We start from the raw sequence: 57,456 nt of genomic DNA, 5'->3' as shown, positions 1-57,456 counted from the left end.
TCCAGTTGATTGATGATTTGCTGGACTACAGCGCGGATGGCGAAACGCTCGGTAAAAACGTCGGCGATGACCTGAACGAAGGCAAGCCAACGCTGCCGCTGCTCCACGCGATGCGCAATGGTACACCAGAGCAGGCGAAAATGATCCGGGAGGCTATCGAGCAGGGAAATGGACGCCATCTTCTGGAACCGGTACTGGAAACAATGGCAATCTGCGGCTCCCTGGAATGGACGCGTCAGCGCGCTGAAGAAGAAGCGGACAAAGCCATCGCCGCTATTCAGGTCATTCCCGACAGCCCATGGCGTGATGCGCTAATCGGCCTCGCGCACATCGCCGTCCAGCGCGACCGTTAATCCCTCATCATCTCCCTGCCCCTACGCAGGGAGACTCCAGTACGCTCCAGTAAATTACATTTACGCGTAAGCCCATCGGGTTACAGGCCGTATGTATAAAGCCGTGCCTTATTCTGAATATTGCTTCTCGTAACATGAACTTTTTAGAACAGATGTTCGAAGTGAGTATAGTAATGCTGTCTTTTCACACGAAACGACGTGGACGATAACGAACACAAGGACAGCATTATGGATACAAAATTCATCGACTGGCATTCTGCTGACATTATTGCGGCACTGCGTAAAAAAGGAACTTCGCTGGCTGCCGAATCACGTCGTCATGGGCTGAGCTCGTCGACGCTGGCAAACGCCCTGACCCGCCCATGGCCGAAGGGGGAACTGATTATCGCGACGGCGCTGGATACGCATCCGTGGGTGATATGGCCGTCACGCTACCACGATCCCATCACCCATGAATTTATCGACAGAACGCGCATGATGCGCCAGAGCAAAACGAAGAAAGCGCATCAGGACTGATGCACCAGAATTGACAAGAACAGCAATCCCCCGGCCTGTTCTGGCAGGGGGGTGCCGGAATGATTACTCGCCCTTCACACGCTCGATATTTGCACCCAGCGCGCGCAGCTTATCCTCAATACGCTCGTAACCACGATCGATGTGGTAGATACGATCGACAACGGTAGTCCCTTCCGCAATACAACCTGCCAGTACGAGGCTCGCAGATGCGCGCAGATCGGTCGCCATCACCTGCGCACCGGACAGTTTTTCAACGCCGTGGCAAATTACCGTGTTGCTTTCAATCTCAGCATGCGCACCCATACGGATCAGTTCCGGTACGTGCATGAAACGGTTTTCGAAGATGGTTTCCGTGATGAAGCCCGTGCCTTCGGCCACCAGGTTCAACAGCGTGAACTGTGCCTGCATATCCGTCGGGAATGCCGGATGTGGCGCAGTACGCACGTTAACGGCTTTAGGACGCTGCCCGTGCATATCCAGGCTGATCCAGTCTTCACCGATTTCAATGTCCGCACCCGCATCGCGCAGCTTCGCCAGCACCGCATCCAGGGTATCCGGCTGGGCGTTACGGCAGACAATCTTACCGCCAGAAATGGCCGCGGCCACCAGGAAAGTGCCGGTTTCGATACGGTCTGGCAGTACGCGATACACACCGCCACCCAGACGTTCAACGCCTTCGATGGTGATACGGTCTGTGCCCTGCCCGCTGATCTTCGCTCCCAGCGCGACCAGGAAGTTCGCGGTATCCACGATCTCCGGCTCACGGGCGGCGTTTTCGATGATGGTAGTGCCTTCTGCCAGCGTAGCAGCCGACATGATGGTGACCGTTGCGCCCACGCTCACTTTGTCCATGACAATGTGCGCGCCTTTCAGACGACCATTGACGGATGCTTTAACGTAACCCTCTTCCAGCTTGATCTCCGCGCCGAGTTTTTCCAGGCCGAAGATATGCAGGTCAACGGGACGCGCGCCGATAGCGCATCCGCCCGGCAGTGAAACCTGTCCCTGACCGAAGCGCGCCACCAGCGGACCAAGCGCCCAGATGGACGCACGCATGGTTTTCACCAGCTCATACGGCGCTGAGAAGTTGTTCACGTTGCTGGCATCGATCCAGACGGAACCGTTACGCTCCACTTTGGTGCCCAACTGGCCGAGCAACTTCATGGTCGTGTCGATATCTTTCAGCTTCGGTACGTTCTGGATCTCTACCGGCTCTTCTGCGAGCAGCGCAGCGAAAAGAATGGGCAGCGCGGCGTTTTTAGCGCCAGAAATTGTGACTTCGCCCTGGAGACGCGTAGGTCCCTGTACACGAAATTTATCCATCGTTTGCTCTCTTATAAATTCAACCGTGCTGCGGGCGTTTCGCCCTCAGTTCAAAAACCGTTTAGTTTGCGATCGCGTGCCCACTCCTGTGGGGTGAACGCTTTAATCGACAGGGCGTGGATGCGGTTATCCGCAATGTATTCCATCAGCGGCGCGTACACAGCCTGCTGTTTCTTCACGCGACTCATTCCGTCGAACATCTCACCCACAGCAATAACCTGGAAGTGACTGCCATCGCCAGAGACGTGGGCTTCCTGAAGGGAGAGTGCATTCATCAGCACAGTCTGGATTTCATTATTTTCCATGGGGTCTACATCATCTGATAGTGAAAACAAGCTCAACATCTTAGAGCAAAGTGGCGCGGTCTTAAACAAGCAAAAAGCCCCGACGCGTAAACTGTCGGGGCTTTCAGAAGTAACGTACTGAAAAAATTAGCGAGGTAATACGTCTTCGGGCAAATTGTAAAGCTGTGCAAGGGTAATCACGTTATCGCTTACCCCCGTCAGGGTGACGCTACTCCCCTGCTTTTTGCCCGTGGCCACCAGGTGCGCCAGCAGGGCGATACCGGCGGTATCTACCCGCGTGACGCCATGGAGATCAATCAGCGTCACGCCCTGCATCGCGTTATGGCGAGCGTCCCACAGCGGGTTAAGCAGATCCTGATCCAGCTCTCCCGTCAGCGTCAACGTCTCGCCGTCACGCGCCCAGCTAAGCTGCTGTGACATTACTTCTTCTCGTCCAGGGTAATTTTCTGACGAGAGATGGACTGAAGCTGAGCCGTCAGGCCATCAATGCCTTTAGTGCGCAGCAGATCGCTCCACTCGTTCTGTTTAGTGGTGATCATGCTGACGCCTTCAGCGATCATGTCGTACGCCTGCCAGTTTCCGGTCTGACTGTTTTTACGCCACTGGAAGTCCAGACGAACCGGTGGACGACCGTTTGGATCGATAATCGTCACGCGAATAGGAATGATAGTGGCATCGCCCAGCGGTTGTTCAGGGGCAATCTGATAGGTCTGCCCGTGATACATCGCCAGCGCCTGGCCGTAAGCCTGTTTCAGGTATTCACGGAACGCCGCAAAGTAAGCCTCGCGCTGCGCCGGGGTCGCGTCTTTGTAGTAACGGCCCAGCACCAGTGCGCCCGCGTACTTGATCTGCACATACGGCAGCAGCTCCTGATCCACCACATCACGCAGATAATCAGGGTTAGAACGGATTTTTGGCTGTTCGTTTTTAAGACGGTCGAAGGTTTTCTTCGCGGCCTCATTCATCAGTTTGTACGGGTTACTCTGATCCGCAGCGTGCGCCGCGGTAAGAGGGGCAATGACCAGCATGGCAACCATTAACAGTCGTTTAAACATGAATAACTTCTCCTGAAATTAATTCGTCGCGCCTGGCGTCGGTTCGACGTTGGTGTGGTCTTCACTCTGCGCAGGGGCATCGTCAGACTTTTTATCATCCCCTTTACTGTTGTAAAGGAACTGACCAATCATATCTTCCAGCACCATCGCTGACTTGGTATCCTGGATTACGCTACCGTCTTTAAGGATAGTCGTTCCCAGCTCAGGATCTTCAAAACCAACGTTAAGGGCCAGATATTGCTCCCCCAGCAGGCCAGAGGTGCGGATAGAAAGCGAGCTGGTGTCCGGAATGTGGTTATAGCGCTCTTCGATATCCATCGCGACGCGCGGCAGATAGGTTTTCTCATCAAGCGTAATGTCGGCGACACGTCCGATAACGACGCCACCAATACGCACCGGTGAGCGCGCTTTCAGGCCGCCGATGTTATCGAAAGTCGCGTAGATACGGTACGTCGGCTCGGCGCGAACAGAGGTGATGTCCGCCGCTCGCAGGCAGATGAACAGCGCGGCCAGCAGCGCCAGAAGCAGAAACACGCCAACCCAAATTTCATTTTTTCTCGTTTGCATGAACTCAATTCCCAAACATCAGTGCGGTGAGCACAAAATCCAGACCTAAAACGGCCAGCGACGAATGTACGACAGTACGCGTCGTTGCACGGCTAATGCCCGCCGACGTCGGAATGGCATCGTAACCATTAAACAACGCAATCCAGGTAACCGTCACAGCGAAAACCACGCTCTTGATCAGACAGTTCACCAGATCCATCCGCAGATCGATGGCGTCCTGCATGGCAGACCAGAAGAATCCGGCATCAATGCCTTTCCAGTTAACGCCAACCAGCGCGCCTCCCCAGATACCTACCGCCACAAAGAGGATAGTCAGTAACGGCAAGGAGATAACCCCGGCCCAGAAGCGCGGCGAGATCACCCGGCGCAGCGGATCGACTGCCATCATCTCCATACTGGAGAGCTGCTCGGTGGCGCGCATCAGGCCAATTTCCGCAGTCAACGCTGACCCGGCACGCCCGGCGAACAGCAGCGCGGCAACCACCGGCCCGAGTTCACGCAGCAGCGAGAGCGCCACCAGCATTCCAAGGCTGGTTTCCGCGCTGTAGGTTGTCAGTACCAGATACCCCTGCAACCCCAGCACCATGCCAATAAACAGACCCGACACGATGATGATAAGCATCGACAGCACGCCGACGTTATAAAGCTGCCGCACCAGTAACGGCGCATGCTTGCGGAACTCCGGTTTGCCGACCAGCGCGTTGAACAACATTAATCCGGCACGCCCGAACGTACTGATGGTTTTTAGGCCACGGTGTCCAAGACCCGCCAACGCATTTAACAGCATGAGTGGCTTAACTCCCTATTCCCAGTAAATCGTCATGATAGTCGCCCGCCGGATAGCGGAAAGGCACCGGCCCATCTGCGATACCGTCCAGGAACTGCCGCACGCGCGGATCGCCATTCTCCTGCAACGCCTGCGCGCTGCCGTGGGCGACGATCTTTTTGTCAGCCACAATATAGGCGTAATCAGCGATACTCAGCACTTCCGGCACGTCGTGGGAAACCACCACGCAGGTGACGCCAAGGGCGCTGTTCAGCTCCGAAATTAACTTCACCAGCACGCCCATGGTGATGGGGTCCTGCCCGACGAACGGTTCATCGAACATGATTAAATCGGGTTCCAGGGCAATAGCACGCGCCAGCGCGGCGCGGCGCGCCATCCCACCCGAGAGTTCGGACGGCATGAGTTTCGCAGCCCCCCGCAGCCCCACGGCTTCAAGCTTCATCATCACCGTGCTGTGCAACAGCGCAGGAGGAAGATGGGTGTGCTCACGCAGCGGATAGGCCACGTTGTCAAAAACGTTCATATCGGTGAATAGCGCCCCCGACTGAAAGAGCATGCTCATCCGTTTGCGAACCGTGTAGAGGCGCGAGCGAGACATCGCCGGGACGTTTTCGCCGTCGAAGAGAATTTCGCCGCTGTCAGGGGGGATTTGCCCGCCGATAAGACGCAGCAACGTGGTTTTACCGATCCCTGACGGCCCCATGATGGCGGTGATTTTACCGCGCGGCACGGTCAGCGAAATATCATCAAATATTAACCGGTTGCCACGAGAAAAACTGACGCCCCGGACATCGACTATATTCGCCATCGTTTGGCTCATTTATGGTTCCTTACTTACCTTGCTTCACGGCTGGCATGAAGCGTAAATCAGCCCTAAACCCCGCATTTTTACAGAATATTCACTATTGGGGTTAGCGAAAGCTGGCATTTGTTTTACTTTTCCGGCGCATAAAGTCAAAATTAGGAATTCGTCACGTCTCAGACTTCATCTGGCGCTAAAATTCGTGCGCAGTGGACCAGCGAGTATACCTGAAGAAAGGACTTTTGATGCTTTTAGCAACAGCACTGTTAATAATTGGTTTACTGTTGGTGGTCTACAGTGCTGACCGTTTGGTCTTTGCCGCATCCATTCTCTGTCGACTCATTGGCATGCCGCCCATCATTATCGGCATGACGGTGGTCAGTGTAGGCACATCGCTTCCTGAAATCATCGTTTCTGTTTCAGCCTCGTTGCATGGCCAGGTTGACCTCGCTATCGGCACCGCGATTGGCTCTAACATCGTCAATATCTTGCTGATTTTAGGCTTAGCCGCATTACTGCATCCATTTCGCGTACATTCCGATGTTTTGCGTCGTGAATTGCCGCTAATGTTAGTCGTCAGTCTGCTGGCGGGCTATGTGCTTTATGACGGGGTGCTGAGCGTCGGTGACGGTATATTCCTGCTCGCCCTGGCCGTGATCTGGTTGCTTTACAGCGTGAAGATCGCACGCCTGGCGGAAAAACAGGGTAACGATAGCCTCACGCGTGAGCACCTCGCCGAGCTGCCCCGGGAAGGGACCTTACCCGTCGCCCTGCTGTGGCTGGGCGTCGCGCTGATTATCATGCCAATGGCCACGCGGATGGTGGTCGATAACGCGACGGTGCTGGCGAACGCGTTTGCGATGAGCGAACTGACAATCGGTCTGACGGTCATCGCTATCGGCACCAGCCTGCCAGAGCTGGCTACCGCCATCGCCGGGGCGCGTAAAGGGGAAGATGATATCGCCATCGGCAATATCATTGGCTCGAATATTTTCAATATCGCGATCGTGACGGGGCTGCCGGCATTAATCTCACCGGGGCCGTTTAACCCTATGGTTTTCACGCGCGATTACGGTGTGATGCTGCTGGTCAGCGTGATTTTCGCCCTGCTCTGCTGGCGGCGAAAAGAGCAGATCGGCAAAGGCGCGGGCGCGCTGCTGACGGGTGGATTTATCGTATGGCTGGCGATGCTGTACTGGCTCTCGCCACTTCTCTCTGGGTAAACGGAAACGCATTATGTCGCAAATAGAATTGCAGCCGGGTTTTGACTTTCAGAAAGCAGGCAAAGACGTTCTGGAGATTGAACGTGAAGGTCTGGCGCAGTTAGATCAGTACATTAATCAGGATTTTAGTCTGGCCTGTGAGAAGATGTTCTACTGCGCCGGTAAAGTCGTGGTGATGGGGATGGGCAAATCCGGCCATATCGGGCGCAAAATGGCGGCGACCTTTGCCAGTACCGGCACGTCGTCATTCTTCGTTCATCCCGGTGAAGCCGCGCACGGTGACCTCGGCATGGTTACGCCGCAGGACGTGGTTATTGCGCTGTCCAACTCCGGGGAATCGAATGAAATCCTGGCGTTGATCCCGGTGCTGAAGCGTCTGCACGTACCGCTGATTTGCATGACCAGCCGCCCGGAAAGCAGCATGGCGCGCGCGGCGGATATTCACCTGTGCGTGAAGGTGCCTAAAGAAGCCTGCCCGCTGGGGCTGGCGCCGACCTCCAGCACAACCGCCGCGCTGGTGATGGGCGATGCCCTTGCCGTTGCGCTGCTGGAAGCCCGCGGTTTTACGCCAGAAGATTTCGCCCTGTCTCACCCCGGCGGCGCGCTCGGGCGCAAACTGCTGCTGCGGGTTAACGATATTATGCACACCGGGGATGAGATCCCGCACGTCAGCAAAGAGGCCTCTTTGCGCGACGCGTTACTGGAGATCACCCGTAAAAACCTGGGTATGACGGTTATCTGCGACGATCTGATGAAGATTCAGGGCATTTTCACCGACGGCGACCTGCGCCGGGTATTCGATATGGGTGTGGATGTCCGAACGCTGGGCATCGCTGATGTAATGACACCAGGAGGGATCCGCGTCCGTCCCGGCACGCTGGCGGTAGATGTGCTGAACCTGATGCAGTCCCGTCATATTACCTCAGTGATGGTTGCCGATGGCGACCAACTGCTGGGTGTGGTACATATGCATGATCTGCTGCGCGCTGGCGTAGTGTAATGAAGGATAAGACAATGAGTAATGCGGGTGCATCCCTTGCAACCTGTTATGGCCCGGTGAGCGCCCACATGATGTCAAAGGCGGAAAATATCCGCCTGCTGATCCTCGATGTGGATGGTGTGCTCTCCGACGGTCTGATTTATATGGGCAATAACGGCGAAGAGCTGAAAGCCTTTAACGTTCGCGACGGTTACGGTATCCGCTGTGCGCTCACGTCCGGTATTGAAGTTGCAATCATCACCGGGCGGAAAGCTAAACTGGTAGAAGATCGGTGTGAAACGCTGGGCATTACGCATCTCTATCAGGGACAGTCTGATAAGATGGTAGCCTTCCGGGATTTGCTGGGAAAACTGGCCATTGCGCCAGAGAATGTGGCATACGTCGGAGATGATTTGATCGACTGGCCAGTCATGGCGGAGGTGGGTCTGAGCATCGCCGTGGCTGACGCGCACCCGCTGCTGATCCCGCGTGCTGATTACGTTACCCATATTCACGGTGGCCGTGGCGCCGTCCGTGAAGTCTGCGATCTGCTTCTGCTGGCGCAGGGCAAGCTTGATGAGGCGAAAGGGCAATCGATATGAGTAAAACCAGACGTTGGGTTATCATTCTGCTTGCGCTTGTCGCCCTGATACTGATTGGCGTAAATCTCGCTGACCGCGATGATACGCAAGCGGAAGTGGTTAACACGAGCGACCCGACCTATAAAAGCGATCACAGCGACACCGTGGTCTATAGCCCGGAAGGTGCGCTGAACTATCGCCTCGTTGCTCAGCATGTAGAATATTTTTCAGATGACGGCACCTCGTGGTTTACCCAGCCGGTCCTGACCACCTTTGATACGGACAAAGTGCCGACGTGGTCAATCAAGTCTGACCGGGCAAAACTGACAAATGACCGTATGCTTTACCTTTATGGTCACGTTGAAGTCAACGCCCTGACCGCTGACGCGCAACTGCGAAAAATTACGACGGATAACGCCCAGATCAACCTGGTCACCCAGGATGTCACGTCGCAGGATTTAGTCACCCTGTATGGCACAACATTTAATTCCAGCGGTTTAAGAATGCGCGGGAACTTACGCAGCAAAAACGCCGAGCTGATTGAAAAGGTTAGAACCTCCTATGAAATTCAAAACAAACAAACTCAGCCTTAAAGTTGTTATCGCCAGCGCGCTGCTGGCGGCCAGTCTTCCCGCGCTTGCTGTGACTGGCGACACCGAACAGCCGATTCATATTGAATCCGATACCCAGTCTCTGGATATGCAGGGTAACGTCGTCACCTTTACCGGCAACGTCGTTGTGACCCAGGGCACTATCAAAATCAACGCCGACAAAGTGGTCGTTACCCGTCCGGGCGGCGAGCAGGGGAAAGAGATTATCGATGGTTATGGCAACCCGGCCACCTTCTACCAGATGCAGGACAACGGCAAGCCGGTGAAAGGCCATGCCTCGCATATGCACTATGAACTGGCGAAGGATCTGGTCATCCTGACCGGTAATGCTTACCTGGAACAGCTGGACAGCAATATCAAAGGCGACAAGATCACTTATCTGGTGAAAGAGCAGAAAATGCAGGCCTCCAGCGAAAAAGGCAAACGCGTCACGACCGTGCTTGTGCCTTCGCAGTTGCAGGACAAGAACAACGGTCAGGCTCCGGCAAAGAAAAAGAGTAACTAATTCGTTATGGCAACTTTAACTGCAAAAAACCTCGCGAAAGCGTATAAGGGCCGCCGCGTCGTCGAAGATGTCAGTCTGACCGTCAACTCCGGCGAAATCGTGGGTTTGCTTGGCCCTAACGGGGCGGGTAAAACCACGACCTTCTACATGGTGGTGGGCATCGTCCCACGTGACGCCGGCAACATCATTATCGATGATGAAGATATCAGCCTGCTGCCGCTGCATGCCCGCGCGCGTCGTGGCATCGGCTATCTGCCGCAGGAAGCGTCTATCTTCCGCCGCTTAAGCGTGTTCGACAACCTGATGGCCGTGCTCCAGATCCGTGACGATCTGACCAGCGAGCAGCGCACTGACCGTGCGAACGAGCTGATGGAAGAGTTTCATATTGAACACCTTCGCGACAGCCTCGGTCAGGCGCTGTCCGGTGGTGAACGCCGCCGCGTTGAGATTGCGCGCGCGCTGGCAGCAAACCCGAAATTTATCCTGCTGGATGAACCGTTTGCGGGCGTTGACCCCATCTCCGTTATCGATATCAAACGTATCATTGAACACCTGCGCGACAGCGGGCTTGGCGTACTGATCACGGACCACAACGTTCGTGAAACGCTGGCGGTGTGTGAGCGCGCCTACATAGTGAGCCAGGGCCATCTGATTGCCCACGGTACGCCGCAGCAAATCCTCGAGGATGAGCATGTTAAGCGCGTGTACCTTGGGGAAGACTTCAGACTCTGATAGGGTAGAGGTTAAGTCACGCCGAACCGGAGAAAAACGCTCTGAACATGAAGCAAGGTTTGCAATTACGGCTCAGCCAGCAACTGGCCATGACGCCGCAGCTCCAGCAGGCAATCCGTCTGTTGCAGCTGTCCACGTTAGAACTCCAGCAGGAGCTCCAGCAGGCGCTGGACAGCAATCCGCTGCTGGAGCAGACCGATCTTCATGACGAGGTAGACGCCCAGCAGACGCAGGACACAGAAACGCTCGACTCCGTAGATGCACTCGAACAGAAAGAGATGCCGGACGAACTGCCGCTGGATGCCAGCTGGGATGAAATCTACACCGCGGGTACCCCTTCCGGGACGCGTGCAGACTACCAGGACGATGAACTCCCGGTCTACCAGGGCGAAACTACCCAATCGCTTCAGGACTACCTGATGTGGCAGGTGGAGCTGACGCCTTTCTCCGATACCGATCGCGCCATTGCCACCTCGATTGTCGATGCCGTTGACGACACGGGCTATTTGACCGTGACGCTGGACGAGATTCTTGAAAGCATCGGCGATGACGAGATTGAACTGGAAGAGATCGAAGCCGTCCTGAAACGCGTTCAGCGTTTCGACCCGATTGGCGTCGCCGCGAAAGATCTGCGTGACTGCCTTCTGATCCAGCTTTCGCAGTTTGCTAAAGAGACACCGTGGATTGACGAAGCCCGGCTCATCATCAGCGATCATCTGGATCTGCTGGCGAACCACGACTTCCGCACCCTGATGCGCGTCACGCGCCTGAAAGAAGAGGTGCTGAAGGAAGCGGTGAATCTGATCCAGTCGCTCGATCCGCGTCCGGGGCAGTCGATTCAGACCAGCGAACCGGAATATGTCATTCCCGATGTGCTGGTGAGAAAACACAATGGCCGCTGGGTCGTTGAACTGAACGCCGACAGCATTCCTCGCCTGCAAATCAACCAGCAATACGCCTCCATGTGCACCAGCGCCCGTAACGACGCTGATAATCAATACATTCGCAGCAACCTTCAGGAAGCACGCTGGTTGATTAAGAGTCTGGAGAGCCGTAATGACACGCTGCTGCGCGTCAGCCGCTGTATTGTCGAACAGCAGCAGGCATTCTTTGAGCAGGGCGAAGAGTTTATGAAACCGATGGTGCTGGCGGACATAGCCCAGGCCGTCGAGATGCATGAATCAACCATTTCCCGCGTGACCACGCAGAAGTATCTGCACAGCCCACGCGGTATTTTTGAGCTTAAGTATTTCTTCTCCAGCCACGTGAACACCGAAGGCGGCGGCGAAGCCTCGTCGACGGCCATTCGCGCACTGGTGAAGAAGTTGATCGCCGCGGAGAACCCCGCGAAGCCACTCAGTGACAGTAAGTTAACCACCATGCTGTCCGATCAGGGTATTATGGTGGCACGTCGTACTGTCGCGAAGTATCGAGAGTCTTTATCCATTCCGCCGTCTAACCAGCGTAAACAACTGGTTTGACACAACCGATAAGGAAGACACTATGCAGCTCAATATCACCGGACATAACGTCGAGATTACTGAGGCTTTACGCGATTTTGTAAACACTAAGTTTGCGAAACTCGAGCAGTATTTCGAGAGGATCAACCAGGTCTATGTTGTGTTGAAAGTGGAGAAAGTGACGCATATCTCGGATGCGACCCTGCACGTCAACGGAGGGGAACTCCATGCCAGTGCGGAAGGGCAAGACATGTACGCGGCTATCGACGGCTTGATTGATAAGCTTGCGAGACAGCTCAATAAACATAAAGATAAACTGAAACAACACTAATTGTCCGGGCAGTTAACGGGTGCAGGACGGCCTGTTGTGAAACACAACAGGCCATTTGTACAGTTAGCGCTTAGGTGAAATTATGATAAACAACGATTCCGCTCTTCAACTGAGCAATGTCCTTAACCAGGATTGTACCCGCAGTGGCGTTCACTGCCAGAGCAAAAAACGTGCGCTGGAAATCATCAGTGAGCTGGCCGCAAAACAGCTGGGTCTGCCGCCGCAGATCGTGTTTGAAGCCATTCTGACTCGTGAAAAAATGGGCAGTACCGGCATCGGCAATGGCATTGCGATCCCGCATGGCAAGCTGGAAGAAGATACGCTGCGTGCCGTGGGGGTGTTTGTGCAACTGGAAACGCCTATCGCTTTTGACGCCATTGATAACCAGCCTGTGGATCTGCTCTTCGCGCTGCTGGTTCCTGCCGATCAGACCAAGACCCACCTGCACACGCTGTCGCTGGTTGCCAAACGTCTGGCGGATAAAACCATTTGTCGTCGACTGCGCTCAGCCCAAAGTGATGAAGAGCTTTATCAAATTATCACTGAAGCAGAAGGCAATCAGGATGAGGCATAATCGGGAAAGGGCCTTCAGAACGGCTGCCCTGAGGAGAAACGGAACATGGTGCTGATGATCGTCAGCGGTCGTTCGGGGTCCGGGAAGTCCGTGGCCCTGCGCGCGCTGGAAGACATGGGATTTTACTGTGTAGATAACCTGCCGGTAGTGTTGTTACCCGATCTGGCGCGGACGCTGGCGGACAGGCAAATCTCTGCCGCCGTCAGTATTGACGTGCGTAACATGCCGGAATCGCCGGAAATCTTCGAGCAGGCAATGAACAGCCTGCCGGAATGCTTCTCGCCTCAGCTCTTGTTCCTGGACGCTGACCGCAACACGCTGATCCGCCGTTACAGCGATACACGTCGTTTGCATCCGCTCTCCAGTAAAAATCTTTCGCTGGAAAGCGCCATCGATAAAGAGAGCGATCTGCTTGAGCCGCTGCGCTCGCGGGCCGACCTGATTGTCGACACCTCTGAAATGTCCGTCCACGAGCTGGCGGAAATGCTGCGTACGCGCTTACTCGGCAAGCGCGAGCGTGAACTGACGATGGTGTTTGAATCCTTCGGCTTTAAGCACGGCATACCTATCGATGCGGATTACGTTTTTGATGTGCGTTTCCTGCCGAACCCGCACTGGGATCCGAAACTGCGTCCGATGACCGGTCTGGATAAGCCGGTGGCGGCGTTCCTCGACCGACACACAGAAGTACACAATTTTATCTACCAGACGCGAAGCTACCTTGAGCTATGGTTACCTATGCTGGAAACAAACAATCGCAGCTACCTGACGGTGGCGATTGGCTGTACCGGCGGTAAACATCGTTCGGTCTACATTGCCGAACAGCTGGCCGATTACTTCCGCTCACGCGGAAAGAACGTTCAGTCCCGTCATCGCACGCTGGAAAAACGCAAAACATGACCGTAAAACAGACCGTCGAAATCACCAATAAGCTGGGTATGCATGCGCGCCCGGCGATGAAGCTGTTTGAGCTGATGCAGGGTTTTGATGCTGAGGTGCTGCTGCGCAACGACGAGGGAACCGAGGCAGAAGCCAATAGCGTGATCGCCCTGCTGATGCTGGATTCTGCCAAAGGCCGCCAGATTGAAGTTGAAGCCACCGGCCCGCAGGAAGAAGAAGCGCTGGCGGCAGTGATTGCCCTGTTTAACGCCGGGTTTGACGAAGACTAACGTTCGCCATGTCGGCGGGTAGCGCTGCGCTTACCCGCCCTACATAAGATTATTTCGCTCCATAAACCCTTCCCCACCCAACTGACGCATCTGGCGCATAATCCACGCCTGGCGGCTTCGCACGTAGCCTGACGGGGTGCTGGCCTTAAAACGCAGCGGGTTCGGCAGCACGGCGGCAAGGAGTGCCGCTTCGGACATAGTCAACCTGCTGGCGGGCTTGCCAAAATAGCGCTGCGATGCCGCTTCGACGCCAAACACGCCGTCACCAAACTCCGCGATATTCAGGTAGACGGTCAAAATGCGTTTTTTGCTCCACACCGTCTCGACGCCCAGCGTCAGCCCGGCCTCCAGCCCTTTTCTCACCCAGCTGCGACCGTCCCATAAGAACAGGTTTTTTACCGTCTGCTGAGAAAGCGTCGACGCGCCGCGGACGCGGTTTTCATGACGTTCATTATGATCCAGCGCCTTCTCGATAGCCGCCACGTCAAAACCCCAGTGCTCCGGGAATTTCTGATCTTCTGCCGCAATGACCGCCAGCCCCATCCACGGGGAGATTTCATCCATGCCGACCCAGTCTGAGTGGGCAACATAGCCAAAATCACCCGAGAGCCAGGCGCTAATCTGCCGCTCTGCCATCACGGCGGAGAACGGGACGGGCAGGATGCTGAACAGCGCAATGCCTCCGCCCCAAAAAACGGCCAGGACCAGCACAATACGCAGCAGGATCCGTTTTAACCACCCGCCAGGGGATAATTTACGACTCATTCGGTAAGAACCAGCACTCTGTCCACCAGCTTTTCAATGCCTGCGGCAGCCTCAGCGATATTCTGCGCCAGCATATACGCCGGCGTGGTGATGATTTTGTTGTCCTCATCCACCACAATGTCGTCGACCGGGCATGGCACGTGCTCGCCGCCCATATCCTCGATAATTTCAGCGGTATCAATGTCGGTTCCGATCGTGAGCCGCAGCGGGAAATCAAAAATTTTCGGCAGCATGGCTGGCGCAATGCAGATAAAGCCCTGCGGCTTACCTGCTGCATGCATCGCCAGCGATAGCGCTTTCAAATCGGGATCGACATGGCACGCCGCGCCTTCTGTTGCAAACGTGCTCAGGTTTTTTGCCGCGCCAAAGCCGCCCGGCACGATGAGCGCATCAAGTTCAGCGGCATCGGCCTGTGCCAGCGGATGAATATCTCCACGCACAATACGTGCTGCTTCAATCAGCACGTTACGGCTTTCCGCCATTGGCTCGCCGGTAAGATGATTCATTACGTCTGCTTGAGTTTTATCCGGCGCGAAGCAGATAACGTCTGCCCCCTGCCGCGATAATGCCAGCAGCGTTAATACGGTTTCGTGTATCTCTGAACCATCGTAAACGCCACATCCGCTCAGCACGACACCCACTTTCTTCATTCTGACGATCCTTCTAAGCAACTCGCTGAAGCACATTAAAAATTCTGATTAAAACGCTATGCTTCACACATTTCACTGATTCATGTAACAAACTGTTTAAGATTTGCTATCTTATCTGCGTGCGGCCTCAATTTTCAGGCGGCGTCCATGCGAAAACAACCCACAAAAATCAGGCGCAGCCACGATTTCCCTGGTGTTGGCGCAGTATTCGCGCACCCCGGTATAGCCGGGGTCATTTTTTTCTGGCATCTACCCAGGCTTTCAGCACTGCCACATCGTTTTGCCACTCCTGTTTCATCTCTTCGACCCAATCACCTACATTATCTTCCCAGGCAGGTAAATCAGGCGACTGAATCTGTTGGCCCAGTTGCTGGAGATGACGTAACCCGACCGATCCTGCCGCGCCTTTGATTTTATGTCCCTCTTCGACGATGCCCTTCTGGTCACGCGCCGTCAGGTTGGATTCGAGCACGTTCAGATAGCCCGGCATCATTTTTTCGAACACGGCCAGGCCATCGGTGATCAGTTTTGGTCCTACCAGATCGATATACTGCTCCAGCATGGCGGTATCCAGTATCGTTTGGGCTTTGGCGCTATCAACAGACGTCATGGTGCTCTCCTCTTCATCACAGGTATCCCAGAACTTCTTGATCATCGCCGTCAGGGCAGGTACCGCCAGCGGCTTGCTGAGCACATCGTCCATTCCGGCCTCGAGGTACTCTTTTTTATCTTTCAGCACGTTTGCGGTCAACGCCACCAGCGGCGGCAGCTCGTCAGGAGCATATTTGCGCGTCAGCTCGCGGGAGATATCCAGTCCGGTCATGTCCGGTAGCTGAATATCGAGCAGCACCAGGTCGTACTCGCCCGGCGTGAACATCTCCAGCGCGGCTTTGCCGGTCATCGCCACATCCACGCTGTTACCGAGTTTTTCCAGTACCGACCGGGCGACAATGACGTTCAGCTCAATATCTTCCACCAGCAGGACGTGCAGGGCTGGCAGCGGCATATCGTCGTTCTCAAACGTATCTTCCACCTCTTCCGCTACGGCAGGCGCATGGACGGTAAGCGTAAAGGTGGAGCCTTTACCCGGCTGGCTGGCAACGGTGATATCCCCGCCCATACTTTTCGCCAGACGTTTCGACACCGCCAGGCCAATGCCCGTACCGGTCGCCGGTTTACCGCCGTGGCTGTCTTTAACCTGATAATACATGGCGAAGATCTTATCCTGCTCTTCCTGAGGAATGCCGATACCCGAGTCCTCAACTTCAAAGTGCAGCATGTCGCCTTCGTCATAGCGAATGCGCACCGCAACCTGCCCCTTCTGGGTAAACTTCACGGCATTGCTGATGAGGTTCCACAGGATCTGCCGCAGCCGCGTGCCGTCCGTCACCACTTTATGCGGCAGCGGCAGCGTCGGCTCCATCACAAAGCTCAACCCTTTTTGCTGGGCCTGCAAACCTGACAGGTTCTCCAGGTCTGCGAGGAAGCCTGTAAAATCAACCGGCTGGTTGTCGAGCTGAACTTTACGGCGCTCCATCTTATCCATGTCGATAATATCATTGAAGATATTGCCCAGCGTGACCGCCGAGACGTGGATCGTTTTGAGGTATTTTTCCTGCTCGCTGGTCAGCTCGGTATCCAGCAGAATGCGGCTCAGCCCCACAATGCCATTCAGCGGGGTGCGCAGTTCATGGCTGATGGTGGAGATGAAGGTTGTTTTATCCCGGCTGGCGCGCTCCAGCGCATCCTGATAGCGCTTACGCTCGGTGATATCACGGCCAAAGCCCATCAGACCATGACGTTTACCCACCCGGTCGTAATAAGGTACTTTGCGGATCTCAAAGCAGGCTTTGCGCCCGTCGGGGTAGTCCAGCCACTGCTCATAGGTCAGCGAAACGTTATGGCGGAAGACCTTTTCATCCGTCTCCATCACTTTTGCTGCCGCCTCTTCGGAATAGACATCCTGAGGTTTCAGGTGGATCAGCTGTTTTTCGCTTTTCCCGGTCAACAGTTCCATGGCCCGGTTACAGCCGGAGAACTCTTTATCTTCATTACGGTAGAACACCAGATCCGGCGACGCATCGAGGAACGAGCGCAGGAAAGAGGATTGCTGTTCAAGCTGGATCTGCGTGACTTCGCGCTCTTTCATCTCAATTTTCAGCTGCTCAAGCGTGGTCTGACGCTCGGCTTCCGCCTTCTCACGGTCTGAAATTTCCTGATTCAGCTGGGCAATGTTGTCCTTGAGCTGAACGTTGAGTTTAAGATCGCGCTCGCGCATCTCTTCCAGCTTATCCACCAGTTTCGATAAACGCTGTCGGGACTCTTCCAGCTGCTCAACCACCACGGAGAGGAAATAGACCGCCCATGGGGTGATCAGCAGGCCAAAGAAAATAGAGCGGATCACGTCGATGCTCTCGACCTGACCATGCAGAACCATGGTCACGGCCATTTGCACGACAATGGCCAGAACGACCAGCGCCAGCGCCAGCAGCATGGAAAAACGCACCAGCCCGAGCTTCATCATCAGGTCGACGTAGTACTGGGCCAGCATTCGAATTTGCTTCATAGAGGATCCCTTCACGACTTTATCGCTCAATAATACTCAAATTCACGGCGAGGCGTTGAAGGTTGTGAGAAAAAGTGCGGGGTGAAACAGGAGATTAGCCTCGCCCCCGGGCTAGCGGGAGCGAGGAAGACGTTTTATCAGGAGCGTTTTAGCAGCATCCAGAGGCTGATCAGGAAGAAACTGGCGCTCGGCAACAGCGCGCCGATAATTGGCGGAATGCCATACACCAGTGTCAGCGGACCGAAAATCTGATCGAGGACGTAGAACACGAAACCAAAGCTGATACCAGTTACCACGCGGACCCCCATCGGCACGCTACGTAGCGGTCCAAAGATGAACGACAGCGCCATTAGCATCATCACCGCCACGGACAGTGGCTGGAAGATTTTGCTCCACATGTTGAGCTGGTAACGCCCCGCATCCTGTCCGCTCGTTTTCAGATACTTCACGTAGTTATGCAGACCGCTGATGGAGAGCGCATCGGGATCGAGCGCTACCACGCCAAGCTTGTCCGGCGTCAGGTTGGTTTTCCAGGTACCGCTTACGGTCTGCGAACCGGTGATCTGTTTCGGGTTCGTCAGGTCAGATTCATCAACCTGGGATAACCGCCACAGCTTGTTGTTCGCATCAAATTTAGCGGAGGCGGCATAACGCACCGACTGCAAACGACGATCGTTGTTGAAGGCGTAGATGCTCACGCCGCCCAGTTCATCGTCCCCTTTCACGCGTTCGATATAGACGAAGTTCTGACCATCTTTCGCCCATAACCCCTGCTGCGTGGAGAGCAGCGAACCACCGTACATAGCCTGAGCACGGTAGTTACGCGCCATCTGTTCGCCCTGCGGCGCGACCCATTCGCCAATCGCCATGGTCAACAGCACCAGCGGGATCGCGGTTTTCATTACCGACAGCGCAACCTGCATACGGGTAAAGCCAGATGCCTGCATCACCACCAGCTCGCTACGCTGAGCCAGCATCCCCAGGCCCAGCAACGCCCCCAGCAGGGCCGCCATCGGGAAGAAGATCTGCACATCTTTTGGTACGCTGAGCAGGGTGTACATCCCGGCACCCAACGCGTCGTAACTCCCCTGCCCGGCTTTTTTCAGCTGGTCGACAAATTTGATAATGCCCGAGAGCGACACCAGCATGAACAGGGTCATCATGATGGTGGTGAAAATCGTTTTACCGATATAGCGGTCAAGTACGCCAAACGCCTGCATTAGATGGCTCCTTTACGCGTAAACCGGGCACGAAGACGACGCACAGGCACCGTGTCCCACAAGTTGAGTCCGACTGCCAGCAGCAGATACAAACCATTCACGACCCAGGTCCAGATCATCGGGTCAATTTTTCCTTTCCCGCCGTTAGACTTGATTGAGGTTTGCAGCAGGAAGAACACCAGATACAGCAGCATCGCTGGCAGCATCGACAGCACGCGGCCCTGGCGCGGGTTCACCACGCTCAGCGGAACCACCATCAGCGCCATCATAAATACGGTGAATACCAGCGTGATACGCCAGTGCAGTTCAGCACGCGCACGATCGGTATCGGTATTCATTAAGGTGCGCATATCCATCTGCTCAGTATCCGTTGGATCGAGCGCGACGGCCTGATGACCAATGATGGCCTGGTAGTTCTGGAAATCGGTAATACGGAAGTCGCGCAGCATAGCCGTGCCTTCGAAACGCGTTCCTTTGTTCAGCGTGACAACCTGAGAGCCGTCTTTACGCTGAGACAGCTGACCGGAGTCCGCCACCACCACAGAAGGCCGAGCGTTACCTTTCGGGCGCAGTTGAGCAAGAAACACGTCATTGAAGCGGTTGCCATCAACGCTTTCGATAAACAGCACGGAGTTACCGTCGGTCGCCTGCTGGAACTGCCCCTGCGCCAGCGCCGCCAGCCCCGGGTTAGCTTTTGCTTCCGCCAGCACCTCATCCTGATGACGAGAGGAGGTCGGCCCCGCCCACATGACGTTAACCGCGGCAACAATGCCCGTAAACAGCGCCAGCACCATGGCTGCTTTTACCAGTACGGCTTTACTGAGGCCGCAGGCATGCATCACGGTGATTTCACTTTCGGTATAGAGCTTACCCAGGGTCATCAGCAGACCAAGGAACAGGCTTAACGGCAGGATAAGCTGCGCCATTTCCGGCACGCCAAGCCCGAGCAGGGAAAGCACCAGATTCGTTGGGATTTCGCCATCAACCGCCGCGCCGAGGATCCTGACCAGCTTCTGACAGAAAAAGATCAGAAGGAGGATAAAGAGGATCGCCAGTTGGCTCTTCAGCGTCTCCCGAACCAGATATCTTATGATTATCACTTTAAATACGCCCGTTAAAACTCGTCTTATGCAGGAATTTAGCTTGTTTCATGGCTTAAACGTCATTTATTCTCTTGAGTCGTCGAAATCATCGCTAAGATTAAAAAACCCGGCGGATTCGCGCTTCATGACATTTATTGACGTGTCGAAACCGTAGTAACGTAAGATTAACACGAAGTCACCACAACGGCGGACATGAGTTACGAAAGGTTTCAATTCTATCCGTAGCCGCCGCCGTTGTCTTTAAGATTCAGGAGCGTAGTGCATGGAGTTCAGTGTAAAAAGCGGTAGCCCGGAGAAACAGCGGAGTGCCTGCATCGTTGTGGGCGTCTTTGAACCACGCCGACTCTCCCCGATCGCCGAGCAACTCGATAAAATCAGCGACGGCTATATCAGCGCCCTGCTGCGCCGTGGCGAACTGGAAGGCAAACCAGGGCAGACCTTGTTGCTGCACCATGTTCCGAACGTCCTGTCCGAGCGTATTCTGCTGATTGGCTGTGGTAAAGAACGTGAGCTTGATGAGCGCCAGTACAAGCAGGTTATTCAGAAAACCATTAATACACTGAATGATACTGGTTCGATGGAAGCCGTCTGCTTCCTGACGGAGCTGCACGTTAAGGGCCGCAACACGTACTGGAAGGTGCGCCAGGCCGTCGAAACCGCAAAAGAGAGCCTCTACAGCTTTGATCAGCTGAAGACCACCAAAAGCGAGCCGCGTCGCCCGCTGCGTAAAATGGTCTTTAACGTGCCAACCCGTCGCGAGCTGACCAGCGGCGAGCGCGCCATTCAGCACGGTCTGGCCATTGCCGCCGGTATCAAAGCGGCAAAAGATCTTGGCAATATGCCGCCAAACATCTGTAACGCCGCGTACCTGGCGTCTCAGGCGCGCCAGCTGGCTGACGCCTACAGCAAGAACGTTATCACCCGCGTTATCGGCGAACAGCAGATGAAAGAGCTGGGGATGCACTCTTATCTGGCGGTCGGTAACGGCTCCCAGAACGAATCCCTGATGTCAGTCATTGAGTACAAGGGCAATCCGTCTGAAGATGCGCGTCCGATCGTGCTCGTCGGTAAAGGGCTGACCTTCGACTCAGGCGGTATCTCCATCAAGCCTTCAGAAGGCATGGATGAGATGAAGTACGACATGTGCGGCGCGGCGGCGGTTTACGGCGTTATGCGCATGGTCGCGGAACTTCAGTTGCCCATCAACGTGATCGGCGTGCTGGCGGGCTGCGAAAACATGCCTGGCGGCCGCGCTTATCGTCCTGGTGATGTGCTGACCACCATGTCCGGCCAGACCGTTGAGGTGCTGAACACCGACGCCGAAGGTCGTCTGGTACTGTGCGACGTGCTGACCTACGTTGAGCGTTTCGAACCTGAAGCGGTGATTGACGTGGCTACACTGACCGGCGCCTGCGTGATTGCGCTGGGGCATCACATCACCGGCCTGATGTCGAACCACAACCCGCTGGCGCATGAACTGATCGGCGCGTCCGAACAGGCCGGCGACCGCGCGTGGCGTCTGCCGCTGGGGGACGAGTTCCAGGAACAACTGGAGTCTAACTTCGCAGACATGGCAAACATCGGCGGTCGTCCTGGCGGGGCGATTACCGCGGGCTGCTTCCTGGCGCGCTTTACCCGTAAGTACAACTGGGCGCACCTGGACATCGCGGGGACCGCATGGCGCTCCGGAAAAGCCAAAGGCGCGACCGGACGTCCGGTGGCGCTGCTGTCGCAGTTCCTGCTCAATCGTGCGGGTTTTAACGGCGACGAGTAATGATAAACGCCGGGTGGCGCTACGCTTACCCGGCTTTGCATTTAAATCCACGACAAGAAACCCCATATATGAAGAATGCAACGTTCTACCTTCTGGACAATGACACCCATCAGGATGGCCTCAGCGCCGTTGAACAACTGGTGTGTGAAATTGCCGCAGAACGTTGGCGCGCAGGTAAACGCGTCCTGATTGCCTGTGAAGATGAGCAGCAAGCAATTCGCCTGGATGAAGCGCTATGGGCGCGCCCGCCGGAGAGTTTTGTTCCGCATAACCTGTCGGGCGAAGGTCCACGCGGCGGGGCACCGGTGGAGATTGCCTGGCCGCAAAAACGCAACAGTAGCGCGCGCGATATTCTCATTAGCCTGCGGACAGACTTTGCAGATTTTGCCACCGCTTTCACAGAAGTGGTAGACTTTGTCCCTTACGAAGAATCTTTGAAACAACTGGCGCGCGAACGCTACAAAGCGTACCGCCTGGCCGGTTTTAACCTGAATACGGCAACCTGGAAATAATGGAAAAGACATATAACCCACGCGATATCGAACAGCCGCTTTACGAGCACTGGGAACAGCAGGGCTATTTCAAGCCTAACGGCGACGAAAGCAAAGAGTCCTTCTGCATCATGATCCCGCCGCCGAACGTCACCGGCAGTTTGCATATGGGGCATGCTTTCCAGCAGACCATCATGGACACCATGATCCGCTACCAGCGCATGCAGGGTAAAAACACCCTGTGGCAGGCGGGGACTGACCACGCGGGTATCGCGACCCAGATGGTGGTTGAGCGTAAAATTGCCGCTGAAGAGGGTAAAACCCGCCACGACTACGGTCGCGACGCGTTCATCGACAAAATCTGGCAGTGGAAGGCAGAATCCGGCGGCACCATTACCCGTCAGATGCGCCGCCTCGGCAACTCCGTGGACTGGGAGCGCGAGCGCTTCACCATGGACGAAGGCCTGTCCAACGCCGTGAAAGAAGTCTTCGTCCGTCTGTACAAAGAAGACCTGATTTACCGCGGCAAACGCCTGGTCAACTGGGACCCGAAACTGCGTACCGCCATCTCTGACCTGGAAGTGGAAAACCGCGAGTCTAAAGGCTCCATGTGGCACATCCGCTATCCGCTGGCAGACGGTGCGAAAACCGCCGACGGTAAAGATTACCTGGTGGTGGCGACCACCCGTCCGGAAACCCTGCTGGGCGATACCGGCGTGGCCGTTAACCCGGAAGATCCGCGTTATAAAGATTTGATCGGCAAATTCGTGGTGCTGCCGCTGGTGAACCGCCGTATTCCGATTGTGGGCGACGAACACGCCGACATGGAAAAAGGCACCGGCTGCGTGAAAATCACCCCGGCGCATGACTTCAACGACTATGAAGTCGGTCGTCGTCATCAACTTCCGATGATCAACATTCTGACCTTCGACGGCGATATCCGCGAAAGCGCAGAAGTGTATGACACCAAAGGCAACGAGTCCGACGTTTATTCCAGCGACATCCCGGCTGAGTTCCAGAAGCTGGAGCGCTTTGCCGCGCGTAAAGCCATCGTAGCCGCCGTTGACGCGCTCGGCCTGCTGGAAGAGATTAAGCCTCACGATCTGACCGTGCCGTACGGCGACCGTGGCGGCGTAGTTATCGAGCCAATGCTGACCGACCAGTGGTACGTGCGTGCCGACGTGCTGGCGAAACCGGCTGTGGAAGCGGTTGAGAACGGCAGCATTCAGTTCGTGCCGAAGCAGTACGAAAACATGTACTTCTCCTGGATGCGCGATATTCAGGACTGGTGTATTTCCCGTCAGCTGTGGTGGGGTCACCGTATCCCGGCGTGGTACGACAACGAAGGCAATGTCTACGTTGGCCGCACCGAAGAGGAAGTGCGCCAGGAAAACAACCTGGGCGCTGACGTTGCCCTGCGCCAGGATGAAGACGTGCTGGATACCTGGTTCTCCTCCGCGCTGTGGACCTTCTCTACCCTCGGCTGGCCGGAAAACACCGACGCGCTGCGTCAGTTCCACCCAACCAGCGTGATGGTCTCCGGCTTCGACATCATCTTCTTCTGGATCGCCCGCATGATCATGATGACCATGCACTTCATCAAAGACGAAGACGGCAAGCCGCAGGTTCCGTTCCATACCGTTTACATGACCGGCCTGATCCGCGACGACGAAGGCCAGAAGATGTCCAAATCCAAGGGTAACGTTATCGACCCGCTGGATATGGTGGACGGTATCTCTCTGGAAGAGCTGCTGGAAAAACGTACCGGCAATATGATGCAGCCGCAGCTGGCGGAGAAAATCCGCAAGCGTACCGAGAAGCAGTTCCCGAACGGGATCGAATCTCACGGTACCGACGCCCTGCGCTTCACCCTGGCGGCGCTGGCCTCCACCGGCCGTGACATCAACTGGGATATGAAGCGTCTGGAAGGTTACCGTAACTTCTGTAACAAGCTGTGGAACGCCAGCCGCTTCGTGCTGATGAACACCGAAGATCAGGATTGCGGCTTCAATGGCGGCGAGATGACCCTCTCCCTGGCAGACCGCTGGATCCTGGCGGAATTTAACCAGACGGTGAAAGCGTTCCGCGACGCGCTGGACAGCTACCGCTTCGACATCGCGGCAGGCATCCTGTACGAATTCACCTGGAACCAGTTCTGCGACTGGTACCTGGAGCTGGCGAAGCCGGTCATGAACGGTGGTTCTGAAGCGGAACTGCGCGGCACGCGTAATACGTTGATTACCGTTCTGGAAGGTCTGCTGCGCCTTGCGCACCCGATCATTCCATTCATCACCGAAACCATCTGGCAGCGCGTGAAGGTGATTGCCGGTATTAATGCCGATACCATCATGCTCCAGCCGTTCCCGGCATTCGACGCCGCGAAAGTGGATGAAGCCGCGTCTGCGGATACCGAGTGGCTGAAACAGGCGATCGTTGCGGTACGTAACATCCGCGCGGAAATGAACATCTCTCCGGGTAAACCACTGGAGCTGCTGCTGCGCGGTTGCAGCGAAGCTGCCGTTCGTCGCGTCACCGAGAACAACACATTCCTGAAAACCATGGCGCGTCTGGAAAGCATCACCGTGCTGCCTGCCGATGACAAAGGTCCGGTTTCCGTGACCAAAATCATCGACGGCGCGGAGCTGCTGATCCCGATGGCGGGCCTGATCGACAAAGACGCGGAGCTGGCGCGTCTGGCGAAAGAAGTGGCGAAAGTCGACGTGGAAATTGGCAAAATCGAAAGCAAACTGGCGAACGAGGGCTTTGTGGCCCGCGCGCCGGAAGCGGTCATCGCCAAAGAGCGTGAGCGTCTGGTTGCCTTCGCCGATGCGAAGACCAAACTGATCGAGCAGCAGGCGGTTATCGCAGCCCTGTAATGCTTTTACCCCTTACGCTTCAGGGCGTAAGGGGTATCCTTCCTGAAAACTCCTCGCTTGCACTCCCCTTTCTGCGGTGCTATTAACAGCAGTTGTGTGTCAATTTTTGTCATGAGTAATGCTATGAGCGTGATTACCCCCGTCGCGACGACAATGCGTCGGATCACTGAGCAGGACAACCCGGCTATCGCCGCCGTTATCCGCACGGTTTCTGCCGAATATGGCCTGACCGCCGACAAAGGCTACACCGTGGCCGACCCCAATCTGGACGAACTTTTTCAGCTGTACAGCCAGCCGGGTCATGCCTACTGGGTCATTGAACAGGACGGCCAGGTCGTGGGCGGCGGCGGCATTGCCCCACTGCTTTGCAGCGAGCCGGATATCTGTGAACTTCAGAAAATGTATTTCCTGCCAACGATACGCGGACAAGGCCTGGCGAAAAAGCTGGCGCTGGTCGCCCTGGAACATGCACGCTCACAGGGCTTTAAACGTTGCTACCTCGAAACCACCGCTTTCCTTAAAGAGGCCATTGGCCTGTATGAGCATCTGGGCTTTGAGCATATCGATGCGCCACTGGGCTGCACGGGCCACGTGGACTGCGAAGTCAGGATGCTGAAAAGTCTGTAAGTTTCGTTCCTGCCGTCTTCTGTTAAGCGTCTGTAAACTGAATGCTCTACACTCACAGTTCACACCAAAACAGGGGAAACGCGATGTCGAAGATAAAAAGCTACGCCGCACCGCAGGCGGGTGCAGAACTTGAGCTGTACGAGTACGATGCGGGCGAACTAAAAGCGGAAGACGTCGAAGTACAGGTTGATTACTGCGGGATCTGCCACTCGGATCTCTCGATGATCGACAATGAATGGGGCTTTTCCAGCTATCCGCTGGTTGCCGGGCACGAAGTCATTGGCCGCGTCGTGGCGCTCGGCAGCGCCGCGCAGGACAAAGGGCTGAAAGTGGGCCAGCGCGTGGGTATCGGCTGGACGGCACGCAGCTGCGGTCACTGCGATGCCTGTATCAGCGGCAACCAGATCAACTGCCTTGAGGGCGCAACGCCGACCATCCTTAACAAGGGCGGTTTCGCCGATAAGCTGCGCGCCGACTGGCAATGGGTTATCCCGCTGCCGGACAGCATTGATATCGAATCCGCCGGTCCGCTGCTGTGTGGCGGCATCACCGTATTTAAACCGCTGCTGATGCATCACATCACTGCCACCAGCCGCGTGGGCGTGATCGGTATTGGCGGTCTGGGGCATATTGCCATCAAACTGCTGCATGCGATGGGCTGTGAAGTGACGGCGTTCAGCTCTAACCCGGCGAAAGAGCAGGAAGTGCTGGCGATGGGTGCGGATAAAGTGGTGAACAGCCGCGATCCTCAGGCACTCACCGCCCTGGCAGGCCAGTTTGACCTGATCATCAACACGGTAAACGTCGATCTCGACTGGCAGCCGTACTTTGAAGCCCTGGCCTACGGCGGTAACTTCCACACCGTGGGTGCGGTGATGAAGCCGCTGCCGGTTCCGGCGTTTACCCTGATCGGCGGGGATCGCAGCGTGTCAGGCTCCGCGACCGGTACACCGTACGAGCTGCGCAAGCTGATGAAGTTTGCCGGACGCACAAAAGTGGCACCCACCACCGAGCTGTATCCGATGTCAAAAATCAACGAAGCAATCCAGCACGTGCGCGACGGCAAAGCCCGCTACCGCGTGGTGTTGAAAGCGGATTTTTGATGTGACATTGCCGGGGAATGTGCGGCCTGATGCCCTCACCCCAACCCTCTCCCTCAAGGGAGAGGGGGCCGTCTGTGCAGGCATTATTTTGTGGGGATCCCTCAGCTCACAGGGAGAGGGCGCAAACACTAAAAACGGTAACGGTTGTTACCGTTTTGCATCTACCATGGTCTTAAAAACTTCCGCCACCGCGACTGCCCCCGGATCCATCACCCCGTCCAGATTCTCTTTATTCACATACGACGAGCGTCCCGCGCCGGCTTTCGCCATTTTTGCCGTTGCTTCGGCGCCCTGCTGCGCGGCCTGCGCTGCCGCCTGAATATTGCCTTTCTGTAACGCCTCCAGCGCCGGTTGCAGCGCATCGATCAGCGTACGATCGCCGAGATCCGCGCCGCCATACTGCTTCATCTGCGCAAGTCCGCTCAGCAAGGCTTCAGGTAGCGGCTGTCCATCGTGAAGCTTTTGTCCTGCCGCCGTGAAGAAGATCGACATCAACACCCCACTCGATCCGCCCATCACCGTTGCCAGCCGCTCGCCTACCAGCAGGAGTAATGTCGGCACGTCGTTAAGGGGCAGGTTGTTCTCCTCAAGTCGCTGCGCAATATCCCGCGCCCCTTGCGCAAAAGTGGAGCCCGTGTCGCCATCGCCTACTTTGGCATCCAGCGCGTTAAGGCGGTTTTCCAGCTGAATCAATGTTTTCGTTACCGAGGCGACGGCCTCGCTCACCTCCGTATTGTCCGACGGGGCATATTCCACGCGATCATGAAGGGCGCTATGTGGGACGGTACGCAGGGGCGCGAACGCCACGGGCTTCTGCCAGCCCAGCGTCTCGACCTCGGCGTGAATCGCCTTCTCGAAGAAATCGTTGAGCTTTAGCAGCGTTAACGAAAAGCCTTTCATATCCAGCGCACTCACCAGCGGCGCCGGGCCAATCAGATACGCAATGTTCTCTTTCAGCGCCGAGTGCGCCAGCTCTTTGGTCAGCAGCGCCATCTCCAACGCCGATACGCCACCAAGATTGTTAATCAGCACCGCAAAACGCCCTTCCCCCGCCTGCGCGCGTAACGGCGTCACCAGCGTGTCGATAATGGCTTTGCTGTTTTGCGTATCCACGACGGAAGCTCCCGGCTCGCCGTGAATGCCCAAACCCAGCTCGACATGGCCTTGTTTAATGCGCCCCCCTTCATCATCGCTGCCCGGCAGGTTGCACGTTTGCATCGCCACGCCCAGGCTCCAGAGGTTATCGCAGGCCTGTTGCGCAATATCCCGCACGTCGTTTAGCGATTTCCCCTGCTCTGCCGCATATCCCGCAATTTTATGCACCAGCGCCGTTCCCGCGATACCACGCGGCTGCTTGTTATCCGGCAGGGCGATATCATCCGCCACGATAACCATCTCGACCTTAAGGCCGTAGCGTTTGGCTTTTTCCGCCGCCAGGCCAAAGTTAAGCCGGTCGCCGGTGTAGTTTTTCACAATCAGCAGGCAGCCACGGTCGCCCGTCACCGCCACAATGGCATTGAGGACCGCATCCACGCTTGGGGAGGCGAACAGATCGCCACACACCGCTGCGGTAAGCATGCCTTTGCCGACGAACCCGGCATGTGCCGGTTCATGGCCGGAGCCGCCACCGGAGATCACCGCCACGCGACTTTTATCCCAGTCGCCGCGAGCCACCACGCGGATGGCCGGATCGATATCCAGTTTGACGAGATTACCGTGCGGCGCGGAGAGAAGTATGCCTTCAATGGCATCGTTGACAAGCTGTTTGCGGTCGTTAAAAAAGAATCTGGACATAGTTTCCCAAAATTTTGTTTACCGTATGCAAAAGCATAGCCCGCACTGGATAATGCGCCGCAAAGTGAGGAATTTACGCAGACATTTTGCCGTCAGGTTGCCTATACTCCACCCAGGACTACGAGAGGACGTGCATCATGAGTACACCATTGCTAATCGCCAGGACGCTGGAAAAAGAGCTGTTTTTACTGCCCGCGATGGCGAACCGTCATGGCCTGATCACCGGCGCGACCGGGACGGGAAAAACCGTTACCCTGCAAAAGCTGGCTGAGTCGTTGTCAGAGACTGGCGTGCCGGTTTTTATGGCTGACGTGAAGGGCGATTTAACTGGGGTGGCTCAGGAAGGTGCAGCGTCAGAAAAACTGCTTGAGCGCCTGAAAAATATCGGTATCACGGACTGGACGCCGCACGGTAATCCGGTGGTGGTCTGGGATATCTTCGGCGAAAAAGGGCATCCGGTGCGTGCCACCGTCTCCGACCTCGGCCCGCTGCTGCTGGCTCGTCTGCTTAACCTCAACGACGTGCAGTCCGGGGTACTGAACATTATCTTCCGTATCGCCGACGATCAGGGGCTACTGCTGCTCGACTTCAAAGATCTGCGCGCCATCACCCAGTACATTGGCGATAACGCCAAATCCTTCCAGAACCAGTACGGCAATATTAGCAGCGCCTCAGTGGGCGCCATTCAGCGCGGGCTCCTGACGCTGGAGCAACAGGGCGCCGAACACTTCTTCGGCGAGCCAATGCTGGATATCAAAGACTGGATGCGTACCGACAGCAGCGGCAAAGGCATCATCAACATTCTGAGCGCAGAGAAGCTCTACCAGATGCCGAAGCTTTACGCCGCCAGCCTGCTGTGGATGCTCTCTGAACTGTACGAACAACTGCCGGAAGCAGGCGATCTGGAAAAACCCAAACTGGTGTTCTTCTTTGACGAAGCGCACCTGTTGTTTAACGACGCGCCGCAGGTGCTGCTGGATAAAATTGAACAGGTTATCCGCCTGATCCGCTCCAAAGGCGTCGGGGTCTGGTTTGTGTCGCAAAACCCGTCGGATATTCCGGACAACGTACTGGGGCAGCTGGGTAACCGCGTGCAGCACGCCCTGCGCGCCTTTACGCCGAAAGATCAGAAAGCGGTGAAAGCCGCGGCGCAAACCATGCGTGTCAATCCGGCCTTTGATACCGAAACCGCCATTCAGGCGCTGGGCACCGGTGAAGCGCTGATTTCGTTTCTCGATGCAAAAGGTAGCCCGACAGTTGTCGAGCGCGCGATGGTGATTGCGCCCTGCTCGCGCATGGGGCCGGTAACGGACGATGAACGCAACGGCCTGATTAACCACTCCCCGGTGTACGGAAAGTATGAAGACGAGGTGGATCGCGAATCGGCGTTCGAGATGCTGCAAAAAGGGGTGCAGGCGACTGCCGAATCGCAGGATGCGCCTGCCGCAAAAGGGCAATCTGTTGCCGTGGACGACGGCATTCTCGGCGGGCTGAAAGATATTCTGTTCGGCAGCACCGGGCCACGCGGCGGCAAACGCGATGGCGTGGTTCAGACCATGGCAAAAAGCGCGACGCGTCAGATTACCAACCAGATAGTACGCGGCATGCTGGGAAGTCTGCTAGGCGGCCGTCGCCGGTAGCGGGGGAACCCACGGGCGGCCAAGCGCCGACCCCTGTACGCCGTTCTCCTGTAGATAGCGGTTGATTTCCAGCATCCCCGTCCAGCGGTTCTCACACCATAGCGGTGCCAGAAGCGTTGGACGGCGGGCGCTTGCCGAGATGCGGTGGTAAACAATCTCCGGCGGCGTATGGCGAATCATTTCCCCCGCAGTCACCGTATAGTCGTCGAGTTCGATACCACATAACCGCCCCGCTTCCCAGGCTTTCGCCATTATGCTGCCCTTCACAATATGCAGCGGATGCAGCTTAATGCCATCCACGCCGGTCTCAACGACTTTTTCCAGCGTTTCCAGCCCGTGCTGCTGCCCTTCTCCCGGCAAGCCGACAATCAGATGCGAGCAGACTTTTAATCCACGCTCGCGGGCGAGACGCGTGGTGCGCTGATAGCAGGCGAAATCATGCCCGCGATTGATACGGTGCAGGGTTTTGTCATGCGCGGTCTGCAAGCCCAGCTCCAGCCAGATCTCGTAGCCCTTCTCTTTGTACTCGCTAAGTAAATCCAGCACGGCGTCCGGCACGCAGTCCGGACGCGTCCCCACGCACAGCCCGACAATGTTCGCTTGAGCAACCGCCTGCTGATACATCGAGCGCAGCACCTGCACCTCCGCCCACGTGCTGGTATAGGCCTGGAAATAGGCCAGATACTGCTTCGCGCGGTTCACCAGACTCGCCTGATGGGCGAGCTGTTCAGCGATAGATTTATGCTGCTGGGCCTCGTCAGCAAACGAGGCCACGTTACAGAAGGTGCAGCCACCACGCCCGATGGTGCCATCGCGGTTCGGGCAGCTAAAGCCGCCGTGCAGCGTCAGTTTATGAACCTTTTGTCCGTAGCGCTGCAAAAGATCCCCACCAAACATATTGACTAATTTCTGTAACTGCATAATCTGATAGACCGTCCCGAAGAAAGGGGACAAGCCTGCCATTTTTAGCCTCTGTCGGCGATGACCTGGATCAATCGCCCTGGACGGCTTTTATCTATTTGAATAAATAATCACGATTACCGACATTTCATTCACCCTGAACGTAATTACTTTTCCTTATGTTCTGATGGTTTTTTTCATTTATAGCGCCAGGACTGAAAAACAGTGATTTTATGCGGCATTGAATGCAACACCAGATTAATATTCTGCTATAAATCTGCATTTCAGCACGCTGCATCGATAATACCGCTTTCGTATAGTGAGTCAGATCACACTCCCCTGCACCTGCCCGGTGCTTTAAGCGGTTGTAAAAATAGTTAAATACACAATAAAAACAACTAGATAAGCACTCTTTAGCACATTTTTGTATAAATAAGATTGCCATTTGACCTGTGTACCAATTCCCGATAAGTTGGAAATCCGCTGGAAGCTTTCTGGATGAGCGGCCTGCTCATCATATTTATGCAGTAATTGAGATTCCCTCTGAAGCAAGTCCTCAAACTTGTTTACCTGCGCAAAAGGATGAAAAAGAGGGCGAATGCGAGGTCCGCGTATGAAACGCTAACCCCGTCGCCATGCTCTTTCTGCGCCTGTGCGCCACGGTAAAGTTCAGTGGGAAGCCCGACGAGCCTGGGGAGGTTCACTGATATGTTGTACGATAAATCCCTTGAGAAGGATAACTGTGGTTTCGGCCTGATCGCCCACATAGAAGGCGAACCTAGCCACAAGGTAGTGCGTACTGCTATTCACGCACTGGCCCGTATGCAGCACCGTGGCGCCATCCTTGCCGATGGTAAAACCGGCGACGGTTGCGGTCTGCTGCTGCAAAAACCGGATCGTTTCTTCCGCATCGTGGCGGAAGAGCGCGGCTGGCGTTTAGCCAAAAACTACGCTGTCGGTATGCTGTTCCTGAATCAGGATCCAGAAAAAGCTGCCGCGTCACGCCGCATCGTTGAAGAAGAACTTCAGCGTGAAACCCTGTCGATTGTCGGCTGGCGCGATGTGCCAACCAACGAAGGGGTGCTCGGTGAAATCGCCCTCTCCTCGCTGCCTCGTATTGAACAGATTTTCGTCAACGCGCCTGCGGGCTGGCGTCCGCGTGATATGGAACGCCGTCTGTTTATCGCACGCCGCCGCATTGAAAAATGTCTTCAGGACGATAAAGAGTTCTACGTCTGTAGCCTCTCTAACCTGGTGAACATCTATAAAGGTCTGTGTATGCCGGCTGACCTGCCGCGCTTCTATCTGGACCTGGCGGATCTGCGTCTGGAATCGGCCATTTGCCTGTTCCACCAGCGCTTCTCCACCAACACCGTTCCACGCTGGCCGCTGGCTCAGCCGTTCCGCTACCTGGCGCACAACGGTGAGATCAACACCATTACCGGCAACCGCCAGTGGGCCCGCGCCCGTACCTATAAGTTCCAGACCCCGCTGATCCCGGACCTGCACGATGCCGCACCGTTCGTCAACGAAACCGGCTCGGACTCCAGCTCCATGGATAATATGCTGGAGCTGCTGCTGGCGGGCGGGATGGATATCGTGCGCGCCATGCGTCTGCTCGTGCCACCGGCCTGGCAGAACAACCCGGATATGGACCCTGAGCTGCGCGCGTTCTTCGACTTTAACTCCATGCACATGGAGCCGTGGGACGGCCCGGCGGGCATCGTGATGTCCGACGGTCGTTTTGCCGCCTGTAACCTGGACCGTAACGGTCTGCGTCCGGCGCGCTACGTTATCACCAAAGACAAGCTCATCACCTGCGCCTCTGAAGTCGGCATCTGGGATTACCAGCCTGACGAAGTGGTCGAAAAAGGCCGCGTCGGTCCGGGCGAGCTGATGGTGATCGACACCCGCGGTGGGCGTATTCTGCATTCCGCCGAAACCGACAACGATCTGAAGAGCCGCCATCCGTACAAAGAGTGGATGGAGAAAAACGTGCGTCGTCTGGTGCCGTTTGAAGATCTGTCGGACGAAGAAGTGGGCAGCCGCGAGCTGGACGATGACACCCTCGCGAGCTTCCAGAAGCAGTTTAACTACAGCGCGGAAGAACTGGACTCGGTTATTCGCGTTCTCGGCGAAAACGGCCAGGAAGCGGTCGGCTCAATGGGTGACGATACCCCGTTTGCCGTGCTTTCCAGCCAGCCACGCATTATTTACGACTATTTCCGTCAGCAGTTTGCGCAGGTCACTAACCCGCCAATAGACCCGCTGCGCGAAGCCCACGTCATGTCGCTGGCCACCAGCATCGGCCGTGAGATGAACGTATTCTGTGAAGCCGAAGGCCAGGCGCACCGTCTGACCTTTAAATCACCGATCCTGTTGTACTCCGATTTCAAACAGCTCACCACCATGACCGAGGAGCACTATCGCGCCGACACGCTCGATATCACCTTCGACGTGACCGAAACGAGCCTCGAAGAGACGGTGAACGCGCTGTGCGACAAAGCCGAGCAGATGGTACGTAACGGCACCGTTCTGCTGGTGCTGTCTGACCGCAACATCGCGAAAAACCGTCTGCCGGTGCCTGCCCCCATGGCGGTGGGGGCTATCCAGACGCGTCTGGTGGACAAGAGCCTGCGCTGTGATGCCAACATCATCGTTGAAACCGCGAGCGCGCGCGACCCGCACCACTTTGCGGTGCTGTTAGGCTTTGGCGCCACGGCGATTTATCCGTACCTGGCCTACGAAACGCTGGCACGCCTGGTAGATACCCGCGCGATCGATAAAGACTACCGTGCTGTGATGCTGAACTACCGTAACGGCATCAACAAAGGTCTGTACAAGATCATGTCCAAAATGGGCATCTCGACCATCGCCTCTTACCGCTGCTCGAAGCTATTTGAAGCGGTCGGCCTGCATAACGAGGTCGCCAACCTCTGCTTCCAGGGCGTGGTCAGCCGTATCGGTGGCGCCGGTTTTGCTGACTTCCAGCAGGATCTGGTGAACCTGTCGAAACGCGCCTGGCTGGCACGTAAGCCGCTGGAACAGGGCGGCCTGCTGAAATATGTCCACGGGGGTGAGTATCACGCTTATAACCCGGACGTAGTGCGCACGCTGCAACAGGCGGTGCAGAGCGGCGAGTACAGCGATTATCAGCAGTATGCTGAGCTGGTGAACAACCGTCCCGCGGCGACGCTGCGCGATCTCATTGCCCTCAATCCGGGTGAGGAAGCGGTCAGCATTGACGAGGTTGAACCCGCGTCTGAGCTGTTCAAACGCTTCGATACTGCGGCGATGTCCATCGGCGCGCTGAGCCCGGAAGCCCACGAAGCGCTGGCGGAAGCCATGAACAGCATCGGCGGCAACTCCAACTCCGGCGAAGGCGGTGAAGATCCGGCCCGCTACGGCACCAACAAAGTGTCCCGTATCAAGCAGGTGGCGTCCGGTCGCTTTGGCGTAACGCCTGCGTACCTGGTTAACGCCGACGTGATCCAGATTAAGGTCGCTCAGGGGGCAAAACCGGGTGAAGGCGGTCAACTGCCGGGTGATAAAGTCACCCCGTACATCGCTAAGCTTCGCTACTCGGTACCAGGCGTGACGCTGATCTCCCCGCCGCCGCACCACGATATTTACTCTATCGAGGATCTGGCGCAGCTGATTTTCGACCTGAAACAGGTCAACCCGAAAGCGATGATCTCCGTGAAGCTGGTTTCCGAACCGGGCGTTGGCACCATTGCCACCGGCGTGGCGAAAGCCTATGCGGATCTGATCACCATCGCCGGTTACGACGGCGGCACCGGCGCAAGCCCGCTCTCCTCCGTGAAATATGCGGGCTGTCCGTGGGAGCTCGGCCTGGTGGAAACCCAGCAGGCGCTGGTCGCTAACGGCCTGCGTCACAAGATCCGTTTGCAGGTGGACGGTGGGCTGAAAACCGGCCTCGACATCATCAAAGCGGCGATTCTGGGAGCGGAAAGCTTCGGCTTTGGTACCGGCCCAATGGTTGCGCTCGGCTGTAAATACCTGCGTATTTGCCACCTGAACAACTGTGCAACGGGCGTTGCTACCCAGGACGAAAAGCTGCGTAAGAACCACTATCACGGCCTGCCGTTCAAAGTGACTAACTACTTTGACTTCATCGCCCGTGAAACCCGCGAGCTGATGGCGCAGCTGGGCGTGAAGCGTCTGGTGGATCTGATTGGCCGTACCGACCTGCTGAAAGAGCTTGAGGGCTTCACGGCCAAGCAGCAGAAGCTGGAGCTGTCCAAGCTGCTGGAAACCGCTCAGCCGCATCCTGGCAAAGCGGTTTACTGTACCGAGAACAACCCGCCGTTCGATAACGGCGTGCTGAACGCACAGCTGCTGCAACAGGCGAAGCCGTATGTGGATGAGAAGCAGAGCAAAACGTTCTGGTTTGATATCCGCAACACCGACCGTTCCGTGGGTGCGTCTCTCTCCGGTTACATCGCGCAAACGCACGGTGATCAGGGTCTGGCGTCGGATCCGATTACCGCGCATTTCAGCGGTACCGCGGGTCAGAGCTTCGGCGTGTGGAACGCGGGTGGCGTTGAGTTATACCTGACCGGTGATGCCAACGACTACGTCGGAAAAGGCATGGCGGGCGGTCTGCTGGCGGTGCGTCCTCCGGTTGGTTCAGCCTTCCGCAGCCATGAAGCAAGCATCATTGGCAATACCTGTCTGTACGGTGCAACCGGCGGTCGTCTGTTTGCCGCGGGCCGTGCGGGCGAGCGTTTTGCGGTGCGTAACTCCGGCGCCATCACCGTGGTGGAAGGCATCGGCGATAACGGCTGTGAATACATGACGGGCGGAATTGTGTGCGTCCTGGGTAAAACCGGCGTGAACTTTGGCGCGGGCATGACGGGCGGTTTTGCCTACGTCCTGGATGAAGACGGTGAGTTCCGCAAACGCGTGAACCCTGAGCTGGTGGAAGTGCTGGACGTTGATACTCTGGCCATCCACGAAGAACACCTGCGCGGCTTAATTACCGAACACGTGCAGCATACCGGTTCTTCGCGCGGCGAAGAGATCCTGGCCAACTGGCCGGCGTTCTCTGCGAAATTCGCGCTGGTTAAGCCGAAGTCCAGCGATGTTAAAGCCCTGTTGGGTCACCGTAGTCGTAGCGCAGCAGAGCTGCGCGTGCAGGCGCAGTAAGGAATTCAGATGAGCCAGAACGTTTACCAGTTTATCGACCTTCAGCGTGTTGATCCGCCAAAGAAACCGCTGAAGATCCGTAAAATTGAATTTGTTGAAATCTATGAGCCGTTTTCAGAAGGCCAGGCCAAAGCACAGGCAGACCGCTGCCTGTCCTGCGGTAACCCTTACTGCGAATGGAAGTGTCCGGTCCATAACTACATCCCGAACTGGCTGAAGCTGGCCAACGAAGGGCGTATTTTTGAAGCCGCCGAGCTGTCTCATCAGACCAACACCCTGCCGGAAGTGTGCGGCCGCGTGTGCCCTCAGGATCGTCTGTGTGAAGGATCCTGTACGCTGAACGACGAGTTTGGCGCGGTGACCATCGGCAACATCGAACGCTATATCAACGATAAAGCGTTCGAGATGGGCTGGCGTCCGGATATGACCGGTGTGCGTCAAACCGACAAGCGCGTGGCGATTATCGGCGCGGGCCCGGCAGGCCTGGCCTGTGCGGACGTGCTGACCCGTAACGGCGTGAAGGCGGTGGTCTTCGATCGCCACCCAGAGATTGGCGGCCTGCTGACCTTCGGTATCCCGGCCTTCAAGCTGGAGAAAGAGGTCATGACCCGCCGCCGCGAAATCTTCACCGGCATGGGCATTGAGTTCAAACTCAACACCGAAGTGGGCCGCGACGTACAGCTCGACGACCTGCTGAAAGATTACGACGCCGTGTTCCTGGGCGTGGGAACCTATCAGTCCATGCGCGGTGGTCTGGAGAACGAAGATGCGCCAGGCGTGTACGACGCGCTGCCGTTCCTGATTGCGAATACCAAACAGCTAATGGGCTACGGCGAGACCGCCGATGAGCCGTTCGTCAGTATGGAAGGCAAACGCGTGGTGGTGCTGGGCGGCGGTGATACCGCGATGGACTGCGTGCGTACCTCCATTCGTCAGAATGCGGCGCATGTCATCTGTGCCTACCGTCGTGACGAAGAGAACATGCCGGGTTCTAAACGCGAAGTGAAAAACGCGCGTGAAGAGGGCGTCGAGTTCCAGTTCAACATTCAGCCTCTGGGTATTGAAGTGAATGCCAACGGTAAAGTGAGCGGCGTGAAGATGGCGCGCACGGAGATGGGTGCGCCAGATGCGAAAGGCCGTCGTCGCGCAGAGATCGTGGCCGGTTCTGAACACGTGATCCCGGCTGACGCCGTGGTGATGGCGTTTGGTTTCCGTCCTCACAGCATGGAGTGGCTGGCGAAGCACAGCGTAGAGCTGGACTCTCAGGGCCGCATCATTGCGCCAGAAGGCAGCGACAACGCGTTCCAGACCAGCAACCCGAAAATTTTCGCCGGTGGCGACATCGTTCGTGGCTCTGACCTGGTGGTCACGGCGATTGCCGAAGGCCGTAAAGCGGCTGATGGGATCATGAACTTCCTCGAAGTGTAAATAATAATGCCCGGCAATGCCGGGCGTTATTTTTATATTCTGCCAGTTTCTGAATATTACAGATACTTGATGGTAAACGTTGCCTGACCATCCATGTTGGTATCATCAGTAATAGCCAGCGTATTGGTATCCTGAATCGCAGCAGAAACCGCCATCGGAATGACCAGGTTTTTAAACGCAACTGGAGCGGTGCTGCCAACTGTAGCAACGGATACAATCTGGCTACCGTCATTAACCATCAGTGTGCCGTTATCAGACCAGCTGGTGCCGTTGTCTGCGCTGTAGATCGCCCCAACAGTGGCACCATCAGCAGTAATTGTGTCGTTTTTCACGAAAATGGTGTAGTTACCGATGTTAACGTTTCCTGCGGTCTTATTCAGACCAAACATATTGAGCGGCTGAATAATATCGTTACCGTTACCCGCACCATCTTTAACCATAATGTTTGGCGCAGTACCAGTACGGTCGTCAGAAACGCTAAAGCCCGCTTTGGTCAGCGCAGGGCAGGTAATAGAAAGAGAGAAATCTTTCTGGCCCAGCTGGTTAATAGCAGTGGTGTTCAGGGCTGACAGGTGGATCGTACCGTAATCTACCACGCCACCGCCGCTGATTTCAGGGGTGCAACTGCTATTTGTCAGAACGCCTGTGACTTTCAGTACGGCGGTGTCTGCGGCAAAGGCAGAAGATACAAACATGACAAGCATAGAAGCCAATACAACTTTTTTCATTTGTTAATTCTTAACGTTAATGTAAATGTTCTTTCTGCTTTTAATAAAGTGGGCTACTCTCGCTATTAAAAACAGAATTTTCTAAACAAAGAGGGAAGTTACTCCCTCTACATATTCAAACCTAAATAATCCGCTGTAAGCGTAAATGCTAATATAGCCTTACACAACGACAGAGCGGGATATTAATACCCAAATAACTTAAAGGTATTTCAGGGTAATTGTTGCCTGACCATCTAAAGATGTATCGTCAGTAATCGCCAGCGTATCGGTCCCCTGAATAGCCAGAGAGGTAACCAGTGGGAAAACCGCAGTGGTAAATGCAACAGGGGTCGTTGTGCCTGTGGTTGCGGCACTGATAATGGAGATACCGTCGCTGCGAACCGCACCGCCTGATTCCCATTTAGAGCCATTCCAGTCGACGTTTGAAAAAATTTCGTCGCCCTCTTGCCCATCAATGGTGACTTTCTTATTTTTGATGAAAAGCATATAGTTACCAATATTCACACCACCTGTGGTTTTACCTACGCCATACTGATAGTAAGAAATGTTTTGCATTGTGCCGTTGAAATCGACATTAATACCAGCCTTACTTGACTCGCGATCGTCATTCACAACCCAACCAACCTGAGTAGGCGCACCGCATGTAATCGTCAGGTTAATATCTTTGTCACCTAACTGGTTAACAGCTGTTGCAGAGAGCTCACCCAAATGGATAGTGCCATAATCTACGACACCGCCGTTACTTAACTGAGGAGTACAAGCGGCATTTGTCAGCTTACCTTTTACCTGCAATACTGCGGTATCAGCAGCAAATGCGGAAGCGACACATAGAGACAACGCGGTAGCGAGAAGAACTTTTTTCATTTGTTAATCCTTAACATTATTGATTCACGGAAACCCAACCCAATCTTTTATTCATGTAAAGAATGGGTTGTATATTCCGCACTTACTAATTGAATGGCTTACCATTCGTGATAAAACAATCCTGCAACGCTTAAAGATAACGTTATTACGATATCATCACCACATTGCCTATGGATTATTTTGCAATATTTTCCAGCTTAAATCGCTTTCCAGCGTTGTTTGATCGGCATTATTACTGAATGCACTTTCATTAAGCACAGGGAATATCGTAGCTGTAAATGTCATCTGCTGGCCCGTAACGGCCTGGTTATTTTCAACCGCGACGACGGCTTCATTATTTCTTAAATAGAATGGCGAAGGCGACCCGCTTTCCGGCGTAAAGTTAAGCTGATCAACCGTTTTACCCACGGTATAGCTTTTGCCATCAACATTCATATCATCAATTTTAACTGCGACACCGCCATTCTGACCAAAACGGAAGCGACCTTTCTCTCCAGCATTACCCTGTAAAAGCACTGCCAGCTTCTGTTTGTCTGGACAAAACACATTCACGGTAACTTCCCGTTCCGGCAATTTATGCCAGCTTTGCTGAGACGTAACAATATCGTCACGCTTGAGCTGTTTATAATCTACTATGGGCTGAGAAAGCGTGATCTGACAATCTTCGGCAAGCGTCAAACCGGGTAAACAAAACGCCAGAAACGTCGCTACTTTGATTACGCGCTGAGTCTTCATTGGCATACTCCGTTTACTTCCTCATAGAACGCTTCGTCATCTTTTTTATCACTTAAGGTATAGTGAATCTGACAAAGCCGATTGTTATTGTCATCCATGGCATACAGCCCTTTCAGCTGATCGGCATCATTGATAAACACATGGCCGTCATCCACGCTGGTGACGATATAATTGCCCTTCTCATCAACAATGGATAACCCCTTCGCCAGTGGTGTACCATCCGCTCTCTTCACCCGCAGCATCACGCGACGGCTATTCAGAATTTTAAAGCTGACTTCACTGACGGAAGCATGCCCTGCCGCAACGTATTTAATGCCGTTCGCCAGCGTCATGCTTGGCGGAAGCTTATTGGCATCAATTTCAATACGGGAGTTACGCCACTCATTCAGCCCCGGTACCACAGCCTGTCCCCAATGGTCGGTCCAGATGGTGCCCTGCGGCGTTGAAATCTCTACACCACTCTTCGGCTCGTTCAGCTTAGCGATGGCGAACGTATCTTTAATAGCGTACGGCGAGAAGGTCACACCATCTTTATGCATTGCAATACCGCCCGTCAGCGTTGCGCTATAGTTGCGCTGGTTACTACCGCTGCTGCCCCCACCAACGCTCAACTGGGTATAGTGCAGGTTAGTGTTGATATTGCCGTTAAAGCTATTCTCATTGTCATCGTTATCACGATCCGCAGAGATATAATAATTGGTGTTATCGCCAATGGCGCCGCTGTTCGCGACACCATAGGTGGTTCTGTCACCCTGCTTGCGCATATAGCTGCTCAGGCTTTGCGAGCCGCCGAGTGGAATGCTCAGGTTGACGTAGAGCATATCGTCATCCTGCTCGTCATCAGTATTTCCGACGGCGCTCTGCCAGTTCACGGTGATGCTGGCATATTTAAAGGTTTTACCCCACGACAGCAGCAGGTAGCGGCTGTCCTCGTAGTTTGCGCTCTGGTTGTAGTTAAACCCTGCGCTAAACGTACCCGCAATCCCTGTCGCAAAACTTACGTTGCCGCTGTAAGTATTATCATTAGGCTGAAATTCATCATCCAGCGCATCGGCAAGCTCGCGGTAACCGCTGCTAAAATGCGTTGCGCTGGCGGAAAGGCTCACGTGTTCACCCAGCGTTAAATCGCTTTGCAGCTCGGTTTTGAGCCCGCTATTACTGTCGCCAAACTGCTCTTTACTTGCCGCAGCGGTAGTCGTGATGCCCCATATATCAGAGAGCATAAACTCCGCGCTGCCGCCCGCAGCCTGATACTTTTCTGCCACTGCGCCGGATGCCAGTGCGTTCATCCATGGTGTGATACGCCAGCCGTCAGAGACGTTCGCGACCAGCGGATCGCTATAATCGCTGTCCATACTCCGTACCTGGCCCACAGACATGGTCAATCCCTGCGGACGCCCCAGCTTGCGGGTTCTGACTGCGGAAGCAGGCACAATGAAGTGGCTTGAAGAGCCATCTGATTCCACGACAGTCACGTCGAGATCGACGTTATTTCTGACAACTGGCACATCGTCCAGGGTAAACGGACCCGCCGGCACTAACGTACTGTAGACGAGACGACCACTCTGGCGCACCTCAACGCGCGCCTGCGAGGAACGGGCGATACCCGATACGCTTACGCCAGTCCCGTCCCTTTCCAGGCCGTTGGTGGGCATGAGCTGCACCCCCGTAATCGGCACGCCGCTTAATACACCGGACATGGCGTTAATTTCACCCACCTGCATGGTCAGGCGCTGGGGAACAAATACATGCTCCGCGTAGGTGTAAATGCTTTCCGCATTTTTATCGCCATCATCATCCGTCAGGATATAACGGCTGCGCACAGACCAGTCCATCGTATTAAAGCCAGCCTCCAGGCTAGCCTGCGAATAGCGGCTGTTATCGCTGTCGCCATATTCGTTACGGGTACTGAATAATGAGTAGTTCAGTAACCCCGCCGTGCCACCTTGCTGAAAGTGTTTAATATTGGAGGTTAAACTGTTAATTGCCTCCTGGGGTAAATAAAGCTCTACCGCGTCCTGGTTTGGTAATGCGTTGACAACCGCCTGCGCATAATCGCTGCGGATATCATGGCACGCTTCGCCAGCCTTGAGCGGGACAGGCATAATCCCGGCAAAATCCAGAAAATCTTTATCAATACAGAGCTCGCCGTCTTCATTAAAACGTGCAGCGGCCGTACCGCGATCTTTCCCATTCACTTTAACCTGTACAGAGTGTGTGCCGGGTAAGAATCGTGGCGCTTGTGCAAAGTAATGGTTTAAATCGGGGCTTAATCCACGTGACTGAATAATGCCCGTATCAAACGTCACTTCCCTCGCATACAAAGAGGGTGACGCGAGGACTACCAGAGGTAATGTGCCGCAAAGAATAGCGCGGACACAAAGTGCAAGGCGGCTTTTTTTACACACCGTCATATCCCTATTGAGTGTTATTTATTTAATTCTGAAACAAAGCTCGGTACTTCCACACCGTAGCGACTGGCCGGGAAAAATTTCACTTTATTATCGCCGCTCACCGTTTTCTTCAGCGTTGCGGTCATACTTTGGCCTGGTAAAATATACGTTTTAGGCAGCGTGCCTGCGGTGCCAGATGGCTGAGTCATAACGTTTTGTGCCAAACGCACAACGTATTTGCTGGGGTTTTTCACCGTAAGCGTTGTACCCGTTGCGTTCCATTCCAGGTACTTCCATGCATCGGTAACAACCGCCAGTTTCGCCGGACGGATAAGCACAGGCAAATCCTGACGAAGATTAAATCCGATCTTAATGTTCTTGTTATCGCTTTTCGGCGGAATACCCTCGAACGTCACACGTTTATAGTGCTCAGCCTCCAGCGGTTCTTTATTTTGTAAAATAAAACGAAGCTGCTGGGTCTGGCCAGGCTCCAGACGTACCACTGGTTGGGTGGAAATCAGTTTTAAACCCTGATCGTCCGGTAAATCAAGGACATTGGTATATAGCAGAGCCGGAAAGCTGTCCGTATTTTTGACGTTGATCGTACCGCTGTGCGTTGCCTCATCAATTACCAGTAAACTGGTTTCAGGAACCATTCCTGCTGCATACGTCGAGAATTGAGCTGAAAACAGAGCGGCAGCAATAACGGACTTCAGTAAGGTTTTCTTTAAACAAGACATAATTATCACTCCTTTAATCCACAACACAACATTCCATGTTCACGTGTAGTTAGAAAGGAATAAACAAGATATGTTTATTCCCTTTTTAATTAATATACCGATTTTAAAATATTATAACTTTTAAAATATTATAAATATTTCAGGCTGATAGTCAGCTGACCATCAAGTGTGGTATCGTCGGTAATGGCCAGCGTGGTAGTATCCTGAATAGCCAGTGATGTCACCAGCGGGAATGTTGCACTCAGGAATGCCAATGGAACTTTTTCGCCAGATTTTGCAACAGTAAACTCACGGATGTTTTGAGCCTGACTAGAACCATTCGTGCTCGTGGTCCACTTGGAGGTATCACCATTCTGAGTGTAAATAGGATCAACTGTCGCCCCGTCAGCGGTTACGCTATCAACCTTAACAAACATTGCATAGCTGCCGATGTTCACGCCGCCCGTTGTTTTACCTACACCGTAGGTCTGACTAGAATTGGATAGGCTTGCACCGGTAAACATTGCGTTATTAACGGTTAAACCCGCATTCGTCTCTGCACGATCGTCAACCATAGTCCACGAAACTTTCGTCGCAGCAGAACAAGTGATGGTTAGATCGATATTATTCTGACCTAACTGGTTTACTGCGCTGGCAGACAATGAACCAAGGTGAATAGTACCGTAATCTACTACACCACCTTTACTTAATTCTGGAGTACAGGCAGCATTTGTCAGCTTACCTTTTACCTGCAATACTGCGGTATCAGCAGCAAATGCGGAAGCGACGCAAAGAGACAGTGCGGTGGCAATAAGAACTTTTTTCATTCGTTAATCCTTAACATATGATAATTAAAAATAGGTTTCCATCAGGTACAAAACTATTTTTGCAATATGAGCTGTCACTGGGGAACTTTATAATATTATTTTTATAAATATATGCAATTTAGCAAATTTAATTTATACTTTTAGTTTCTCTGATATAATAATCATGAATTATTAAATCGGGTATTACGCAAGGCTACCCGCTTAAATTATTCATTGCGTTTATTATTGTAACCATTCTTCTCGAGATAAAAAAAAACGAAAAATGCAGTCTCATATTCTTATTTTTCGATCAATTTAAAAAATATATAATTTTCTCCAAAAAAAAACGGCCAGGCATAAACCTGACCGTTAAGATTAAAATTGAGTTAGCGTTATTTTACAACGCGTAATGCCGGACGTCCTCCGCGCGGCGGCGGATCGTCATCAGGATCGTTATCATCTTCGCGATCGGGCTTATCACCATCAATCACAGACATCACCGTTTCGCTCTCGGTCCCAACGCCGCCCTCTTCATCGTTCAGGCTCGCAACCTCTTCATCATAAGCTGCTTCCGGCTCAAACATTGTGCCCGCACCGTTTTCACGGGCGTAGATAGCCAGCACAGCTGCCAGCGGCACGGAAACCTGACGCGGCACGCCGCCGAAGCGCGCATTAAAGCGCACTTCGTCGTTCGCCAGCTCCAGGTTACCCACTGCGCGTGGCGCAATATTCAGTACAATCTGTCCGTCGCGCGCGTATTCCATTGGAACCAGCACGCCCGGCAACGTCACATCCACAACCAGGTGCGGCGTGAGCTGGTTATCCAGCAGCCATTCATAGAAGGCGCGCAGCAGATACGGACGGCGTGGTGAAAGTTGTGACATTTCCACAGTCATTAGCCTCGGCCGAGACGCATTTCACGTTCCGGTTCAGTTAAGGATGCCAGGAAAGAGTCGCGTTCAAAGACGCGAGTCATGTAGCCTTTCAGCTCTTTCGCGCCAGGACCGCTGAACTCTACGCCCAGGGTTGGCAGACGCCACAGCAGCGGAGCCAGGTAGCAATCTACCAGGCTGAACTCGTCGCTCAAGAAGAAAGGCTTTTGACCAAATACCGGCGCAATCGCCAGCAGCTCTTCACGCAGCTGTTTACGTGCAGCATCCGCTTCAGAAGAGGAACCGTTGACAATAACGTTCATCAGCGAGTACCAGTCTTTCTCGATACGCTGCATGTACAGGCGGCTTTCACCACGCGCAACAGGATAAACAGGCATCAGCGGCGGATGCGGGAAACGCTCATCCAGGTATTCCATAATGATACGGGATTCCCACAGGGTCAGCTCGCGATCCACCAGCGTCGGTACGCTTTGGCTCGGGTTGAGATCGATCAGATCCTGAGGCGGGTTATCCTTTTCCACATGCTCGATCTCAAAACTGACACCCTTCTCGGCCAGCACGATACGAACCTGATGGCTATAAATGTCAGTAGGACCAGAAAACAGCGTCATTACCGAACGTTTGTTGGCAGCGACAGCCATGAAAACCTCCAGGTATATTCAGAATTTTTACTGCTACCAGCCCAACGGGGCCAGCCAGATGATGTATCGCCCATCCCAGAGAAGACACATTGTTCAAGAATCGAACAAAAATCGAGTATTCACCGATATTTGGGCAGAAAATTGGATGATAGTTTACCAGATTTTGATGGCTTTGTGGTGAGGGGATTCCGGAAATGTGGAAAAAGAGAAGATATATGAAATGTTACTGTGGATAACCTGCGTATTATCCATAAAAAAACCCGCCGAAGCGGGTTTTTCGCCAATCGTTCTGCGTAAGCAGAATGGATTAACGTTTTGAGAACTGTGGACGACGACGTGCTTTACGCAGACCCACTTTCTTACGTTCAACCTGACGCGCGTCACGAGTAACGAAGCCAGCTTTACGCAGTTCAGAACGCAGGGATTCGTCGTACTCCATCAGAGCGCGGGTGATACCGTGACGGATCGCACCTGCCTGACCGGAGATACCACCACCTTTAACGGTGATGTACAGATCCAGTTTTTCTACCATATCAACCAGTTCCAGCGGCTGGCGAACTACCATGCGGGCAGTTTCGCGACCGAAGTATTGTTCCAGAGAACGCTGGTTGATTACGATTTTACCACTGCCCGGTTTGATGAAAACGCGAGCTGCGGAACTTTTGCGGCGACCAGTGCCGTAGTATTGATTTTCAGCCATTGCCTATAATCCCGATTAGATGTCAAGAACTTGCGGTTGCTGTGCCGCGTGGTTGTGCTCGTTGCCTGCGTAAACTTTCAGTTTACGGAACATAGCACGACCCAGCGGGCCTTTTGGCAGCATGCCTTTAACCGCGATTTCAATCACACGCTCAGGACGGCGGGCAATCATCTCTTCAAAGGTCGCTTCTTTGATACCACCGATGTGGCCGGTGTGGTGGTAGTACATTTTGTCAGTACGCTTGTTGCCGGTAACAGCAACTTTGTCAGCGTTCAGAACGATGATGTAATCACCGGTATCAACGTGCGGAGTGTATTCCGCTTTATGCTTACCGCGCAGGCGACGAGCCAGTTCAGTAGCCAGACGGCCCAGAGTTTTACCGGTCGCGTCAACAACATACCAGTCGCGCTGTACGGTTTCTGGTTTAGCTGTAAAAGTTTTCATTAAAAGCTTACCCAAATAATAAGTTACACGTTGGTGAACACCCAAACGTTTAGTCAGTTGAGGTTCACACGACAAAGTCCGGCAAACCTACCCCTTCGAATAGCACATGCCGACACATAGAAAGTTTCGGGAAAAAAACCTTCTCGTAACGTGGGGTCGCAAGATTATAGAGAAGTTGAGGTCAAAGATCGACCCTTAAATGTGATTTGGAATGGGTTTTTCGGGGTTGCGTACTGTGCGGTCTGGTGCCCTCACCCCCAGCCCCTCTCCCACGGGGAGAGGGGCGCATTTATTACGGCATATGCTCACGCTTGAGGTACTCTTCGCTCTGCATCTCTTGCAGGCGCGACAGGCAGCGCTGGAACTCAAACTTCAGGCGCTCGCCCTGATAGATCTCATATAAAGGCACCTCGGCGCTGACCACCAGCTTAACGTGGCGCTCGTAAAACTCATCTACCAGCGCGATGAAGCGGCGCGCTTCGCTCTCCATGAGTGGGGTCATAACGGGCACATCCCACAACATAACGGTATGGAACAGACGTGAAAGCGCAATGTAGTCATGCTGGCTGCGGGCGTCCACGCAGAGCGTTGCAAACGAGACGGCCAGCGTCTGGTTCTCTACGCCAAGCGTCGACAACGGGCGATGATTAATCTCCAGCGCTGGCGCGTTATCCCGCGGTGCCCCTGCCAGCGCCAGCCAGAGTTTATCCATCTCGCTGGCTGTGTCGGCGTTCAGCGGTGAAAGCCACAGGTGCGCCTGCGTTAATGTGCGCAGACGATAATCGACGCCGGCATCGACATTCATGATGTCGCAGTGCTGCTTAATGGCATCTATGGCTGGCAGGAAACGCGCCCGCTGAAGACCATTGCGATAAAGCTCATCCGGCGGGATATTTGAGGTCGCCACCAGGGTGATCCCACGCGCAAACAGCGCTTTCATGAGGCCCCCCAGCAGCATGGCATCCGTAATATCGGAAACAAAGAACTCGTCGAAGCAGAGCACGTCCGTTTCCGCCTTGAAGCGATCGGCCACAATCTCCAGCGGGTCGGTTTCGCCCTGGAGCGCCGTCAGCTCTTCATGGACCCGCAGCATAAAACGGTGAAAGTGCAGACGCTGCTTACGCGTGCCGGGCAGGCTCTGGTAGAACATGTCCATCAGCCAGGTCTTACCCCGCCCAACGCCACCCCACATATATAATCCACGAACCGGTGCGTTTACCGTGGGCTCTTTTTTGCCCAGTAAACGGCCGAATGCCGCCTTCAGCCCACTGCTCTGCACCGCATCGGCGGGTTTCGCCAGAATTTCCTGATAAATCGTGTCCAGGCGGTTAACCGCTTCACGCTGGACATCATCCGGCTGGTGTGTGCCCTCGCTCAGGGCCAGTTGGTAACGCGATGAAGGGGACAGGTTTTGCATGATGTTGTTGTTATTCCTTTAGTTAAACCTCACCAGCGCGCGTGGCTGATGAAAAAAAGGCCGTTCTACACTACGCGATGATACGTCAGGATTCCACTTCTGCGGAAATAGCGGTTATAGTGGCATAATCAGGCACAGGCAGGAGCCGAGCCAACACCCTACGGAACAACAAGACAACGGGAGAAGTTCATGACCTGGGAATATGCGCTAATCGGTTTAGTCGTCGGCATCATCATTGGTGCTGTGGCCATGCGTTTCGGTAACCGCAAATTGCGTCAGCAGCAGTCACTGCAATACGAACTGGAAAAGAACAAAGCCGAACTGGAAGAATATCGCGAAGAGCTGGTCAGCCACTTTGCCCGTAGCGCTGAGCTGCTGGACAACATGGCGACAGATTATCGCCAGCTCTACCAGCACATGGCGAAAAGCTCCAGCAGCCTGCTGCCGGAAATGACCGCGGAGACCAACCCCTTCCGCAATCGTCTGGCGGACTCTGAAGCCGGTAACGATCAGGCACCGGTTCAGATGCCACGCGACTATTCAGACGGCGCGTCCGGCCTGCTGCGCGGTGGCGTAAAACGCGATTAATCGCACAACCTGAATAAATTTTACGGGCGCACCTTATGCGCCCGTCCTTTCTTCCCGTCCCCAGCTATTATTTAGTCAAACACCTCATTGTTCAGCGGTTGAAAATTCAATAACATCAAGATGTTTTTGGGGCCGTTCTTTTTCATTCCAGGATACGAGAGTCAGCATCGATGAAGAAAAAAAACCAGCTGTTGAGCGCCTTAGCGTTAAGTGTCGGGTTATCTCTCTCGGCGTCCTTCCCCGTCAGTGCGGCACTGCCTTCGCAGGTGCCTGGACAAGAAGCCATTCCCAGCCTTGCGCCGATGCTTGAAAAAGTCCTGCCTGCGGTAGTCAGCGTTCAGGTGGAAGGGACGGCACGCCAAAGCCAGCGTATTCCCGAAGAGCTGAAGAAATATTTTGGCGAAGACGCGCCGGATCAGCAGGCTCAGCCGTTTGAAGGTCTGGGCTCAGGGGTGATTATCGACGCGGCTAAGGGCTATATCCTGACCAATAACCACGTGATCAGCCAGGCCGATAAAATCAGCGTTCAGCTGAACGATGGCCGGGAGTTTGACGCCAAACTGATCGGCGGTGACGATCAGAGTGATATCGCCCTGCTACAGGTACAAAACCCCAGCAACCTGACCCAGATCGCCATTGCTGATTCCGATAAGCTGCGCGTCGGTGATTTTGCTGTCGCGGTCGGTAACCCGTTCGGCTTAGGCCAGACCGCCACCTCCGGAATTGTCTCCGCTCTGGGGCGCAGCGGCCTGAATCTCGAAGGGCTGGAAAATTTCATCCAGACCGATGCCTCCATCAACCGGGGCAACTCCGGCGGTGCGCTGCTTAATCTGAACGGTGAGCTGATCGGCATCAACACCGCTATCCTCGCGCCAGGCGGCGGCAGCATCGGGATTGGTTTTGCCATTCCGAGCAACATGGCGAAAACTCTGTCTCAACAGCTGATTCAGTTTGGCGAGGTTAAGCGCGGTCTGCTGGGCATCAAAGGCATGGAGATGAGCGCCGATATCGCCAAAGCTTTTAAGCTCAACGTCCAGCGCGGGGCGTTTGTCAGCGAAGTGTTGCCCAACTCAGGCTCTGCGAAAGCGGGCGTGAAATCCGGTGACGTTATTGTCAGCCTGAACGATAAACCGCTGAGCAGCTTCGCTGAATTACGTTCGCGTATTGCCACCACGGAGCCTGGCGCTAAAGTGAAGCTGGGCCTGATCCGCGAGGGCAAACCGCTGACCGTGGAAGTGACGCTGGACAAGAGCACCTCCTCTTCCGCCAGCGCAGAACAGATCTCCCCGGCTCTACAGGGCGCTACGCTGAGCGATGGTCAGCTTAAAAACGGCACGAAAGGCATTTCTGTCACTACCGTTGAGAAGAGCAGCCCGGCCGCGCAGGCAGGTTTGCATCAGGACGACGCGATCGTGGGCGTGAACCGTACTCGCGTGCAGTCTATTGCCGAAATGCGTAAGGTGCTGGAGAGTAAACCGGCGGTCATTGCCCTGCAAATTATCCGTGGCAACGATACCCTCTACATTTTACTGCGTTAACCATTTGCGACTCCGGGCATCGCCGCTGCGTGTGATGTCCGGATAACTCATGTTATGCTGCAAACCGTTCCTTTTTTAACGACACACGCATCATGCTTTTAAAGCTCTTTCGTTCAATTGTCATTGGTTTGATCGTTGCCGGTCTGCTGCTGGTGGCTATGCCATCTTTACGCCAGTTCAACAAACTGTCGGCTCCTCAGTTCGACAGCACGGATGAAACGCCTGCGACGTACAATCAGGCGGTACGCCGTGCCGCCCCCGCCGTGGTTAACGTCTATAACCGCGGGCTTAACAGTTCTGCTCATAACCAGCTGGAGATCCGCACGCTCGGTTCCGGTGTGATCATGGATGACCGGGGCTACATCATCACCAATAAACACGTCATTAACGATGCCGACCAGATTATCGTCGCCTTGCAGGATGGCCGCGTGTTTGAAGCCCTGCTGGTGGGGTCGGACAGCCTGACCGATCTGGCGGTGCTGAAGATCAACGCCACCGGCGGTCTGCCGACTATCCCGATTAATCGCAAACGAACGCCGCATATCGGCGATGTGGTACTGGCGATCGGTAACCCGTACAACCTGGGCCAGACCATCACTCAGGGGATCATCAGCGCGACCGGTCGAATCGGCCTGAACCCGTCAGGGCGGCAGAACTTCCTGCAAACCGATGCCTCTATCAACCACGGTAACTCCGGCGGTGCGCTGGTGAACTCTCTGGGCGAACTGATGGGCATTAACACCCTCTCCTTCGACAAGAGCAACGACGGCGAAACACCGGAAGGGATTGGCTTTGCCATTCCATTCCAGCTGGCGACCAAGATCATGGACAAGCTGATCCGCGATGGCCGCGTGATCCGTGGCTACATCGGTATTGGTGGGCGTGAAATCGCACCGATGCATACGCAGGGCGGTGGTATCGATCAGATCCAGGGGATTGTGGTCAACGAAGTGGCGCCTGGCGGCCCGGCGGCCAATGCAGGTATCCAGGTGAACGACGTTATCCTTTCCGTCAACGGTACGCCAGCGGTCTCTGCGCTGGAAACCATGGACCAGGTGGCTGAGATTCGCCCGGGCTCCATCATCCCTGTTGAAGTCATGCGTAATGACAAGAAGCTGACGATCCAGGTCACCATCCAGGAATACCCGGCCACTAACTGACGGGCATAAAAAAACGGAGCTTAGCGCTCCGTTTTTTTTACCGGGACAAGATCACTTGTTAACGAACTCTTCGCCCAGCGTGATGTCTTTCTTCAGCGTATCCAGCATGCCTTCCATCGCGTTTTGCTCAAACGCGCTCAGCGTGCCGATAGACTTACGCTCTTCAACACCGTTTTTACCCAGCAGCAGCGGCTGAGAGAAGAAGCGCGCGTGTTCACCGTCGCCTTCAACATAGGCACATTCAACAACGCCTTTTTCGCCCTGCAACGCGCGAACCAGAGACAGGCCGAAACGTGCCGCCGCCTGACCCATAGACAGGGTTGCAGAACCGCCACCCGCCTTCGCTTCCACCACTTCGGTGCCTGCGTTCTGAATGCGTTTAGTCAGGTCAGCCACTTCCTGCTCGGTGAAGCTCACGCCCGGGATCTGCGACAGCAGAGGCAGGATGGTCACGCCAGAGTGACCGCCGATAACCGGCACTTCCACTTCCGTTGGCTGCTTGCCTTTCAGCTCAGCCACGAAGGTGTTGGAGCGGATGATATCCAGCGTAGTTACGCCGAACAGTTTGTTCTTGTCGTAAACGCCTGCTTTCTTCAGTACTTCTGCTGCGATGGCAACGGTGGTGTTCACCGGGTTGGTGATGATACCGATGCACGCTTTCGGGCAGGTTTCAGCGATCTGCTGAACCAGGTTTTTCACGATGCCCGCGTTGACGTTGAACAGGTCTGAACGATCCATACCCGGTTTACGTGCAACACCCGCGGAGATCAGCACCACGTCGGCACCCTGCAACGCAGGACGCGCATCTTCACCGGAGAAGCCTTTGATTTTCACAGCTGTCGGGATGTGGCTCAGGTCAACCGCCACACCTGGGGTTACCGGAGCAATATCGTACAGGGAGAGTTCTGAGCCTGAAGGCAGTTGGGTTTTCAGTAGTAGGGCAAGCGCCTGGCCGATACCACCAGCAGCGCCGAGGACTGCGACTTTCATCCTAAACTCCTTATTATGGTTAACTTAAGTATCTGTAACTCCGTTGCGGCGACCATAATTCAGCACGTCATTAATTACAATTTTCATCGCTAAAGAATTTGAGGTCGCACGTCTTTCACCTTCACCTGAATACTATCGGGCTGTAGGCAACAACGAATTAAGAGGGGGTTACAATACACCCTGCCACGCCACCAAAACAACATCATTTTGATAACATTTAATTTACTTTTAAGGTTATTTGCGCGGCGTGACCCAGGCATGTTTTCCGATAACGAAATCTGATAAAATCTCTCCCTTTCATAACATTATTTCAGCCTGGCGTCAGGTAGATAATTTGCATAAAAATTCATCCACATGCATAATAATGTTGTTTCTATCGTCATATTCCAGGTGACTTATGCGAAGCTCGTCTAAGCAAGAAGAATTAGTGAAGGCGTTTAAAGCGCTACTCAAAGAAGAGAAATTTAGTTCTCAGGGAGAAATTGTTCAGGCGTTGCAGGAACAAGGCTTCGACAACATCAACCAGTCGAAGGTCTCTCGCATGTTAACCAAGTTTGGAGCGGTGCGTACGCGCAACGCCAAAATGGAAATGGTTTATTGCCTGCCTGCTGAACTTGGCGTGCCAACGACCTCCAGCCCGCTGAAAAACCTGGTTCTGGACATCGACTATAACGATGCCGTGGTCGTGATCCACACCAGCCCGGGCGCAGCCCAGCTGATTGCCCGCCTGCTGGACTCGCTGGGTAAAGCAGAGGGGATCCTCGGGACCATCGCCGGTGATGACACCATTTTTACCACCCCGGCAAATGGTTTCTCGGTGAAAGACCTCTACGAAGCGATTCTGGTCCTGTTCGAACAGGAGTTGTAATTGTCTGCCCCGTAGCGCCTGACTGCGGGGATCATTCTGCTGCTTCCGCGTTTTACCCTGCTTTTCTCTGCCTGCTGTTTTTGCAAATAGTGCTTTTTACCGCCTGTTAACATTCATTCAGTGAATGATCTGCCGCAAAACCGCACAAAAAATCAAATTGATCTATCCCTTTGATTTAGGAAAGAAAAAACCATAAACCTTGCATTGTGGCGTCCTTTTTTATGCATTCGCGTTATAAAAAATGATTTTTTTAACACGTAATAACAGAGGAAACCATTAGCCTGGTATTAATTTTTAGCGTGATTAGTGTATACTTGATTTTGTGATGAGGGTCACAGAACAAAGACCCCAGTAAAATAATTGACGAGGTAAATAATCATGAAAATTAAAACCACTGTAGCTACCCTGAGCGTACTGTCAGTCCTGTCATTCGGTGCGTTTGCAGCCGACACCATTAATGCCGAACAGGCACAATCCCGTCAGGCTATCGGGACTGTTTCTGTTGGTGCCATCGGTACGTCTCCGATGGACATGCACGAAATGCTGAACAAAAAAGCGGAAGAACAGGGTGCGTCATCTTATCGCATCATCGAAGCGCGCAGTGGCGACCACTGGCACGCTACCGCAGAACTGTACAAATAAACCCTCGTCGTATCTCATCATACGACTTGCCCCTGACCTCCCGGTCAGGGGCTTTTTTATCACTGGCGCACGTTGAAACGCAGTTGCCCTTCCAGCTCCTCCTCCGCTTCATCAAACAATAAAATCAATGCGCCAAAGCGTCTGCGCAGTTTTTCAGGCAGATGGGTAAATTCGATTTCCAGCGGTAACGGCAGCCTGTCGCCGGTAACCACATCCCACAGCATATCAAGATTGCTTACGCTGCCCCGCTCCAGGTCGAACGCCCGAATAAACTCGCGATAGAAGTCTTCCTGACTCTCAATTTCGTCAAAATCAAAGGTATAAATTTTCATTGCCAGCCACCCGGTACAGGCGGGCGGCAAATGCCGCCCTGTCTATTATAATCCCCCGATATGCAGGGTTTTAACTTCCAGAAACTCCTCCAGCCCCAGCACGGACCCCTCGCGGCCCAGCCCGGACTCTTTTACGCCCCCAAACGGACCCAGTTCGGTCGAGACCGCACATTCATTAATTCCGATCATGCCGCTCTCAATGGCCTGTGAGACGCGGAACACGCGCGAAAGATTCTGGGTATAAAAGTAGGCCGCCAGCCCGTAAGGCGTATTGTTAGCGCGCATAACCACTTCGTCTTCCGACGTGAAGCGGAAGCAGGCGGCTACGGGACCAAAGGTCTCCTCTTCTGCCAGCTTCATGCCTTCATGGCAGTCACCGAGTACGGTTGGCATCCAGAAGTTGCCGCCAAGTTCGTGCGGTTTACCCCCAGCCAGCACCGTGGCGCCCTTCGCTACCGCATCTTCGACGTGCTCACGCACTTTCTCGACAGCCGAAGGCTCAATCAGCGGGCCGACAACGACGCCCTCGTCCAGACCGTTACCCACCTTCAGCGCCTTCACCGCATCGGCAAGTTGATTGACGAACTTGTCATAGACCGTCTCCTGAATATAGAAACGGTTTACGCTGACGCAGACCTGCCCGGCGTTACGGAACTTATTGGCGATCGCGCCTTTGACGGCGGCATCAATATCCGCGTCCTCGAAAACGATATACGGCGCATTACCGCCCAGCTCCATCGATACCTTTTTCATGGTCTCTGCGGAATTGCGAACCAGCGTTTTCCCGACGGCGGTTGAACCCGTAAACGAGATTTTGCGCACGTCATGGCTGGCCATAATGGCGTCGCTAATTTCTGAGGTGCTCCCCGCGACCGCATTCAGCACACCATCCGGCACACCGGCCTGCTTCGCCAGCGTCAGCAGCGCAAAGGCGCTCAGCGGCGTGTTGTTTGCAGGTTTGATCACGCCGGTACATCCTGCTGCCAGCGCCGGGCCGAGCTTACGGGTGAGCATAGCCATCGGGAAATTCCATGGCGTGATAGCAGCAACCACCCCGACAGGTTCACGAGTGGCCAGAATACGGGAGCCAGGTTTAACCGGAGGAATGATTTCACCGTTGGCGCGCTTGGCCTGCTCGGCAAACCACTGAATGAAGCTGGCAGCGTAGTCCACCTCACCTTCAGCCTCTTTCAGCGGCTTGCCCTGCTCGGTAGTCATCAGCCGCCCGAGCCAGCTTTTGTTCTCGATAATCAGTTCATACCAGCGATAGAGGATCGCGGAACGCTCTTTTGCCGTTTTTGCGCGCCATGCGGGAAAGGCCTTCGTCGCGGCCACAATGGCCTCTTCGGTTTCGGCTTTTCCTGCTTTCGCCACTTTCGCAATGACCTCGCCCGTGGCCGGGTTTAGCACATCAAACGTGGTGTCGAGTGTTTTCCAGATACCGTTGACCAGATACCCGGTCTGAAAAAGAATACTGTCCTGAAGAGCCTGGGTTGTCATGTGTCCTCCCTTCCTGAATGTTTGAACCTGCAAGAATAAGTATAGCCACAAAAAAACCGACGCTTTTGGCGTCGGTTTTCTCTTCGTTAGCTGTCTGTCAGCGCATTCTGGTAGCGGTGCAGCATAAACACCAGCCGCTCTACCGGCTCGGTAACCTGCGGCGGCGCTTCCCAGATCCGCAGTTTCTCCTGGTAGATATCCAGCTCCTCCAGCAGTTGCTTAAAGTAGCGGCGACGTTTGTCATCACTGGATGCCGATATCACATGGTCCGCCGTGCGCCGTAGCTGGCGGTGGAAGGCGGACAAATCGTCGTTGATCGGCACTGGCGCGTTCCGCAGACGCTGGTGCGCGATAATCATGGTTAACGCCAGGCGGAAGCGGGCGACATCGCCCGGGAATTTATTCAGCAACAGGAACAGCTGCTGATAGAGCGCCGGCAGGTGGTTCTCCTTGCGCCGCGCGGTGTTGGTGGTCAAGGACGATACGGCGGCCGATACAAACTGATTCAGCAGCACGCGCCCTGTCCGCGCCTGAGAGTTATCCCGCACCAGCAGGATCACCATCATTGCCAGGAAACAGCCCACCAGCTGACCTAGTGCGCTATCCAGGAACTGACTGAAATGGAAGGTCATCGGGTTATCCAGCACGATGATGTTAATCGTACTCGCCAGTGCGCCTAACGATCCCAGACGGCGTTTTTGTACCTCAATCCCGATAAAGAACGCCATCACCGCCAGGCTGATGCAGAGCAAAAGCATGCTTTGCTGCGTCGAGGGAATAATCACCAGGAAGTAGAGCGCGCCAATGGGTAACGCCGCAATGGTGCCGTACAGAAAATCGATCGCGACCATGCGCGGGTTGGGCAGACGCATCGCCAGCGCGGTGACGACGGCAATCATCACCATCGCGCCGCTGCCAGACGTCCAGCCGGTCCACAGCCAGAACAGCGTGCCGAGTATACAGGCCAGGGTGGTACGCCAGAAGTTAACCATCGCATGATGGCGCTCGGCGGATTCAGGTTTGATCACCACTTCGCCCTGTAACACCTCTTCTTCCGCCGCACTGATTTTGGTGTTGCTAATCACGCCGCGTTTCAGGAGCAGGTAGCGCGTTGCGGCGCCTACCCAGGTATAAATGGTGACTGGCGTATCCCGTTCTCCTGTCCACGCAATCACACGACGCATGCGTTTAAGCTGTCGATGCACGTCCTGCACCGTCTCCACAGGCTCATCAAACAGTTCGCGGAAAGTATCCGTTACCACTTCGGGGCGGGTGTTCTGAATCAGGTAGGTTTCACACGCCTGGGTGATCAGCGTTAACGAGACGGTATTGATCGCTTTCAGACGACGGTTGGCCCGCTCCCAGCGGGAAGACTCCATATTGAGGTTACTGCGCATCCCTTCCAGCGCCTGCGTGCGGCGCACCAGCGCACTCCAGGCCTTGTCGACCTCTTCGCTGTCGCCGTGCTTAATGCACAGCTGCATGAGCTGGTACTGAGCAACAATCAGCGCGTCCAGCT

The 57,456-nt window shown here is 54.6% G+C and carries 55 protein-coding genes (2 of these 55 cut by a window edge); 26 read left to right on the top strand and 29 right to left on the bottom strand.

Going from position 1 to position 57,456, the window contains the following annotated elements:
* Nucleotides 1-353, top strand: the end of a protein-coding gene (gene ispB / locus AM329_RS21040) for an octaprenyl diphosphate synthase (protein ID WP_003861833.1). 619 nt of this gene lie to the left of the window's left edge; 353 of the gene's 972 nt are visible here — the last part of the coding sequence; its start codon lies off the left edge, out of view; its stop codon occupies nt 351-353.
* Between the two features lie 228 nt (nt 354-581).
* On the top strand, nt 582-869 hold the full coding sequence (gene sfsB, locus AM329_RS21035) for a DNA-binding transcriptional regulator SfsB (protein WP_017382732.1): 288 nt from the start codon (nt 582-584) through the stop codon (nt 867-869).
* Between the two features lie 63 nt (nt 870-932).
* Here the strand turns inward: sfsB and murA are convergent, their stop codons facing one another.
* The 7 genes from murA to mlaF all read right to left on the bottom strand — a co-directional run bounded on the left by murA (nt 933) and on the right by mlaF (nt 5,726).
* On the bottom strand, nt 933-2,192 hold the full coding sequence (gene murA / locus AM329_RS21030) for a UDP-N-acetylglucosamine 1-carboxyvinyltransferase (RefSeq protein ID WP_006812128.1): 1,260 nt from the start codon (nt 2,190-2,192) through the stop codon (nt 933-935).
* A gap of 50 nt (nt 2,193-2,242) precedes the next feature.
* Nucleotides 2,243-2,497, bottom strand: a complete 255-nt coding sequence (gene ibaG, locus AM329_RS21025) for a BolA family iron metabolism protein IbaG (RefSeq protein ID WP_003861840.1) — start codon at nt 2,495-2,497, stop codon at nt 2,243-2,245.
* A 126-nt stretch (nt 2,498-2,623) separates the two neighbouring features.
* Entirely contained in the window at nt 2,624-2,917 is a 294-nt protein-coding gene (gene mlaB, locus AM329_RS21020; RefSeq protein WP_003861843.1) for a lipid asymmetry maintenance protein MlaB, read from the bottom strand.
* Complete coding sequence (gene mlaC, locus AM329_RS21015) at nt 2,917-3,552, bottom strand: phospholipid-binding protein MlaC (protein ID WP_003861845.1); 636 nt, start codon at nt 3,550-3,552, stop codon at nt 2,917-2,919. Before mlaC ends, mlaB begins: the two co-directional genes overlap by 1 nt.
* An 18-nt stretch (nt 3,553-3,570) precedes the next feature.
* Nucleotides 3,571-4,119, bottom strand: a complete 549-nt coding sequence (gene mlaD / locus AM329_RS21010; protein ID WP_003861847.1) for an outer membrane lipid asymmetry maintenance protein MlaD — start codon at nt 4,117-4,119, stop codon at nt 3,571-3,573.
* Between the two features lie 4 nt (nt 4,120-4,123).
* Nucleotides 4,124-4,906, bottom strand: coding sequence for a lipid asymmetry maintenance ABC transporter permease subunit MlaE (gene mlaE / locus AM329_RS21005; RefSeq protein WP_003861848.1), 783 nt, complete (start codon nt 4,904-4,906; stop codon nt 4,124-4,126).
* 7 nt (nt 4,907-4,913) lie between these two features.
* Nucleotides 4,914-5,726, bottom strand: coding sequence for a phospholipid ABC transporter ATP-binding protein MlaF (mlaF, locus tag AM329_RS21000; protein ID WP_003861850.1), 813 nt, complete (start codon nt 5,724-5,726; stop codon nt 4,914-4,916).
* 227 nt (nt 5,727-5,953) lie between these two features.
* On the opposite strand from mlaF, the gene AM329_RS20995 reads away from it, so the two are divergent.
* The 11 genes from AM329_RS20995 (at nt 5,954) to npr (ending at nt 13,873) form a co-directional block, all read left to right on the top strand.
* Complete coding sequence (locus AM329_RS20995; protein WP_003861852.1) at nt 5,954-6,931, top strand: calcium/sodium antiporter; 978 nt, start codon at nt 5,954-5,956, stop codon at nt 6,929-6,931.
* 13 nt (nt 6,932-6,944) lie between these two features.
* The gene (gene kdsD / locus AM329_RS20990) at nt 6,945-7,931 is read left to right on the top strand and encodes an arabinose-5-phosphate isomerase KdsD (protein WP_003861853.1); all 987 of its coding nucleotides are present in this window, start codon (nt 6,945-6,947) and stop codon (nt 7,929-7,931) included.
* Between the two features lie 14 nt (nt 7,932-7,945).
* Complete coding sequence (gene kdsC / locus AM329_RS20985) at nt 7,946-8,512, top strand: 3-deoxy-manno-octulosonate-8-phosphatase KdsC (RefSeq protein ID WP_003861856.1); 567 nt, start codon at nt 7,946-7,948, stop codon at nt 8,510-8,512.
* The gene (gene lptC / locus AM329_RS20980) at nt 8,509-9,084 is read left to right on the top strand and encodes an LPS export ABC transporter periplasmic protein LptC (RefSeq protein ID WP_003861858.1); all 576 of its coding nucleotides are present in this window, start codon (nt 8,509-8,511) and stop codon (nt 9,082-9,084) included. Before kdsC ends, lptC begins: the two co-directional genes overlap by 4 nt.
* Nucleotides 9,053-9,607 carry a lipopolysaccharide ABC transporter substrate-binding protein LptA gene (gene lptA / locus AM329_RS20975; RefSeq protein WP_003861860.1) on the top strand — a complete coding sequence of 185 codons (555 nt, stop codon included), beginning with the start codon at nt 9,053-9,055 and terminating at the stop codon, nt 9,605-9,607. The genes lptC and lptA overlap by 32 nt, the downstream gene beginning before the upstream one ends.
* A 6-nt stretch (nt 9,608-9,613) precedes the next feature.
* Nucleotides 9,614-10,339, top strand: coding sequence for an LPS export ABC transporter ATP-binding protein (gene lptB / locus AM329_RS20970; protein ID WP_003861862.1), 726 nt, complete (start codon nt 9,614-9,616; stop codon nt 10,337-10,339).
* 47 nt (nt 10,340-10,386) lie between these two features.
* Nucleotides 10,387-11,820, top strand: a complete 1,434-nt coding sequence (gene rpoN / locus AM329_RS20965; RefSeq protein WP_003861864.1) for an RNA polymerase factor sigma-54 — start codon at nt 10,387-10,389, stop codon at nt 11,818-11,820.
* A gap of 22 nt (nt 11,821-11,842) precedes the next feature.
* Complete coding sequence (gene hpf, locus AM329_RS20960; RefSeq protein ID WP_003861866.1) at nt 11,843-12,130, top strand: ribosome hibernation promoting factor; 288 nt, start codon at nt 11,843-11,845, stop codon at nt 12,128-12,130.
* 82 nt (nt 12,131-12,212) lie between these two features.
* Nucleotides 12,213-12,704: a PTS IIA-like nitrogen regulatory protein PtsN gene (gene ptsN, locus AM329_RS20955; RefSeq protein WP_003861869.1), complete on the top strand. Its 492-nt coding sequence runs from the start codon at nt 12,213-12,215 to the stop codon at nt 12,702-12,704.
* A 45-nt stretch (nt 12,705-12,749) separates the two neighbouring features.
* Nucleotides 12,750-13,604: an RNase adapter RapZ gene (gene rapZ, locus AM329_RS20950; RefSeq protein ID WP_003861870.1), complete on the top strand. Its 855-nt coding sequence runs from the start codon at nt 12,750-12,752 to the stop codon at nt 13,602-13,604.
* Nucleotides 13,601-13,873: a PTS phosphocarrier protein NPr gene (npr, locus tag AM329_RS20945; RefSeq protein ID WP_003861872.1), complete on the top strand. Its 273-nt coding sequence runs from the start codon at nt 13,601-13,603 to the stop codon at nt 13,871-13,873. Before rapZ ends, npr begins: the two co-directional genes overlap by 4 nt.
* Nucleotides 13,874-13,912: 39 nt before the next feature.
* Here npr and mtgA read toward each other — a convergent pair whose 3' ends face one another.
* The 5 genes from mtgA to lptF all read right to left on the bottom strand — a co-directional run bounded on the left by mtgA (nt 13,913) and on the right by lptF (nt 20,174).
* Entirely contained in the window at nt 13,913-14,638 is a 726-nt protein-coding gene (gene mtgA / locus AM329_RS20940; protein WP_003861874.1) for a monofunctional biosynthetic peptidoglycan transglycosylase, read from the bottom strand.
* The gene (gene elbB / locus AM329_RS20935) at nt 14,635-15,288 is read right to left on the bottom strand and encodes an isoprenoid biosynthesis glyoxalase ElbB (RefSeq protein ID WP_023314910.1); all 654 of its coding nucleotides are present in this window, start codon (nt 15,286-15,288) and stop codon (nt 14,635-14,637) included. Before elbB ends, mtgA begins: the two co-directional genes overlap by 4 nt.
* Before the next feature lie 232 nt (nt 15,289-15,520).
* On the bottom strand, nt 15,521-17,854 hold the full coding sequence (gene arcB, locus AM329_RS20930) for an aerobic respiration two-component sensor histidine kinase ArcB (protein WP_000809803.1): 2,334 nt from the start codon (nt 17,852-17,854) through the stop codon (nt 15,521-15,523).
* 137 nt (nt 17,855-17,991) lie between these two features.
* Nucleotides 17,992-19,074 (bottom strand): LPS export ABC transporter permease LptG, encoded by a 1,083-nt coding sequence (gene lptG / locus AM329_RS20925; protein ID WP_032607992.1) that lies wholly within the window; start codon nt 19,072-19,074, stop codon nt 17,992-17,994.
* Entirely contained in the window at nt 19,074-20,174 is a 1,101-nt protein-coding gene (gene lptF, locus AM329_RS20920; protein ID WP_003861881.1) for an LPS export ABC transporter permease LptF, read from the bottom strand. The genes lptG and lptF overlap by 1 nt, the downstream gene beginning before the upstream one ends.
* 265 nt (nt 20,175-20,439) lie before the next feature.
* On the opposite strand from lptF, the gene pepA reads away from it, so the two are divergent.
* The 5 genes from pepA (at nt 20,440) to AM329_RS20895 (ending at nt 27,048) form a co-directional block, all read left to right on the top strand.
* A complete protein-coding gene (pepA, locus tag AM329_RS20915) occupies nt 20,440-21,951 on the top strand; it encodes a leucyl aminopeptidase (RefSeq protein ID WP_003861882.1) in 1,512 nt (503 codons plus the stop codon).
* A gap of 68 nt (nt 21,952-22,019) precedes the next feature.
* The gene (gene holC, locus AM329_RS20910; RefSeq protein WP_003861884.1) at nt 22,020-22,463 is read left to right on the top strand and encodes a DNA polymerase III subunit chi; all 444 of its coding nucleotides are present in this window, start codon (nt 22,020-22,022) and stop codon (nt 22,461-22,463) included.
* Nucleotides 22,463-25,318: a valine--tRNA ligase gene (locus AM329_RS20905; protein WP_003861885.1), complete on the top strand. Its 2,856-nt coding sequence runs from the start codon at nt 22,463-22,465 to the stop codon at nt 25,316-25,318. The genes holC and AM329_RS20905 overlap by 1 nt, the downstream gene beginning before the upstream one ends.
* Nucleotides 25,319-25,441: 123 nt before the next feature.
* The gene (locus AM329_RS20900; RefSeq protein ID WP_003861887.1) at nt 25,442-25,945 is read left to right on the top strand and encodes a GNAT family N-acetyltransferase; all 504 of its coding nucleotides are present in this window, start codon (nt 25,442-25,444) and stop codon (nt 25,943-25,945) included.
* 83 nt (nt 25,946-26,028) lie between these two features.
* Nucleotides 26,029-27,048: an NAD(P)-dependent alcohol dehydrogenase gene (locus AM329_RS20895; protein ID WP_003861889.1), complete on the top strand. Its 1,020-nt coding sequence runs from the start codon at nt 26,029-26,031 to the stop codon at nt 27,046-27,048.
* A 147-nt stretch (nt 27,049-27,195) separates the two neighbouring features.
* On the opposite strand, the gene AM329_RS20890 is transcribed toward AM329_RS20895, so the two are convergent.
* Nucleotides 27,196-28,842, bottom strand: a complete 1,647-nt coding sequence (locus AM329_RS20890; RefSeq protein ID WP_022651917.1) for a dihydroxyacetone kinase subunit DhaK — start codon at nt 28,840-28,842, stop codon at nt 27,196-27,198.
* A 137-nt stretch (nt 28,843-28,979) separates the two neighbouring features.
* Between AM329_RS20890 and AM329_RS20885 the strand changes: the two genes are divergently transcribed.
* The gene (locus tag AM329_RS20885) at nt 28,980-30,482 is read left to right on the top strand and encodes a helicase HerA-like C-terminal domain-containing protein (RefSeq protein WP_022651918.1); all 1,503 of its coding nucleotides are present in this window, start codon (nt 28,980-28,982) and stop codon (nt 30,480-30,482) included.
* On the opposite strand, the gene AM329_RS20880 is transcribed toward AM329_RS20885, so the two are convergent.
* On the bottom strand, nt 30,462-31,403 hold the full coding sequence (locus AM329_RS20880) for a TIGR01212 family radical SAM protein (protein WP_057979951.1): 942 nt from the start codon (nt 31,401-31,403) through the stop codon (nt 30,462-30,464). The genes AM329_RS20885 and AM329_RS20880 overlap by 21 nt on opposite strands.
* Nucleotides 31,404-32,090: 687 nt before the next feature.
* On the opposite strand from AM329_RS20880, the gene gltB reads away from it, so the two are divergent.
* Together gltB and gltD are read left to right on the top strand one after the other, a co-directional pair.
* Nucleotides 32,091-36,551, top strand: coding sequence for a glutamate synthase large subunit (gene gltB, locus AM329_RS20865; protein WP_032607995.1), 4,461 nt, complete (start codon nt 32,091-32,093; stop codon nt 36,549-36,551).
* 9 nt (nt 36,552-36,560) lie between these two features.
* Nucleotides 36,561-37,979, top strand: a complete 1,419-nt coding sequence (gene gltD / locus AM329_RS20860; RefSeq protein ID WP_017382721.1) for a glutamate synthase subunit GltD — start codon at nt 36,561-36,563, stop codon at nt 37,977-37,979.
* Nucleotides 37,980-38,035: 56 nt separating this feature from the next.
* On the opposite strand, the gene AM329_RS20855 is transcribed toward gltD, so the two are convergent.
* The 11 genes from AM329_RS20855 to zapE all read right to left on the bottom strand — a co-directional run bounded on the left by AM329_RS20855 (nt 38,036) and on the right by zapE (nt 48,319).
* A complete protein-coding gene (locus tag AM329_RS20855; RefSeq protein WP_032607996.1) occupies nt 38,036-38,707 on the bottom strand; it encodes a DUF1120 domain-containing protein in 672 nt (223 codons plus the stop codon).
* A 198-nt stretch (nt 38,708-38,905) separates the two neighbouring features.
* Nucleotides 38,906-39,571, bottom strand: coding sequence for a DUF1120 domain-containing protein (locus tag AM329_RS20850; protein ID WP_023323796.1), 666 nt, complete (start codon nt 39,569-39,571; stop codon nt 38,906-38,908).
* A 168-nt stretch (nt 39,572-39,739) separates the two neighbouring features.
* Complete coding sequence (locus AM329_RS20845; protein ID WP_023323797.1) at nt 39,740-40,306, bottom strand: outer membrane protein; 567 nt, start codon at nt 40,304-40,306, stop codon at nt 39,740-39,742.
* Entirely contained in the window at nt 40,303-42,720 is a 2,418-nt protein-coding gene (locus tag AM329_RS20840; protein WP_032607998.1) for a fimbrial biogenesis outer membrane usher protein, read from the bottom strand. Before AM329_RS20840 ends, AM329_RS20845 begins: the two co-directional genes overlap by 4 nt.
* Before the next feature lie 14 nt (nt 42,721-42,734).
* Nucleotides 42,735-43,439 (bottom strand): fimbria/pilus chaperone family protein, encoded by a 705-nt coding sequence (locus AM329_RS20835; protein ID WP_023323799.1) that lies wholly within the window; start codon nt 43,437-43,439, stop codon nt 42,735-42,737.
* A gap of 128 nt (nt 43,440-43,567) precedes the next feature.
* Nucleotides 43,568-44,245: a DUF1120 domain-containing protein gene (locus AM329_RS20830; protein WP_023323800.1), complete on the bottom strand. Its 678-nt coding sequence runs from the start codon at nt 44,243-44,245 to the stop codon at nt 43,568-43,570.
* A gap of 371 nt (nt 44,246-44,616) precedes the next feature.
* On the bottom strand, nt 44,617-45,114 hold the full coding sequence (gene sspB, locus AM329_RS20825; RefSeq protein ID WP_003860440.1) for a ClpXP protease specificity-enhancing factor: 498 nt from the start codon (nt 45,112-45,114) through the stop codon (nt 44,617-44,619).
* Between the two features lie 5 nt (nt 45,115-45,119).
* Entirely contained in the window at nt 45,120-45,758 is a 639-nt protein-coding gene (sspA, locus tag AM329_RS20820; RefSeq protein ID WP_003860438.1) for a stringent starvation protein SspA, read from the bottom strand.
* Between the two features lie 307 nt (nt 45,759-46,065).
* Nucleotides 46,066-46,458, bottom strand: coding sequence for a 30S ribosomal protein S9 (gene rpsI / locus AM329_RS20810; RefSeq protein ID WP_003860436.1), 393 nt, complete (start codon nt 46,456-46,458; stop codon nt 46,066-46,068).
* 15 nt (nt 46,459-46,473) lie between these two features.
* Nucleotides 46,474-46,902 carry a 50S ribosomal protein L13 gene (gene rplM, locus AM329_RS20805; protein ID WP_003860434.1) on the bottom strand — a complete coding sequence of 143 codons (429 nt, stop codon included), beginning with the start codon at nt 46,900-46,902 and terminating at the stop codon, nt 46,474-46,476.
* Nucleotides 46,903-47,194: 292 nt separating this feature from the next.
* Nucleotides 47,195-48,319 (bottom strand): cell division protein ZapE, encoded by a 1,125-nt coding sequence (gene zapE / locus AM329_RS20800; protein ID WP_023314916.1) that lies wholly within the window; start codon nt 48,317-48,319, stop codon nt 47,195-47,197.
* 189 nt (nt 48,320-48,508) lie between these two features.
* On the opposite strand from zapE, the gene zapG reads away from it, so the two are divergent.
* The 3 genes from zapG (at nt 48,509) to degS (ending at nt 51,605) form a co-directional block, all read left to right on the top strand.
* Nucleotides 48,509-48,907 carry a Z-ring associated protein ZapG gene (gene zapG / locus AM329_RS20795; RefSeq protein ID WP_003860432.1) on the top strand — a complete coding sequence of 133 codons (399 nt, stop codon included), beginning with the start codon at nt 48,509-48,511 and terminating at the stop codon, nt 48,905-48,907.
* 170 nt (nt 48,908-49,077) lie between these two features.
* On the top strand, nt 49,078-50,445 hold the full coding sequence (gene degQ, locus AM329_RS20790; protein ID WP_032607999.1) for a serine endoprotease DegQ: 1,368 nt from the start codon (nt 49,078-49,080) through the stop codon (nt 50,443-50,445).
* Nucleotides 50,446-50,537: 92 nt separating this feature from the next.
* Nucleotides 50,538-51,605: an outer membrane-stress sensor serine endopeptidase DegS gene (degS, locus tag AM329_RS20785; protein WP_003860430.1), complete on the top strand. Its 1,068-nt coding sequence runs from the start codon at nt 50,538-50,540 to the stop codon at nt 51,603-51,605.
* A gap of 51 nt (nt 51,606-51,656) precedes the next feature.
* Here degS and mdh read toward each other — a convergent pair whose 3' ends face one another.
* Nucleotides 51,657-52,595 carry a malate dehydrogenase gene (gene mdh, locus AM329_RS20780; RefSeq protein WP_003860429.1) on the bottom strand — a complete coding sequence of 313 codons (939 nt, stop codon included), beginning with the start codon at nt 52,593-52,595 and terminating at the stop codon, nt 51,657-51,659.
* Between the two features lie 397 nt (nt 52,596-52,992).
* Here mdh and argR point away from each other — a divergent pair, with 397 nt between their 5' ends.
* Together argR and yhcN are read left to right on the top strand one after the other, a co-directional pair.
* Nucleotides 52,993-53,463 (top strand): transcriptional regulator ArgR, encoded by a 471-nt coding sequence (argR, locus tag AM329_RS20775; protein WP_003860428.1) that lies wholly within the window; start codon nt 52,993-52,995, stop codon nt 53,461-53,463.
* Nucleotides 53,464-53,841: 378 nt separating this feature from the next.
* Complete coding sequence (yhcN, locus tag AM329_RS20770; protein WP_003860426.1) at nt 53,842-54,105, top strand: peroxide/acid stress response protein YhcN; 264 nt, start codon at nt 53,842-53,844, stop codon at nt 54,103-54,105.
* 59 nt (nt 54,106-54,164) lie between these two features.
* Here yhcN and AM329_RS20765 read toward each other — a convergent pair whose 3' ends face one another.
* The 3 genes from AM329_RS20765 to aaeB all read right to left on the bottom strand — a co-directional run.
* Nucleotides 54,165-54,437: a barstar family protein gene (locus AM329_RS20765; RefSeq protein ID WP_003860424.1), complete on the bottom strand. Its 273-nt coding sequence runs from the start codon at nt 54,435-54,437 to the stop codon at nt 54,165-54,167.
* A gap of 45 nt (nt 54,438-54,482) precedes the next feature.
* Nucleotides 54,483-55,937 carry an NAD-dependent succinate-semialdehyde dehydrogenase gene (locus AM329_RS20760; RefSeq protein WP_003860422.1) on the bottom strand — a complete coding sequence of 485 codons (1,455 nt, stop codon included), beginning with the start codon at nt 55,935-55,937 and terminating at the stop codon, nt 54,483-54,485.
* Nucleotides 55,938-56,023: 86 nt separating this feature from the next.
* Nucleotides 56,024-57,456, bottom strand: partial view of a p-hydroxybenzoic acid efflux pump subunit AaeB gene (gene aaeB / locus AM329_RS20755; protein ID WP_003860418.1) — the 3' portion only. 535 nt of this gene lie beyond the right edge of the window; the window shows 1,433 of its 1,968 coding nt (coding positions 536-1,968); its start codon lies beyond the right edge, outside the window — the gene reads right to left on this strand; it ends in the stop codon at nt 56,024-56,026.

This window comes from Enterobacter cloacae complex sp. AR_0002, from assembly GCF_001922365.1.
In the GTDB taxonomy this organism is placed as follows: domain Bacteria; phylum Pseudomonadota; class Gammaproteobacteria; order Enterobacterales; family Enterobacteriaceae; genus Enterobacter; species Enterobacter hormaechei_C.
Note: the sequence above shows the minus strand (reverse complement) of the source record. Positions and strands in the feature narration are given on the sequence as shown.

Excerpts from the sequence above, each read along its gene's own strand:
- sfsB (WP_017382732.1), top strand. The coding sequence starts at position 582 with ATGGATACAAAATTCATCGACTGGCATTCTGCTGACATTATTGCGGCA.
- murA (WP_006812128.1), bottom strand. The coding sequence starts at position 2,192 with ATGGATAAATTTCGTGTACAGGGACCTACGCGTCTCCAGGGCGAAGTC.
- ibaG (WP_003861840.1), bottom strand. The coding sequence starts at position 2,497 with ATGGAAAATAATGAAATCCAGACTGTGCTGATGAATGCACTCTCCCTT.
- mlaB (WP_003861843.1), bottom strand. The coding sequence starts at position 2,917 with ATGTCACAGCAGCTTAGCTGGGCGCGTGACGGCGAGACGTTGACGCTG.
- mlaC (WP_003861845.1), bottom strand. The coding sequence starts at position 3,552 with ATGTTTAAACGACTGTTAATGGTTGCCATGCTGGTCATTGCCCCTCTT.
- mlaD (WP_003861847.1), bottom strand. The coding sequence starts at position 4,119 with ATGCAAACGAGAAAAAATGAAATTTGGGTTGGCGTGTTTCTGCTTCTG.
- mlaE (WP_003861848.1), bottom strand. The coding sequence starts at position 4,906 with ATGCTGTTAAATGCGTTGGCGGGTCTTGGACACCGTGGCCTAAAAACC.
- mlaF (WP_003861850.1), bottom strand. The coding sequence starts at position 5,726 with ATGAGCCAAACGATGGCGAATATAGTCGATGTCCGGGGCGTCAGTTTT.
- AM329_RS20995 (WP_003861852.1), top strand. The coding sequence starts at position 5,954 with ATGCTTTTAGCAACAGCACTGTTAATAATTGGTTTACTGTTGGTGGTC.
- kdsD (WP_003861853.1), top strand. The coding sequence starts at position 6,945 with ATGTCGCAAATAGAATTGCAGCCGGGTTTTGACTTTCAGAAAGCAGGC.
- kdsC (WP_003861856.1), top strand. The coding sequence starts at position 7,946 with ATGAGTAATGCGGGTGCATCCCTTGCAACCTGTTATGGCCCGGTGAGC.
- lptC (WP_003861858.1), top strand. The coding sequence starts at position 8,509 with ATGAGTAAAACCAGACGTTGGGTTATCATTCTGCTTGCGCTTGTCGCC.
- lptA (WP_003861860.1), top strand. The coding sequence starts at position 9,053 with ATGAAATTCAAAACAAACAAACTCAGCCTTAAAGTTGTTATCGCCAGC.
- lptB (WP_003861862.1), top strand. The coding sequence starts at position 9,614 with ATGGCAACTTTAACTGCAAAAAACCTCGCGAAAGCGTATAAGGGCCGC.
- rpoN (WP_003861864.1), top strand. The coding sequence starts at position 10,387 with ATGAAGCAAGGTTTGCAATTACGGCTCAGCCAGCAACTGGCCATGACG.
- hpf (WP_003861866.1), top strand. The coding sequence starts at position 11,843 with ATGCAGCTCAATATCACCGGACATAACGTCGAGATTACTGAGGCTTTA.
- ptsN (WP_003861869.1), top strand. The coding sequence starts at position 12,213 with ATGATAAACAACGATTCCGCTCTTCAACTGAGCAATGTCCTTAACCAG.
- rapZ (WP_003861870.1), top strand. The coding sequence starts at position 12,750 with ATGGTGCTGATGATCGTCAGCGGTCGTTCGGGGTCCGGGAAGTCCGTG.
- npr (WP_003861872.1), top strand. The coding sequence starts at position 13,601 with ATGACCGTAAAACAGACCGTCGAAATCACCAATAAGCTGGGTATGCAT.
- mtgA (WP_003861874.1), bottom strand. The coding sequence starts at position 14,638 with ATGAGTCGTAAATTATCCCCTGGCGGGTGGTTAAAACGGATCCTGCTG.
- elbB (WP_023314910.1), bottom strand. The coding sequence starts at position 15,288 with ATGAAGAAAGTGGGTGTCGTGCTGAGCGGATGTGGCGTTTACGATGGT.
- arcB (WP_000809803.1), bottom strand. The coding sequence starts at position 17,854 with ATGAAGCAAATTCGAATGCTGGCCCAGTACTACGTCGACCTGATGATG.
- lptG (WP_032607992.1), bottom strand. The coding sequence starts at position 19,074 with ATGCAGGCGTTTGGCGTACTTGACCGCTATATCGGTAAAACGATTTTC.
- pepA (WP_003861882.1), top strand. The coding sequence starts at position 20,440 with ATGGAGTTCAGTGTAAAAAGCGGTAGCCCGGAGAAACAGCGGAGTGCC.
- holC (WP_003861884.1), top strand. The coding sequence starts at position 22,020 with ATGAAGAATGCAACGTTCTACCTTCTGGACAATGACACCCATCAGGAT.
- AM329_RS20905 (WP_003861885.1), top strand. The coding sequence starts at position 22,463 with ATGGAAAAGACATATAACCCACGCGATATCGAACAGCCGCTTTACGAG.
- AM329_RS20900 (WP_003861887.1), top strand. The coding sequence starts at position 25,442 with ATGAGCGTGATTACCCCCGTCGCGACGACAATGCGTCGGATCACTGAG.
- AM329_RS20895 (WP_003861889.1), top strand. The coding sequence starts at position 26,029 with ATGTCGAAGATAAAAAGCTACGCCGCACCGCAGGCGGGTGCAGAACTT.
- AM329_RS20890 (WP_022651917.1), bottom strand. The coding sequence starts at position 28,842 with ATGTCCAGATTCTTTTTTAACGACCGCAAACAGCTTGTCAACGATGCC.
- AM329_RS20885 (WP_022651918.1), top strand. The coding sequence starts at position 28,980 with ATGAGTACACCATTGCTAATCGCCAGGACGCTGGAAAAAGAGCTGTTT.
- AM329_RS20880 (WP_057979951.1), bottom strand. The coding sequence starts at position 31,403 with ATGCAGTTACAGAAATTAGTCAATATGTTTGGTGGGGATCTTTTGCAG.
- gltB (WP_032607995.1), top strand. The coding sequence starts at position 32,091 with ATGTTGTACGATAAATCCCTTGAGAAGGATAACTGTGGTTTCGGCCTG.
- gltD (WP_017382721.1), top strand. The coding sequence starts at position 36,561 with ATGAGCCAGAACGTTTACCAGTTTATCGACCTTCAGCGTGTTGATCCG.
- AM329_RS20855 (WP_032607996.1), bottom strand. The coding sequence starts at position 38,707 with ATGAAAAAAGTTGTATTGGCTTCTATGCTTGTCATGTTTGTATCTTCT.
- AM329_RS20850 (WP_023323796.1), bottom strand. The coding sequence starts at position 39,571 with ATGAAAAAAGTTCTTCTCGCTACCGCGTTGTCTCTATGTGTCGCTTCC.
- AM329_RS20845 (WP_023323797.1), bottom strand. The coding sequence starts at position 40,306 with ATGAAGACTCAGCGCGTAATCAAAGTAGCGACGTTTCTGGCGTTTTGT.
- AM329_RS20840 (WP_032607998.1), bottom strand. The coding sequence starts at position 42,720 with ATGACGGTGTGTAAAAAAAGCCGCCTTGCACTTTGTGTCCGCGCTATT.
- AM329_RS20835 (WP_023323799.1), bottom strand. The coding sequence starts at position 43,439 with ATGTCTTGTTTAAAGAAAACCTTACTGAAGTCCGTTATTGCTGCCGCT.
- AM329_RS20830 (WP_023323800.1), bottom strand. The coding sequence starts at position 44,245 with ATGAAAAAAGTTCTTATTGCCACCGCACTGTCTCTTTGCGTCGCTTCC.
- sspA (WP_003860438.1), bottom strand. The coding sequence starts at position 45,758 with ATGGCTGTCGCTGCCAACAAACGTTCGGTAATGACGCTGTTTTCTGGT.
- rpsI (WP_003860436.1), bottom strand. The coding sequence starts at position 46,458 with ATGGCTGAAAATCAATACTACGGCACTGGTCGCCGCAAAAGTTCCGCA.
- rplM (WP_003860434.1), bottom strand. The coding sequence starts at position 46,902 with ATGAAAACTTTTACAGCTAAACCAGAAACCGTACAGCGCGACTGGTAT.
- zapE (WP_023314916.1), bottom strand. The coding sequence starts at position 48,319 with ATGCAAAACCTGTCCCCTTCATCGCGTTACCAACTGGCCCTGAGCGAG.
- zapG (WP_003860432.1), top strand. The coding sequence starts at position 48,509 with ATGACCTGGGAATATGCGCTAATCGGTTTAGTCGTCGGCATCATCATT.
- degQ (WP_032607999.1), top strand. The coding sequence starts at position 49,078 with ATGAAGAAAAAAAACCAGCTGTTGAGCGCCTTAGCGTTAAGTGTCGGG.
- degS (WP_003860430.1), top strand. The coding sequence starts at position 50,538 with ATGCTTTTAAAGCTCTTTCGTTCAATTGTCATTGGTTTGATCGTTGCC.
- mdh (WP_003860429.1), bottom strand. The coding sequence starts at position 52,595 with ATGAAAGTCGCAGTCCTCGGCGCTGCTGGTGGTATCGGCCAGGCGCTT.
- argR (WP_003860428.1), top strand. The coding sequence starts at position 52,993 with ATGCGAAGCTCGTCTAAGCAAGAAGAATTAGTGAAGGCGTTTAAAGCG.
- yhcN (WP_003860426.1), top strand. The coding sequence starts at position 53,842 with ATGAAAATTAAAACCACTGTAGCTACCCTGAGCGTACTGTCAGTCCTG.
- AM329_RS20765 (WP_003860424.1), bottom strand. The coding sequence starts at position 54,437 with ATGAAAATTTATACCTTTGATTTTGACGAAATTGAGAGTCAGGAAGAC.
- AM329_RS20760 (WP_003860422.1), bottom strand. The coding sequence starts at position 55,937 with ATGACAACCCAGGCTCTTCAGGACAGTATTCTTTTTCAGACCGGGTAT.